We start from the raw sequence: 57,671 nt of genomic DNA on the forward strand, positions 1-57,671 counted from the left end.
GCGTCAGGTCTCAACGGAATGAAACGCGGCGGAACACAGGGCTTCCTCCTTCATCTGTCATGTCGAGCTCTCACACTCCACGAAACCGCTGACTGCAATGTGAACTGCCCGCGAGGTCTCTCAATTTGCAGGATTTCGTCGTTCAGTTTCCCCATTTTGCGGGCTCGCTGCACTGGGGCAGCCTAGATTTCGCTCCCGAACACCTCAATTCGAGAGGACGATGTCCTGATACAATCCCCTCCCTTCAAGCTGACTCCTGTAAGCGAAAGCTCGCTATCTGCCCTGTTGCGACCGAACTCGGTAGCGGTAATCGGCGCGAGTCCAGCGTCGGGAGGCGCGCAGCAAATCGCTCGAATACTACAAACAGATCGGTTACTCTGGAAAAGTCGCGGCCGTAAATCCGAAGTACGAACAAATCGCTGGCTACTGCTGCTACAATTCCCTCAAAAGCATTCCCTTTGTGCCCGATGCCGTCCTCATTCTGCGAAACCGTGACGGGTCGGTAGCCGCACTTGAAGACGCGGCTGAGGTCGGAGTACGGGCTGCGGTTATTCCTGAGATAGGATTCGCGGAATCGGGAGGTGCAGAAGGAGTTGCGGCGCAGGCTCGGGTGGTAGAGATTGCGCAAGCGGCTGGGATGGCCGTCCTCGGCCCAAACTCCAGTGGCTTGATCAACTGGATTGACCGAGTGCATCTAAACGTCTCGTCGGCGGAGGTGTTGAAGCCGGGCTGCGTTGCTTTATTCTCTCAAGGCGGGGGAACAAAACTCGCTTTGATGGGAGCTGGGCGCGGCGTGCGCTGGAGTCACGCAGTCACCTGTGGCAACGAAGCTGTGACGAGTAGTGCAGATCTCCTCCGTTACTTTGTGGACGATCCTCACGTACGAGTTATCTGTGGCTTCGTCGAAGCGATCCGGGATCCAGAGCACTTCTTTTTCGAGTGCGATCGGGCTCGTTCTGCTGGTAAGCCTGTGATCTTGCTGAAGCCAGGCCGCACGGAAGCGTCTCGCGAACTGGCAACCGCCCATACAGGTGCGCTAACGGCGCCCCATCAATTCTACCGCGAGCTGTTCAAGAGACACAGCGTAGTGCAGGTCGATTCGATGGAGGAATTACTTGCCTCCGCGCTCATTGCACAAGCGGGACGGTCCCCCGGTGACGGACGGCTTGGGGTGGCTTGTCCGTCAGGTGGCCTAGTCCAAATGTACGCGGACGAATTGGCGAATTGCGGAGCGCTCAGTTACGCCGAATTCCACGCGCCTACAGTGAATGAGCTTCGCAGCTTCTTGCCCGATATTGTCACTTGCAGGAATCCTCTAGACTTTTGGGGTATTGAGAAACTCGAGGAGGATTCTAGGAGACTCTTCCAGACGATAGCAGGCGACCCAAACGTCGACATTTTCGCCACTCTTTACGACCCAAGTCACTCCGGGCGGAATGGTGCGGCATACGAAACGTGGGCCGACTGCGCAGTAGAGGTCGCCGCAAAGACGAATAAGCTAGTGGCGTTGATGACGCCAGTAGATGGTTCAACCTCAACAGAGAAAATTGAAGCATTCTTGCATAACGATGTTGTGGTTTTGGGACAGCGCGAGGCCTTCCGAGCCTTCAATCGTGCGGTGACATGGTCCCGCCCTGTGCCGCCACTAGTCGACGCGCCACTCTTAGATCAACTCGGTATGGAAAAGCGTCTCTCCGAGTTCGAAAGCAGGGCATTTTCCGGGAGGCCGGCGCTCGAGTTTTTGAGTGCTGCGGGCATTCCGGTCGTGGAAAGCTGCTTCGTCGGAGATGTCGAGGCTGCAATCAAAGCGGCGAACAAAATCGGGTATCCGGGTCGTCGCAAAACTCGGCGACACGCACGTACTCCATCGAACCGAGCTGTCGGGCGTCGTAACAAATCTGAGGAATGATAAGGAATTGTCGTCCGCGACGGCGGCACTCTTCGCCGCTGGGGCAAAGGTCCTCATCATCCAGGAATATGTACGAGACGGTATCGAAATGATACTCGGTCTGCAGACAGATGCAAGCTTAGGGTCATTCGTTGTGCTCGGCCAAGGCGGTATCTGGACGGAGGTCATGGGGGACGCCGCACTTCGCCCTTCGGGACTGCGGGTCGGTGAGCCGGAAGAGATGCTTGCTGAGCTGCGCGTTCATAAGTTGCTGCAGGGGTATCGCGGCGCTCCCGCGCTTGATACGGAGGCTTTGATGGGCGCTGTGAGTCGACTCGATGCGACAGCCCGCGCGCTCGGAGATCAGATTCGTTCCATCGATATCAATCCGCTGTTCGTGCGCCAGACGGGCGTTGTCGCGGTAGATGCGCTGATTGTACCAGCCAGTGCGCGCGACAACTGATGCCAGCGTGGCCTTAGCAAACGAGGTACAGAATATGGACTACACCGCCATCGATTACGAAGTTGACGACCGCGTTGCGCGGATCACTCTGAATCGTCCCAAGAAAATGAATGCCATCTCGATCAGGCTGCGCAAAGAATTTCACAACGCGCTAACGGCTGCCGATGGTGATCCGGAAGTTCGCGTGATCCTTATCAGTGGGGCCGGTGGACGCGCATTTTCCGCTGGGTTTGACCTCAACGACGAGGATGCCGAAGTGAAGGCAGGCGGTGAGAAACAAAGAACTGTCAACGACTGGAAGACGATCGTCGATGATTGCTTTGAGTTTCTATCTTCCCCTTTCAAATGTTCGAAGCCGGTGATCGCAATGGTCAACGGCTATTGCCTCGGAGGCGCGATGGATCTCACTTCGATGTGCGATCTGCGTTACTGCTCGGATGATGCGCAGTTTGGCGCGGTTGAGATCAGGTTCGGACAGCCGGGTCATGATGATGTCGATCCCATGGGTCATGGGGCAACGTTGTCGAGAATTGATGTACACTGGGGATCTGTTCGACGCCGACGAGGCGTATAGGCTCGGCTTCGTAAACCGCGTTTTTCCGAAAGACCGCCTTGAAGAAGAGGTCATCCGCATCGCGAAACGCATCTCGCGTGTAGCTATGCCTACTTTGGTATGGCACAAGCGTGCATTGAATAACACAATGAACGCTGGAGGGTTCGACTCTGCCTTGCGGTACGGCGCTGACGCAGCTTTGATCATGGAGAACTCTGACTCCGAGTTCAAGCAATATGCGCAGATCCAACTGAGCCAGGGGACAGCGGCCGCAAACAAGTGGGTAAATTCGATCTTTGAGCCATACGAGAAGAAGGATTGATCTCATCTGGATCCGCGGGGCTGCACAGGCGGGCCCGATCGTTCTCCGCGACGGCTGAGTAGGGCGCTCCGTTTCCCGACTGCTGATTCTGCCGCAATCGTGAAGCCGATTCCCCTCCGCCGGAGTGGGACGATACGCATGGCGGTCGCACAGACTGGCCTGAATGGCTAGGTTTGAGTGGACAACGAGGATAGTTTTTTGTTCGCCCCTTTGCTCGTGCACGCAATCGTTCGTGACCTCTGCTCGGCCTGGCCGAAGCAGCCGATCGTATCGGCAGGACCTTATGTACCGTTGGATGGTGATCCGGTAGCTCACACAATATCTCGCCCCCTCACCAATCCGCTTTCTTTCCCGCATTTGAATCAAGGACAGTGTCCAAGTGGCACCTAGTGGCGCGAACCAAAACAATGAAACTAGCCTGAAAGGGGACTTTAGATACTTACGAATCGCATCATTCTTCACGGACTGCTCCAGACCGTGATCATTAGACTCAGCGGCTAGGTTGCTCAATAACGGGCGAACGATTTGATGCATTTGCAAGTTCGGCCCTGCCCCAAGATGTGCGCTCGGCCGCTACCGCAATTTAGCTGGCAAGTTGCTAGTTTAGGCGGCCGCGGTCTCATCCTACATTCGGTTGCAGTCATGGGAAGCGCCTAAGCATTCCGGACGATGTCGACATGTAGAATACAAGAGCGCTGTGCTCGACGCCTGCGGCCCGCGGTGATGGTTCAGCGCGGTGCGCTAAGCGTCTAAGCGCCGCAATTGGCACGAATGCGGTCCGCGCCATTTTGAAACGACGGAGCCGATCAGTGCAGCGCTCGCGCTACACAATCGTTCGTTCCGCTCGCAACCAACGCCGGATTTAAGCGCGTGCTGATGGCCCTTTGCACGAAACGTGTGTTGAAGTGCGATACACTTTCGCAAGCGGTCGCTCTCGCCAGGCCTGAGCCAATCGCGAGCGCCCTGGTGAACGGAAACGAAGTGTTGATCGTTGCGTCGCATGTCTTCTGCACAAGTCGATGTGGCAGTCGGATCTCAAAAGCGGCGGTGATGGAGACGAACGGATGGTTGAGGTTGTAACAACGCGCCGAGAGGGCACGATTCTCGAAGTTACGCTCGACCGCCCGAAGGCAAACGCCATCGACGCGAAGACTTCTCGGCTAATGGGAGACGCCTTCAGGGCCTTCCGCGACGATCCGGAGCTGCGCGTTGCCATCCTAAAGACGGCAGGTGACAAGTTTTTCTGCGCCGGCTGGGACCTAACCGCCGCTGCGGCCGGGGAATCAGCGAACGCCGATTTTGGTGTCGGTGGGTTCGGTGGGGTGCAGGGACTGCGCGACCTGAACAAACCGGTCATCGCCTGTGTCAATGGAATGGCTGTTGGCGGCGGGTTCGAACTCGTGCTTTCCTGCGACTTGATCTATGCGTCGGACCATTCTTCGTTTGCGCTGCCGGAGATTCGCGCCGGCCAGCTCGCCGACGCGGCATCGGTCAAATTGCCGAAGCGCATTCCCTTTCACATTGCCTTGGACCTTCTGTACACGGGCCGCTGGATGAACGCGGCGGAGGCACACCGCTGGGGGCTCGTTAATGAAGTGCTTCCGAAGGAAACACTTGAAGACCGCGTGTGGGAAATCGCGAGGCTGCTCGCGAGCGGCCCCCCCCTTGTGCTTGCTGCTATCAAGGAGACGGTGCGCGTAACTGAGCCACTGAGCTATCAGGACGCCCTGAACCGCGTGAATCGGCGTCAGCTTCCAACGGTCGATATACTCTACGGTTCAGAGGACCGCCTCGAGGGCGCACGTGCATTCGCAGAAAAGCGCGATCCCGTATGGAAAGGAAAGTAGTCGCGGCGCGGATGCCGTGCAACCGACCGATACTAGAGTTCAGATCGCCCTTCTGCCGCACTGGTTTCGCCAAAGTTCACGGGAAGAGGTTTCGGCAATTTGGTTGGACTCGTGGTTTTCGCGACAACTCCTCGCATTAATTGAGGTCCCCCCTTCAGGTACGAACCATTCGGCAAACTGTTAATCGGTCTGCCGCGCTTAACATCGGGTTTTAACGAAGACGGAGGAAATGAGATGCTTTCGGAGGTGTTCATTACGTGTGCTGTCACCGGGGGAGGAAGTGCGCCGAAGAGTCCGCATGTGCCGGTAACCCCAGAACAGATTGCCGATTCGGCCATCGAGGCGGCGCGGGCAGGAGCGGCAGTGGTGCACATCCATGTGCGCAATCCTGAAACGAAGCGCGGCTCGCGCGATCTGGCGCTCTACAGGACTGTGGTGCAGCGTCTTCGGAAGTCAAAAGTGAACCCTGTAATAAACTTGACGGGAGGGTCCGGCGGGGATTTCGTGCTCGGCGGGCCTGACTCGCCCCTGCCGCTGGACCCAGCGACGGATGCCGCGGGAGCGCTTGATCGGCTGCGGCATGTAGAAGAACTTCGTCCAGAGATCTGCACGTTGGATTGCGGGTCTATGAACTTCGGCGGCGGTGAGACTGTCATGGTCAATACATATCCGACCCTAAAGAAGATGGCCGCAAGATTGAAAGAGCTCGGGGTTCGTCCTGAGCTTGAAGTATTCGATACGGGTCACCTGGTGGCAGTACACGCACGACTTGATCAAAGACGGCCTGATCGACGATCCACCCTTGATCCAATTGTGCATGGGCATTCCCTATGGTGCGCCGGGTGATCTGACAACGCTCATGGCGTTGGTGAATCGGCTCCCTCCTCGCGCTATCTACTCTGCTTTCTCCATTGGTCGAATGCAGCTTCCGTACGCAGCAATGGCACCGTTGGCCGGCGCGAACGTGCGCGTAGGATTGGAGGACAATTTGTACCTTTCCCATGGCCGATACGCGACGAACCCGGAACTGGTGCAACGAGCGATCGAGATTCTTGAAAGACTTGGAGTGCGCGTGATGGGCCCGGACGAGGTGCGGGAAAAGCTCGCACTTAAAACCCACGCCTGAGGAATCAAACTGCAATGGGATTGCTGCCGAGGCACTCAACCAGTCCGCCAGCCTCGATACATCGAAAGTCGGTGCCTCCACGCTGGTAGACCTCGCTCTCTTACAATGAAGAGGCAGACGCAGGCCTACTAGGCTGGCGAACAACGCATCGGGTACAGCTTGGGCTCTGCGCGAAACCGGGTGCGAGGGAGTACCGCCGGGATAGCTTTGCAGGCCCGGCTGACGAGCCTCTCGCTTACCTGCTGGATCACCTTCCACTCGCGCGAAACGCACTCCAGCGTCTCGATCACATCCGCGTCCATCTTGCGCAATCGGCTAAGCGTCTCGATGCGCACCCGGGCTTCCCTCCGGAGCCGGGGCTGGTTGCCCGCACGGCACCCAGCATCATCTTGAGGGTGTCGCATCTGGCCGCGTTGCTGGGAGGCGGATCGCTGGCGCGGACGAGATAACCGACTAGCCGCGCGGTCTTGATGACGTAGTTCGAAAAGCGTCACTTGCGCGCTTTGGCGTTCTCGTTCACAAGGCGATCGAGTCCGCCGACTTATCTCGCGGTCCACGCGATGGTTGTGTGAAACGTTCTAACACCGCAGGATCTGCAGTTGCGCGTAGCAGCGCAAGATCCGGGCTCATTTTTGCAGTAGGTACTGTCCGACTTTGATGGCAGCTGCTGTTGAGCTGGCGAGTCTGTTGCAGGTTTAGCCCGTTTCAGCTGCGAGATGGTCTTCGGCTAATTGACAATTTCGGAACGGCATCGGCCGGCGGGCTACCCCACCCCGCGAAGTAATTGCTGATCCGGGCGGTGAACAATGCGACCTTCCGATTCGCTGCGTCGAAGCAGAGGTTAACTGTCTCGACTGTGCAAGCAATCTCGCCCTCGCTTTGGATACGATGAAAAAGATGAAACCGCTTCGTATCCGAAGCAAGCAGGGCTGTATGGATGTGAACCGATGCGCCCAAGCGCAGTTCGCGAATATAACGGACATAGGTCTCGGTCATGACAAAATGAAGATTCGGCTCAGACCCGAGATCATGCTTCGCGCGGCGCCACACTTCGACGCTCGCAAGATCCGCTATGCGCTGAAAGGTCAAGAAGTTGACGTGATCGAGCTTGTCCAGCCAGCCCTCGTCGGCAATACCTTCCCAAGTCTTAACCCAAGCCATGTTTCACGCTCCGAATGGGTCCTGATTAGCTGCAGTGCATAGCGCAACCAACCGTACCGGGAATTCCGCTCCGCTATGCTTGCTAATCGTAACGTTTAGCCGAAGCCGGGATCTTACTTTCTCTAATCTGGACCAAATGCGGCCGAAATCCTGTTCTGAACACAATAATCCAGACCTTTTGCGTCAGGCGCGCTGAATTCAGTTGCCCTGTGATTTCTTCTTCAGCGGCAGTTAGAGTCCCCAGATTTTCTACGTCAACAGTTGCCGTGAACTGAACCGTGTAATGTCCAGGAAGGCGTGTCGCCACCGGCTCGTGGCCGGGAAGTGAGCGGCAATTCGTTGCGTACGACTACCGATTGCATGGTGATTATCGTTTCGACCTCGGCGTTTTTCCGCTGCGCATAAAACCGATGGGATCCAGGGGGAGCAGGTGCAGAAATACTCACATTTGCAGCTTGATACGCCGATATTCTGCAATGTTCGTCTATATATTGATGAAAACTGCGGGCAGGAACGCGTAGCTTCTTCCCGCGATGGGCAACCTCGAATTGGCACGGCGTGTGCGCGTCGATGCGAAAGAAGACGATCCTCAGAAGATCGCGTGCGTGACGTCAAAGGGGTGGGAGACACTTTCGTGCCCAATGTAGCGATCGGAAATCTAGCCGCCAACGAGCAGGATCAAATCGTGGAGGATATCTCTCGACTAGAGCACGTGCGGCGCAAGCATGTGGGCCGATACATCAGTGCCGTCGCGGTCGTGGCGGCAGCGTCATGGATAGTGATGTCTTTTGTCCATGGCCAGATCGATTGGGCTGTTGTTAGCCGGTACCTTACGGCGCGCACCATTATTCTAGGTCTTGGTAACACCGTTCTGATGGCCGCCTTCGCGATGTTGCTGGGTGTCGCGATCGGAGTGACGGTGGCGATCATGCGCCTCTCGGCCAATCCAGTAGTCAACTGGGCCGCAGCCAGCTACGTGTGGTTTTTTCGCGGCACGCCATTGTTATTGCAGCTGTTGCTGTGGTTCAACCTGGCACTGGTGTTTCCGGCGCTGGGCATTCCTGGCCTTTTCGAGGTTCGCACTGTGGATGTGATGACGCCATTTGTTGCAGCACTTCTCGGGTTGGGCATCAATCAGGGCGCCTATACATCCGAAGTCGTGCGCGCAGGCTTACTATCCGTTGATCAAGGACAATATGAGGCGGCGAGCGCAATCGGCATGCCCCGTCTTCAGGCGCTGCGCCGAATCATTCTCCCGCAGGCTATGCGAGTCATCGTACCCCCGATCGGCAACGAGCTCATCGGCATGGTCAAGCTTACGTCACTCGCAAGCGTTATCCAATTCTCGGAAATTGTGCACAACGCAGAGAACATCTACTACGTAAACAACTACGTGATCGAGCTGCTCATTGTTGCTGCATTCTGGTACTTGATCGTGGTTACCGTGCTTACGTTTCTGCAAACGCGGCTAGAGCGGCATTACGCACGTGGCGCCCGCGATATGAAACCTCGTTAGCCCGGAATAACAGATGAATCCCATCGTTAAAGCCAGCGGCGTACGCAAGTTGTATGGTGGATTCGAAGCCCTCAAGGGTATCGACCTCGAAATAGATCGTGGCGAAGTGCTGTGCATCATCGGTCCATCGGGCTCCGGAAAGAGCACCTTGCTCCGCTGCATGAACCAGTTGGAAACTGTTGATGGCGGCGCTCTATGGGTGAACGGCGAGTTAGTCGGGTACCGTCGCGTCGGCCGGAAGCTGTATGAGCTCTCTGAACGCGACATCGCGCGGCAACGCCTCGCAACAGGCATGGTGTTCCAGCGTTTCAACCTCTTTCCCCATAAGACGGCGCTTGAAAACGTTACGGAAGGTCCGGTTCAGGTACTCAAACATGAACGCAACCAGGCTGAGGCCGCCGCCCGCGAGTTGCTCGCGCGTGTCGGGCTATCGGACAAATGCGATGCTTATCCTATCGAGCTCTCGGGTGGTCAACAACAGCGTGTGGCCATTGCTCGCGCGCTTGCGATGAAACCAGCACTGATGCTGTTCGACGAGCCCACCTCCGCGCTCGATCCCGAGCTGGTCGGCGAAGTGCTTGCAGTCATGCGCGATCTCGCGCGGACTGGAATGACAATGATCGTGGTCACTCACGAGCTCGGCTTCGCGCGCGAAGTGGCAAGCCGAGTAATGTTCATGGATCAGGGGCAGGTCGTCGAAAGCGGTCCTCCGACCCAGGTTCTTAACAGTCCAACGCATGCTCGCACCATGAACTTCATTTCAGCCGTACTCAGTTGACGCTGAGACGCATCGGGCTGGCTGGACGAGGATGGAGTTATGACAATCCACGTTTGGTCCTGCCAGTGAACGTCTCCGCAGCCACGTACTCACCAGGGGCGGTGCGCGGCGCTACGCACGAGAATGCGTACTCAGCGCGATCGCAGGTTTGGTCGTTGCGTGATCCGCGGCTGCTGCATACGCGGGCTTCACAGCCGCTCGGATCGCATTCTCGAATTAGGCGTACAGTGTCCACCCGGCACTTGCAGGAATAAATGGAGGTTCAATGCTCAAGATCCGGGACGTCAATCTTGCCCTACGAAGCCTCCGTCTGCCGCTGTTCGCAGCCCCTATGTTTTTAATCTCCGGGACCGAACTTCTCTTGGCCTGCTGCAAGGCCGGGATCGTGGGTTCTCTTCCAACGCCGAATGCCAGAAATGGCGCCGAGCTCAAGCAAATGCTGGAGGCCATCAAATCCGGCCTGAGCGATCGGCCTGAGGCGCCTTGGGCACTAAATCTGGTGATGCATTCGACTAATAATCGGCTGCCGGAAGACCTCAAAATGGTCGAAACATTTAGGCCTCCAATCGTCATCACAGCATTGGGCGCTCCCCGCCCGGCAGTCGAAGTCGCGCATTCCTACGGAGGTCTCGTTTTCGCAGACGTCAACTCCGTCGCTTACGCGCGAAAGGCCGCTGCGGCTGGCGTGGATGGCCTCGTACTCGTGTGTGCGGGAGCGGGCGGGCATACCGGGGACCTCTGCAACAACGTGTTCGTCGAGGAGGTCCGGAGCTTCTTCTCCGGATACATCGCGCTGGCTGGCGGAATCGCGAGCGGGCGGGCTATCCTGGCGGCGAGGGCGTTGGGCGCTGATTTCGCATATGTCGGCACTTCTTTCATGGCCGCATCGGAAAGTAGAACCGATTCGGCCCATCAACAGATGCTGCTCACGAGCTCATGCGAAGATCTGATCATCACGCGCGCCTTTACTGGAGCTCGAGCGAATATGCTCATTCCCAGTATCGTGGCGCAAGGGCTTGACCTGAAGGTTGTCGCGAGCAGCAGCGCGAAGATGAACTTCACGGGCCTTGAAGGGGCAGAGGTCAAGCCGTGGAAAGGGATATGGTCGGCCGGGCAGGGCGTGGGCAAGATCCGTGAGATCGAGCCCGTTTCACGCATCGTGGACAGGCTTGATCGCGAATATCGGGCCGCATTGCACGAGCTTGAACGTTATCGCATTAGCGTGTGATCGGTCGCTTTCCGAATATTCGCAGCCACAAGGGCGTTTCCCCGGATCTAATCCGGACCGAGCTCTTAGAGGGTGATCAAGCCTTATTATTATGTCGAAAGAGAGAGTCTTCGATCTGGACCCGTATGTACTCAAAGAAGACTTCGTTGATCTCACAGCACCCCATTGAGGAGCTTGCTAGACGAGCGGCGACGCCCAATAGTTGTTGGCCAGAAGCGATTCAGGGAGAGTCTATCTTCCGGACCGCGGCTGCATTAGTGAGCTTGGGGACCCGAACGTTGCAATGTCTTTTCCGAGTTTGGACCATTTGCTATCGTGCATCGGAGGGACGATGTGGCCGAATAGGAACGGACGAGAAGCACAAGCCGACCCGCTCGAATGGGTTGTTGCGGTCGCGGCTAGACATCAACATGAAACATCAGCTGGCTTTGCTCGCGGGTAAGAACGAGCGATGACTGAATGGTGGGCGAGATCGCGCCGCTCTAGGGTCTGTTGGGATTCAGGATTCTCATGCGGGCCTGGTTGTGATTCAAGCTTGGGATGGACCGATTCGTTTTGACCGACGCCCAGTGGGCGAAGATGGAGCCGCTTTGTCTTGGAAAGCCGGGCGATCCCGGCCGCCGCGGCAAGGACAACCGACTATTTGTCGAAGCCGTGCTGTGGATCGCCCGAACCGGCAGTCCCTGGCGGGATCTGCCAGCCTCGTTCGGCCACTGGAACAGCGTCTTCACGCGCTTCCGCGACTGGGTAAGGGCGGATATCTGGAAGCGGCTGTTCGAGGCTGTCTCCGACGATCCCGACATGGAATACGCCATGGTCGACGCCACCATCGTCAAGGTCCACCGCCACGGACAGGGCGCAAAAGGGGGACGCAAAGCCAGGCGATCGGCCGCTCGAAAGGCGGCATGACCACCAAAATCCTGGCGCTCACTGATGCGCTTGGCAATCTCGTGCGCTTCGTGCTGCTGCCCGGACAGCGCTTCGACACGGTGGGTGTGCCGCCGCTCATCGAGGGATTGATCTTCGACGCGTTGATTGCGGACAAAGCGTTCGACAGTAACGCCATCATTGCCGAACTCGACACGCGCGGCGCCAAGGCTGTCATCTCCCAGCATCCGCGTCGGGCAAAGCCTCTCGCCATCGACAAGGAGATGTACAAATGGCGGCATCTCGTCGAAAACTTCTTCGGCAAGCTCAAGGAATTCAAGCGCATCGCAATGCGCGCCGACAAGACCGATCAGAGCTTCGCCTCAATGATCCATCTGGCCGCAGCCGTGATAAACTCCCGATGAATCCCAACAGACCCTAGAGCACTTACCTCAATCTTGCGGTGAGAATCGCGAATGATCTTTCCCGGCCGGTCAGCCGTTCGGCTCCCAGGAGATCGCCCCGGTTCTCGACGTGGCACCAGCAGGCATGGAGATTCTGTTCCTTTCCGCCCCGGAGTTGGAGTACAGCAAAGCGTGATCATCACCAACAATCGCCGTTCTCCTGGTCGCTTTTTCGTACTGGCGCGCTGTCCGACAACTCCACGAAGACCACGCTTTGCGGATGTCGTCCGCCCCAGGAACACTCACCGTCTGCCGGATACAACGGACGTATGTTGACAAAAGATACTGCGGCCATGACATCATAGACCCCGCGCCAGAAGCGGGGTATTTGGCGTCAGCAAGCGCGTTTGCGCCGCCGTTCTCCTATCAAAGTCATCATCGGAGGCGTGAAGACTGACGGTCGCCCCAGCTGCTTTCACTCAAGGAGCGCGCCGGAACGTCATCTCTCAACCGTCGGCCACAACTTGCAGCGCATCTTCACTTGGTGCAGAGAACCTTGTGCCTATTCCTGATCAACCTATGGCAAGCGCGCCGCCTGTCGTCCCCGCGTAATTCGGCTCTCTTAACGGGACGCCGAGATAACGTTGCGTATGAAAAGTGACGACGCACAAGTGCAGATGTTGGCGACGTCGAAAGAGCTTCGCCGGAACAGTTTTGCGAAGCGCTGGTCAACCCGTTGACTACAAGGGGGTTGGCACCGCAACGACTGAACAACCCCGCGATCACGGCTCACCATTGATCATTGGCTTTTGGATCGACGCGTCCTCCGGCAGGCCCCATTTTTGAAGTAGCTGGCCATATGTGCCATCGGCAATCAGCGCGCCAAGTGCCTGTTTAAGCTCTTGTCCGAACTGGGGATCATCCTTTGAGAATGCCATGCCGGTCAGCAGCTTGATCACAGGTTTGCCAACTGCCACGTACTGGTTTCCCTCAAGTGTATTTTGATACGCAATTATCGCTGCACCTGTCAGGCCCGCATCGGCAAAGCCCTGCTTAACCATGAGCCGCACTTGGGGAGTGTTCTCACCGGGCACAACGATGATTGCAGGCTTGCCGGCTTTTGTGCAGTTGTCCTCGCTCCATTTGACGACCGCGCCGGTTTCGATAACACTAGTACGTATTGCCCCCACACGTTTACCGCATAGCGTCTCGATGTTGGTGAAGTTCTCGGCGTTTGCACGAAGCGTGTAGAATACGTAGGGTTGATATACGTAGTCGATGAAGTTGACACTAGCACGGCGTTCCGGCGTATCGCCTAGTGCGCTCGAGAGGATGTCCGCGCGCGCTGTCTTGATCGGGGCGAAGCTGATTATCTGCGCGAAGCTCGATTGGGTCCAGTTGACTTGCGTGCCCATCTTCGATGCCATCCCGTTCAGAATATCGATGTCAAACCCAACGAGATTCCCCGATGCATCTGCGAATTCGAATGGCGGGAATACAGTTACCGCCATTGCGTTGATAGCTTTTCTTGTACCTTCGGCGTCCGCGCCCCCGTTGGCCAGGGTAAGTGCGACGGCTAGCATGGTCGCCGCAACACGAACTAAGAGTCGTCTAGACATTTCTATTCCTTTCATAGTGTTTTCGTTCGATGCTACCAAGTTCAGCAGCAAAATGCCGTCAGCACATCAGCAACCCAGGCGCGGTCGGTGGTTCCGAGTTGAGTTTTCGGCGCTTGGGCAAGATCACTTTATGGAACTCAACTCACGCAACCACCGGGCCTCAATCGGCAAGGCAAAGCCGTACTTTGAGCTCCGAGGTCATCTGGCTTGGCTAGCCGACGGACGGCTAAACCAAATCGGCTATAGCGCTGGATCACAAGGCAGCAGGACAATCCCCGGGGCTCTTGCGACAGCAGGTAACTCAGAATGCGCCGGAACGGGCCGGGGGGCATCACGCTGGGCCTCAGTCCAGAAAGAATGGTCGTCTATTATGGTTGGGCTTTAACGTCGAATTTCGCCATTTGTAGACAATAACTCGCCGGAATTTGCTTCTTAAGGCCTGCAAGGTGCCGCTTTTATGCAAACTACCTTGACTAATCTTGTCTAGCGCTGCGCAGCGCTCCGTGCATGGATGACTCGGTTGAGGTTTTCGAAACGCCTGGCTTTGCCGTCAAGCGGATTTGGCTGGAGGCTGGGCTGTTGGCGCAATACCTGCGTGCGGCGGTGAGAACGTACCGAATCGTAGAGGGACGCCCTCAAAACTGAGAATGCCCTCGTTGCTTCGGCCACGTATCCGACCTGCGTCAGGTCAGCTATGGTAGGTGGGTCAGAAACGGTTCGCGGTTGCCCCGTCTAACTGTCCAGCTCTAATGATCTTCGCCAACCTGGGTAACATAGGGCTGTGTCGATTCCGAGAAGAGGTGCGCGATGGAGGGCAACGTTTGGCGCTGCCGCACGTGACGCCGAAGGAAATACGGCAGGGCCGTCGGAAAGCCGAGCTATTGCGGCAGGGCGGCTCTCCCAGCAACGACCGCCGGCAGTTGGCCATTGTCTGCAGCTGGGAGGGCAGCCTTGCGCAGGAAGGCCCGAGGTCCGGATGCCCACCCCATCCCACGACGACCTCCCGCCCTTTGATGAGGCCGACGGCTACAAGGCAACGAGAGCTTGGTGCAGGGTCAAAAGCCAACTGGTTTGCAGACCACCACTCCCGCCTTGCCGCCGCGCGCCGAGAAGAGATCGAGGACGATCGCCAGATACCCGCAATCCCTCGCTCTTCCACACACGTCCGAAATTCCGCGATCTACTTTTGGTTCGTGAGCGCTTAGCCGCAACCCTATTGAGGCTGGCTTGACGTTTTGCGGAATCGCCACGGCATGAGGTCTTCGATGCGGCTATGGGGATGGCCGTCGATGATTGTCTCGAGTGTTTCGGCGATGTAGGCGGCCGGGTTGACGTCGTTGAGCTTGCAGGTGGCGACGATCGAGGCGAGCAGGGCCCAATTTTCAGCCCCGACCTCATGCCCGGCGAAGAGAGCATTTTTTCTGGTCAGGCAGATTGGCCGGATGGCGTTCTCGACAGGGCTCGTGTCAAGCTCGAGGCGCCCGTCTTCGAGGAAGCGGGTCAGCCCTGGCCAGTGATTGAGCGCGTAGCGGATGTTCTCGGCGAGCGTCGAACCACTGGAGATCATCGACAGCTGCTTCTCGAACCAAAGCTTTAACGCTGCGACCATGGGCAGCGGATGCTCCCTGCGCGCGGCCAGCCGGATGTCCGGCGAGGAACCACGCACCATGGCTTCGATAGCGTAGAGCCGTGCGATGTGCCGAACCGCGGCCTCGGCGATCGGCGATTTGCTGTTGCGGGCCAATTTACGAAGCGCCGGCGCAAATGGCTCCAGCAATGCACGACCGTCCACGGCCCCTGCGGTCGAGCAACTTCGGTCAGCCGGTCATAACCGTCACAGGCATCGCATTGCAGGAAGCGTCCATTAAAGCCATGCAGGAACTGCTCGGCGAAGGCGCCGCTGCGAGCGGGAGCATATCGGAACAGCACGATCGGAGGACTTGGGCCGCTGTGGCCGCGGTCGTCAGAGACGATCGCCCAGAAGTAGCCTTTCTTGGTTTGGCCACGTCCGGGATCGAGCACCGGTGCCGTGGTTTCGTCCATGAACAGACGATCTGCCTCCTCCAGATGGCGGCGCATGTGGTCCGCTACAGGTTGGAGATGGAAGCAGGCGCGGCCGGCCCGGGCAGAACGATTTCTCGGTGCCCCAGTTATCCAGCCGCCTGGGGACGCCGCGCTTCTTCCGGGCGGACCAACCTCCAATCCAGCCCTCGAACAGGGCTGCGAACATCGCTGGCGATATGCGCATCACGCCGTCTGCGATCGTTGGCCAAACGAGCTTGCAGCCTTCGAGGCGCTTATGAACTAACGCCAGGCCCGTTCGATCCCTGACCAAATTCTTGATCCGGTCCGCTCGTTTCAATCGGAACACGAAGGCTGCGCCGCTGAACGGATCGAGGCGAAGCATCTCCTGCACCTTCGCCGCAAGTCCATCGTGGCCACAGCGGGTCGATGGGCCGCGTCGCGATGTAAATCTTCAGATCGGCGCCAGCCGCGATCATCGTGACGCTCGCACTGCGCGGATCACCCGGGACAGCTGCTCGCCATCTATGGCTGTGTCCGTCCGCAGCACGACATCGCCGATCGCGATCTCAAGCTTGATCGCCCGAACGTGACGCTCCTCCAACGCGCTATCCACGACCAACGTCGCAAATGTCGGCTGCGACGGCTCGCACGGCGCCGCCATGCGTCGCTGTCGGAAGCGTCGTCCCAATCGTAAATCTGCCAGCGCCTCGCTCCGTCCTTGCACGCCACCTCGGACTTGGGCACCGGGTCGCAGACTCTCCGCGACGATCCGAGCTCTCTCAGCCTCCGAACGCACGCGGCGGCCCGAGGGTCCTTCAAGGACCTCCAGCCGGCTCACCGGCCCTACCGATGAGCCGTCCAAATGGACGTCCTTTTTGCCATCCAATGCCATCCCAAACCTCCGTCCAGGCCGGAGGCTTCTTCGCACGTTCATTCGAATTCTGAAGCAAGGGTATCGGCTTCGCGCTTACTTTGGTTCGAGCGCTCGACCGAGAAATCGTTCTGCCCGGGCCGGCCGCCCGGAGCGATAACGGCTTTGTCGGTTGGGCAGTTGAACTGCCCCTCCGCTGGGGCCGAGGCCATTTTTCTTGTGTCAAGCCGGGCAGTGCGGCGCCGGCCGACAACCGAAGTTTATCCGCGAGCACATGAGTCATAGCTGTGCGGCTCTTCCGTCCATGAGACCCGCAGCATTTACCAGCGAAGCACGGACAGGCGAGGCACTGCCTCGCAACTAACCGTCCTTTTGTTTGCTCACAAAACATTTGGCAACCGCGCTTGTCTGCTTTCAACATTCCAATCAATCACTCGCACTGCTCAGAATCGGCCAAAGCAAAATCCATTGCTCGGCCAGCAGAAAGGTTGCATCACACTCGTTATCCGACCTACAGTAGCTTCTAATCATATAGTGATACTAGGCTTTAATGTTGACACACCTTTGTCGTCACCTTTACGATCGCTCAGCTGGAAGAGAATCGAGTGCATCTATGGCGAACTCAGTGGTGAGCAGAGAAGGAAGCAAGCTGTACGCCTGGAGCGCCCAACCGCAGTCCAGTGAGCGCGGCTCTGCCACAGAGCTCGATAAAATCGATGCTCAGCTTCTTGATCTCGTGCAACGCAACAATCGTCTCACGAGCGAGCAACTCAGCGCCCTGGTCGGCTTGTCCGCGTCAGGAGTTCAACGTCGTCTAAAACGCCTGCGATCAGACGGCGTGATAGAAGCGGACATCTCAATCATTCGTCCAAAGGCGGTCGGCCGAAACGTAACCGCGCTTGTTCTCATTACTTTTGAGCGTGGCCAGGTCGACATCGTTGACCGTTTCAAGCAGGCAATGCGCAAGATGACAGACGTGATGAGCGCATTTTGCGTTGCCGGTCAGGCCGACTTCGTGCTTCTCGTTACTGCAAATGATATCGAAAGCTATGAGGACTTCACCAAGCGTCTGGTTGGAGAGCATCCCAACATCAAGCGCCTTGAAACGATGATCGTCTTGGACAGGGTTAAGGCGGGCTTCACTTTGCCGATCGCTTCTTTTGCAAGTGTTGCCTACGCATTGCGTGGCGCCTGACGATTGCTGGTCATAACCTCCGCCAGTCTGGCTCGCGAGATGTTGCGATCAGGACTCCAGAACACCGACCGCGGCAGGAGAAGTGCAGTTTATACGCACGCTCTAATGAGCGGGGGCGCATGTTGATCTTTATCTTCATGCACGCGAGTTCAGGTCTTCTTCAGCGCCCAAACAATTATCAAAGAGAACTGAGTGCCAGCTAAGCCCGTAACCACCAAATCGCTGTGCTGTATCAAATAGTGATACCATCATAATTACTTGACACACGGTTGCTGTGGCGACAATGTTGCCATACGGAGAATTGAAAATGGCGAGCCTTTATGAATGAACGTCCGCATGCCTCAGCAGAGGCGCCAGCAGCCTCGATTGATCCTTCCTTTGCGCGGCATGCACTTCAGCGCATGGCATTCATTCGTGGCTTCGAGGAAGCATGCCTGAACCTGAGCGCTGGTGCGGAAGCGCTGATTGCCGGCTCAATCCATCTTTGTGCGGGGCAGGAAGCGATTGCTGTAGGCGCTTGCGCCGCGACTAACGACGATGATCGCATCATCGCTACCTACCGAGGCCACGGGTGGGCGATCGAGGCGGGACTCGACCCCTTTGAGATCCTCTCGGAAATTTGCCATCGGGAAACCGGCATCAACGGAGGGCGGGGTGGTTCAGCTTATTTCATGGGCCCTGGCACCAAATTTATTGGCGAAAACTCGATTGTTGGCGCAGGCGCCGCAATCGCGAATGGTGTCGCTCTAGCGATGGGCAAGACGGCGGGTGTCGTACTCGTCTCGATCGGCGATGGGGCGATGAACCAGGGGGCCTTGCACGAGGCTATGGTTTTTGCCGCGTATAAGAAGCTACCTGTCATCTTCATCTGCGAAAACAACGGGTGGTCAGAGATGACACCGATAGATCGCATTGTCCCGATCGAACGGCTATCGCGTCGCGCGGGTGGTTACGGTATCTCCGGCGCCACCATAGATGGCTGCGACCCCATCGCAGTTCGCGATACGATTTCTCTAGCGATCGAGCATGCACGAGGGGGCAAGGGCCCGTCCCTGATCGAATGTAAGACGGTTCGACTGTGGGGACACTACAATCGGGACATTGAGCACTATCGGCCCAAGGCCGATCGGCTGAAAGCCGCGGACGCCGATCCGATTCTGCGCCTGCGTGGGCGGCTTCTTGCAAACGGTTTGTTTTCGGAAAACGAGCTTGACGCGGACTTCGTTGCGATAAGGGCGCAAATCGAGGCGCTGGTCGAGCGCGTAACGGCGGCACCGAGGCCGGATCCGGCCAGTGCGCGCCTCCACGTAGTATCGGCGGAGGCCGCCCTCCCGCGTCCTACGCTGCCGGTTATTGCAACCGAGCTCACCTACCAGCAGGCCGTAAACGAAGCTCTCAGGGACGAACTCAATGAGCGGCCTGAGGTTCTCGTTTTCGGCGAGGATGTCGGGTTTGCCGGAGGAATTTTTGGCTGTACCCGCAATCTTCAACGCGAGTTCGGCGAAGATCGCGTCTTCGACACGCCTATTGCAGAGGCATCGATCCTTGGAGCCGCGGTCGGTGCCTCGATGTGCGGCCTACGGCCGGTTGCCGAGATCATGTGGATGGACTTTCTCCTCGTTGCGCTTGATCAATTAGTCAATCAAGCCGCAAACGTGCGATATGTCACGCAGGGCAAAAGCAGCGCCCCGATGGTCGTGCGCCTTCAGCAAGGTGCCACCCCGGGCTCGTGCGCGCAGCACTCGCAGTGCCTCGAAGCATTCCTCGCGCATGTGCCTGGCCTGAAGGTCGGGATGCCGAGCACGCCACAAGATGCCTACGACATGCTCCGTGCGGCCGTCGCGGATAACGATCCCTGCATCATTATTGAATCCCGCGCGCTCTATCAAACAAAAGGGCAAGTTACGAAGACTATTTCCAAACTCGGGTCGGCGCAGCTTCGCCGCGGGGGCTCAGACGTAGCGATCATAACCTGGGGCGCGATCGCAAACCGTGCTGAGGAGGCGGCCCAGATTCTTTCAGCTAAAGGTGTGCACGCCGCAGTTCTGGACCTCCGTTGGATCGCGCCGTTGGATGAAACTCAGCTCATCTCAGTCGTTAAACAGTGCAGCGGCCGGGCCGTCATCGTACATGAAGCGAACCTCACTGGTGGGTTCGGCGCTGAGATTGCTGCGCGGCTTACAGAATGCGGCTTTGCAAATTTCCAGCGTCTAGGCGCTCCTAATACCCGCATCCCTGCGTCGCCCGTGTTACAAGCAGCTCTTCTTCCTTCCGTGGAGGCGATCTTGGCCGCCGTGGATCGCGTGATGTCGCGCACTTAGCGGCGATCATGCGTCCAAATTACAGTTTGGCTAATAGCTGCGAGACAATCATGGCCATTCAAACCGAACCTGGACCCGGCACCAGAAAACGTAAGGCGAAGCAGGATGTAGCTAAAGTGCCTGCGCCGCGCATTCAGTCGCTTGGGCGAGGCTTCTCCGTCCTGTTCCTCATTGCCAAAAGCGAAAATGGCCTGACGGCCTCGGACATTATCAAGGAAACGAAGCTTAATCGGCAAACGGTCTACCATATTCTTCAGTCGCTCAGTGCTCTAGGAGTCGTCGTAAAGAACCACAACTCCCAAAGGTATCTCTTGGGATTGAAAGTCGCGGGCCTAATCGAAGCATTCAAGCGCCATCTGGCGCCGCCAGAGCGCCTTGCACCTCTCGTTCGGGAGATCGCAAATCGTACAGGTGAGACCGCCTACGCCGTCGGATGGACGGAGGGCGAGATCGTAGTCATCTCCGCAATGCGCGGCAGCGCGACCGTAACAGCCATCGATGTACCGCCCGGCTACTTCGGTAACGCACATGCGCGCGCCTCCGGCAAGCTGCTTCTCGCGCTTTCCAGTCCTGAAACCAGAAAGGCCTATTTCGAAACACGCAAGCTACAGGCGCTTACACCTCGGACCATCACGGACATTGCGGCGCTAGAGAAGCATTTTGCGCAAATTCGCAAGCAGGGCTACTCCCTCGAAAAGGAAGAGTTTGTCCCGGGCCTCAGCTGCATTGCCGTCCCCATCGGAGATACGGACACAGGCTTTGCGGTTGCAGTGTCGGCCCCATCGCACCGCGTGGAAGACAAGTTGACGCTTTACCTCAAGGTGATGCGCGAAGTCGCGATGCGAAGCGATTAATAGACCGGATTTGCCGTGTGGTAGCGAAGACTATGGGCAATCTCACCACGGCCTTATCAAGTTGTAGCGAGCGACGCTTAGCGTCGCGTTGAACCAATGTGAGAGAATGCGGGTCTCTCGCAAAAATGATGGAGAGTCAGACAATGGAACGGACCAACCTACTGCAGCGGCCTTATTCGGCCTACGATCGGAAGGAAGTCGGCCCGGACACCGAGCTTCTGAAGGTCGGAAAAGGCACGCCAGCAGGCGAATATCTACGGCGCTTCTGGCAGCCCTTCGCTTTCAGTTCGGAATTCACCGATGTTCCCATGGCGGTCCGGCTTCTGGGCGAAGACCTTGTCGCCTTCAAGGACGGACAGGGCAACTACGGTCTTCTCGAGCGCCGCTGTAGTCACCGCGGCGCCTCGCTAGAATTCGGAAAGATCCAACAAACCGGAATGCGATGCTGCTATCACGGCTGGCACTTCGACGTTGACGGCCGCATTCTCGATATCCCAGGCGACTCGTCGGGGTTGAAGAATCGTCTCTGCCAGGGCGCCTACCCCGTCCACGAATTTAAGGGTTTGCTCTTCGCCTATATGGGGCCGCCGGATAAGAAACCGGCCTTTCCGGTCTATGACGCGCTTGAACGCGAGCCCGGCACGCAGTTCCGACGCAAGGACTTGGCACCTTGTAATTGGCTGCAAATCCGCGAAAACGAAACTGACCCCATGCATATTTCGCAATTGCATTGCGGTCTGTTTGGGATCCAGTTCACTGAGGTGTTCGGCCAGGTTCCGGTCGGCCTGCAGTGGTTCGAAACCTCCATCGGCGTGATGTACGCCGGCACCTTTCGCTGGAAAGATAAGGTGTATATACGCACGAATGACTTAATCATGCCGAACCTAACGCGGGTGGCGGGGATCGAGGATGCCGAAGGAGAGGTGTTCAACGATATCCGCGGCGGATCGACAAACTGGGTCGTTCCGATCGACGATTGCAACACGATGACTATCGGCTGGCGGGATATCGAGCCGGAGGTTGAAATTCCGGGCGTCGCGGCATATCTCGACCGTCAGCGCAAGGGCGGCGCCGAAGCATTGTCTACGGCCGGCAACATCGATACCCAGAGCGGCAATCGCGATTACGAAGAGCGGCAACGAGCGCCGGGCGACTGGGATGCATTTGTGTCTCAAGGTTCAATGACAATCCACGGCCGCGAACATCTCGTGGCCAGCGACCGGGGCGTTATGACCTTTCGGAAAATGTTGAAGGCCGGCATAGAAGCAGTACAAGCTGGAAAAGACCCGCTTGGCGTCACGCCGATCGAGCAGGCCAGCTCGGTTATCCGCACACACGCCCGAAACACGGTCTTGCGCATTCCTAGGGCTTCGACCGAGCGAGAAGACAAGGAGGCGTGCGGCCGAGTTGGCAGGTGGTACGCAGATGCCCTTCGGGAGCACGAATTTGAAAACTCGCCGCAACCGTCGGCCAAGCGGCTCGAGGAAATCCGAGAGCAAGCGGTGGTAATTTTCAATGGCCAGAACGTTGCCACCGGCTAGTCAAGACGTATTCAAAAAGCGGAACACAATGACTAGTCGGCACGCAGTCTCGAGTACTGCCCTCTCGTCTGTTGATATTTCCGCAACAGCGAGAGAGCCATTGACCCCACGTGTCCAGGATAGTGAGCATCGTTTGAGTGTGTACGGATCCGGGGTCAAGGCCGTGGCGCGAGCTGGTGCCACCATCCTTGAGACCTTCCTGGAGCAAGGAGTTGAATACCCTCATGGTTGCACCACGGGGTTTTGCGGACTCTGCAAATCCCATCTCCTTTCAGGCCAAGTTGAGCACCTCGACTATATGGACTCGGCCTTATCGGACGAGGAGAGGCGTGTTGGGCTGATATTGCCGTGCTGTGCCATACCTAGTTCCGACTGTCTCATCGAACCCGCGGTCAGCGATGTGCCATTGCCTCCAGTGGTGTCTCTCGAGGCAGAGATCTTGAAGATCGAACCAGTGAGCCCAGAAGTCCGGCTCGTCCAATTGCGCTCCCCACAACCATTTGAGTTCCTGCCGGGTCAATACTCATCCCTTACATTCGAGGGCCTACCTCCCCGTGAGTTCTCCATGGCGAGCAAGCCCGGGAGTTCCGTGATCGATTTCTACATCAAGCGCGTGCAGGGTGGTGCCGTCACCGACGAAGGGATGGCACGCGCGGCGGTAGGCGGCCGCGTCACCATGAGCGGTCCTTATGGCACCGCGTTTCTGCGCACCGACGATGCTAGCCCGATCGTTGCGGTTGGCGGAGGTACTGGTATTGCTCCAATTCTATCGATGCTCTCGAGCGGCCTTGGCAAGGAGATAAAGCAAGACATCCGTCTCTACTTCGGGGTTCGCAACGAGGCCGATCTATTCTCAGTGGATCAGTTGGAGGGTCTCGCCAGCGCGCACAAAAATTTGTCGGTCAATGTGATCCTCTCGTCGCCAGGCGTCCAATCGGCGCGCTGGCGGCGGGGCCGCTTGGATGCCGTTCTGAAAGCGGACCTGGCCTCGACAGACATGTCGAGCTGGCGCGCTTACATCGCGGGCTCCCCTAAAATGGTAGACGCTGTTGACACAACGCTTGCCGCCATGGGCGTTCCTTCAGGTCGTCGACATTGCGATCCATTTCTAACGACAGCCGATATTCATCGTTAACGAATGTGACCCTTTCGCACGATCCAGGAGAGTCGACGTGTCGAAGACATTTGTTTTACCTGCCGGCCAGGGCATGGCCGTTCAGCTCGGCAACGCCCAGACCGTGCGCATCACCAATACTTATGGAAGTCAAGTCGTCGATACATGGGCGTTCAATGCAAGCGAGACGCCCGAGTTCATGTCCATGGAGCATACCCGAGCATCTCTTAAGAGGCTTATGCCTGGCCTCGGCGAGTCCTTCGTCACCAACAAACGTCGGCCTATTCTTACGTTGTTGTCGGATTCATCTCCCGGCATCCATGATACTTTAATTGCCGCCTGCGACCGCCATCGCTACGAGTTGCTGGGCCACATCGGCTATCACGCCAACTGCACCGACAATCTCGCGGCTGCGATGCAGGCGATCGGGATGACCTTGCCCGAAACCCCGTGTCCCTTGAACCTTTTCATGAACATTCCTGTCATTCATGGCAATCGGCTCGATTGGTGCCCACCTGCTTCGAAGCCCGGAGATCACGTCGCATTCCGGGCGGAGATGGAGGCCGTCGTTGTATTTTCAGCCTGCCCCATGGATTTGCTGCCCGTCAACGGCGTGGATTGCTCTCCAAATGACGTGGCAGTGTCGATTGACTAGTTATGGCGTGGCGGCCTCTGCTCATTCAAACGGACCGACCTTTTGGCCTCGGATCGGTTCCACACTGTCTGGCCAGAACAAGAAGGGTGACGATAGAAGCGGAGTCGATGGATGCCGAACAGTATATAGCTCGTACTCGTGGCGCTCTGCACGGCGTGGTAGCGGAAAAAACTATTAGCACGATGGCGCCGTCTGCGGCTTGGATCCGCGAGCTGTCTCCGATCGTACGTTCAGATCTAGCCGCGAGTGGCAACAACTGCATCATCAGCTCGTACCTTCGTCACCTCGTGTTGCTTCTGGATCCAACTGCCCTCCATACCTTGCTCCGTGACGAGAGTGCCACAATCTCACCGTCTTCTGACCGCGACGTCACAATAGGTGTAATGCGTGGGGTTCGCTGAGTTCGACACCAAGAGAATGGAAGCGGCCGCTGACCGGCTGTGCATAGGAGGCGATTGATGCCGAGCTGCACAACGAAGGGGCGATCTTGATCGATCGTACGCTATTGGAGTGGGCAGGCTTTGTGCTCAATGAGCGTGTCGAGATCTACAACATCGAGACCGGCACACGCTTCGCTACTTATGTCATCGAGGCGCCGAGGGGATTCGGAGCTGGTCCCGGTTGTCCGAACAGAATCTCCGCGGTGATAAGTGGAGCCTCTGCCGGGGTTAGGCTGCCAAGCGGATTGGCAGCGGGGTGAAGTAGGCTTGATCAGGTGTGCTGCCGTCAAGGCTCGAGTGGGGACGGCGGCGATTGTACAACAACGTTTGAGAACGCCCACAGGACCGCTCCTTGCGAAGTTCTTTATCGGCATCATCCTTGGTTTGGTCGCCGAGTTAGTGTTCATGGGGCTGTCGACAAGGCTGATGCTGTCGTTTTTCGCTGCACGCTGGATGGGTCGCGAGCAGATCGTTGGCTGGAAGTTCCAGCATGGATGTTCGACCGGACGGCATGCCCTGACGCCCAGCTTTTGACAGCTCAGCCGTTTGTCAGCATCGACGCACTTGCGGCGCTCTCTGCGCTTCTCGATCTGGCGTTAAAGGATCGAACGCCATCAGCTGCCCTGCTTTCTGGCGCATCCAGAGGGTCTCACGATCAGAATCGGGGAGAGACCCATGTCACGCGAGACGGCAATGCCAAGGAGCGGATACCGACACAATCGACGACCGCGGCTGCAGCAGCAGATGGATCTGTTCGGGGGCGGCCTGGCAAATGGCGCCATCGGCGCGCCCGCTTGGCGGGAGCTGCCGGCGGAAGCGCGAGCGGCCCTCACGAGCCTGATGACGCAATTGATCCTCGACCATGCCGCGACGACAGCGACGCCGCCCACGAAGGAGGCCGGTCATGATCTCTGACAAGGTCAGACCGCATCATCTGGAGCGCAAGGCGATTCTCTACGTGCGTCAATCCTCAGCACATCAGGTGTTGCACAATCGCGAGAGCAGCGCATTGCAATACGCCATGCGGGACCGGCTGACGGTGGTCGGAGATCCAAGTGATTGATGATGATCTCGGTCGTTCAGCCGCCGGCGGGGTACAACGCGCCGGCTTCGAGCGGATGGTGGCGGAGGTTTGCCTCGGTAAGGTTGGTGCGGTTTGCGCCCGCGAGGTCTCGCGCTTCGCTCGCAACAGCCGGGATTGGCAGCAACTCATCGAGATGTGCCGCGTGGTCGATACCGTTCTGGTCGATCAGGAGACAATCTATGCGCCGAGGCACGGCAACGACCGCCTGCTGCTCGGGCTCAAGGGCAGCCTCAACGAGTACGAGCTGGATCTGTTGCGTCAGCGCTCGCTCTCGGCCCGCTACGAGAAGGCGCGCCGGGGCGAGTTAATCGTGGTGGCGCCCGTCGGCTTCGTGAAGGCCGGGGACCGTTATGAGAAGGATCCGGATCGGCGTGTCCAGGAAGCGATCAAGCTGGTGTTCGACAAGGTCGAGGAACTGGGCAGCGCGCGACAGGCGCTCTGCTGGCTTCACGAGTACAATCTCGATCTGCCGGTGAAGCAGACCAACGGCGATACGGCCTGGCGGCGACCGAGCTACTCCGCCATCCACCGGATCATTGAGAACCCGGTCTACGGCGGCGCCTATGCCTATGGTAAGGCGGCTGTGGCGGCGGGATACAGCGCCGCGGGCGTGAGCGTGAAGATCCACCGCAAGGCACGGAACGAATGGCTGGCGCTGAAGCCCAACACCCACGAAGGATATGTGAGTTGGGAGAGATTTGAGGCGATCCGCACGATGGTCAGCAGCAACGTTCCCACGGGTCGGCATCACGGCGCGCCCAAGCATGGTGACGGGCTGCTGGCCGGTCTGATCCGGTGCAAGCGCTGCGGCCGCAAGCTCACGCTCCGGTACTCCGGCATGAAGCACCATATCCCTCACTACAGCTGCAGCCGCGCTTGGATGGATAATGGCGGCCCTCACTGCATCGCCTTCGGAGGATTGCGCGCCGATGATGCGATCGAGGAAGCACTGTTGGGTGTCGTCGGCCCGGGGGCTATCGCCGCTGCAACCGCTGCCGCTAAGGAAGCCGGAGAACGGCGGGATCAGGTGCGCGAAGCGCTCAGTCGCGACCTCGCAGCGGCGCGCTATGCCGCCGACCGGGCCTTCCGGCAATACGATGCCGCTGACCCCACGAACCGGCTGGTGGCGAGCGAGCTTGAAGCGCGCTGGAACAGGGCGCTCGTCCATGTGGCGGAGGTCGAGGGCAAACTTGCCGCGCCTGATGCGAGTACACCTGCTCCCGCCGTTGCTCCGGCCTCGCTCGGCGTCCTGGCGTCGAACTTGCGAACCGTCTGGTCAGCGCCGACGACCGATGCCCGTATCAAGAAGCGCATCGTGCGCACCCTGATCCATGAGGTCGTGGCCGATATCGACGATGCGGCCTCCGAAATCGTTCTCATCGTCCACTGGGTGGGAGGCGTCCACAGCGAGTTGCGCTTGCCCAAGCGCCGGCGCGGACAGCGCAACAGCACCTCTGCCGATATCATCCAAGCCGTGCGTCAACTGGTGCTGATCGCCAGCGACGATCTGATTGCCGGCCTCCTCAACCGCAACGGCCTCAAGACTGGCAACGGCAATCGCTGGACCCGCGAGCGCGTCACATCAATGCGCTCGAACTATCGCACCCCGGTGTTCAAGCCCCGGAGGACGGGATCGAGCCTTGGCTCAATCTCAGCAAAGCCGCGCAGCTTCTCAAGATCGCGCCCAAGACGCTCCGGCTGGCAGCGGAGGCCGGCGAGATCGAGGCCATCCATCCCTTATCTGATGGCCCTTGGATCTTCGCCCGCGCCGCACTCACAACATCCGCTGCACAAGCCATTACCGAACGGGCGCGGCTGAACCCAAAATATCCCGCAGGATCGCATCCCAACCAACAAAGCCTCTTCTCTTCAATCACATAGCCAGATGGGTGTTTCGATGCGCGATTGTAGAAGTCGAGATATCGGCCGATCGAGTCGCGCGCCTCGCTGACGGTCTCGTAGGCCCGCAGATACACCTCCTCGTACTTGACGCTGCGCCACAACCGCTCGACGAACACGTTGTCCCGCCAAGCCCCTTTGCCGTCCATGCTGATGGCGATGCCGTTGCCAACGAGCACGGCGATGAAGGTCGCACCGGTGAACTGCGAACCCTGGTCGGTATTGAAGACGTCAGGCCGGCCGTGCCGCGCCAGGGCATCCTCCAGGGTCTCGACGCAGAAGGCCGCTTCCATCGTGATCGACAACCGCCACGACAAGACACGTCGAGTAGCCCAATCGAGCACGACAGCGAGATACACGAAGCCGCGCGCCATCGGGATGTAAGTGATGTCCATCGCCCAGACCTGGTTCGGACGCGTGATCTCCATGCCGCGCAGCAGGTACGGATAGATCTTGTGGCCAGGCTCCGGCTTCGTGGTACGGGGACGGCGATAGAGCGCATCTATCCCCATTCGCCGCATCAGCGTTTTGACATGCCGGCGGCCGACCTTGCACCCCTCGGCAGCCAGCAGGCCTCTCAACATCCGCGAACCGGCGAAAGGAAACTCCAGATGCAGCCGATCGAGACGCCGCATGATCGCGAGATCGGCGTCCGACACCGGGCGCGGCACGTAATAGACGCTGCCACGGCTGATCTGCAACACTTCCGCTTGCTTCGTGATCGACAAATCGTGCTCGCGGTCGATCATCGTTTTGCGCTCAGCAATCCCGCCTTGGTGAGCGCGCTTTCTAAATGATTAAGCTGGTAGCGGAAGTCGATCGGCCGCGTCTCCATCCAACTCTTCAGATCGGCGGCGGCCGCAATCATCGTGATCCTCGCACTGCGCCGATCACCTGCGACAGCTGCTCGCCATCTATGCTGTGTCTGTCCGCAGCATGACATGGCGGATCGCGCTTTCAAGCATGATCACGGAACGTGACCCTCCTCCATAGCGCTTTCCACGACTAGCGGCGCGAATGTCGACTGCGACGCTTCGCACGGCGCCAGCATGCCGCGCTGTCGAAACCGTCGTTGCCAATCGTAAATCTTCCAGCGAGTCTACCGTGCTTGCGAGCCACTTCGGACGCCTGGGCACCGGGTAGTCGCCTCTGGGCCACGATCCGAGCCCTCTCAGCCTCCGAACGCGCGCGGCGTCCCGATGCTCCTTCAAGGACCTCCAGCCGGCTCACCGGCCCTACCGATGAGCCGTCCACTACTTTTGCTTTAAAATCCGATCCCAAACCTCCGTCCGAGCCGGAGGCTTCTTCGTACGTTCATTCGAATTCTGAAGCAAAGGTAACGGGTTCGCCCTTACGCGATCCCAGTCATCCCCGTTTACCGGTCGATCGCCCTCAAGTCCGCAGCAGCAAGCCCCAGCTGCCGTATCGGCGCGCTTCATGAGACCGACGTTGGCGTCTGCAGACTCTGCAGACGATCTTGAGGTGGTCATCGTCACTCCGACGACCACGCCGGCCGGCCTCGACAACCTCGCACCATTCACCCAAGCTGCACGATTGCTGCCCTTAAGATTTGTTATGCTGCACACGCCTTAACCTGACAAGGCAACCGATCACCGGACGGACAGTGAGCGGGCGGAACACGATTACTTGCTCGGACATACGATCGAGTTGTGCTTTGCAGTGTGCGCGATGAAGGCTCGCTCTCCCCGGACATCATGCGCTCGTTAGTTCCACATATTTTCGCACTCGAGTACCGGCGCATTCGTATGAGAGCCGGCTTCGTCTACACCCTCAGGACGAGTCCAGCGCCTCCAGAGAGCGCCTCCGTTCTTTCCCCAGCACGGCCAGCCGCTATGGTCTGCACTGCATTCTGCGGCGTCTGGCGTCTTAAGTGACAATAGCGTGAAACAGAACCGTCGATCGGATACTTTGCTTGGGCTTACTGCTGGCGTTCGCCAGCTGACACAAACCGTTCGCCTCTACTGCCGCGAAGCCGCGATATCGCTGCTCCAGCGGTCATCAGCCCGCACATTTCCTGGCCTGCGCCCTCCGCGAAGCGATCATTGCTCGCCACCAAAAATAACGTTGGTTTCGTTTCATTGACTATACATCGAACGCTCCTACCATTTACAGCGTTAGCGGGATTTTCCATTGCGCGGGATTGAAGACGAGTACATCCCGGCTTCGAGACCATCTCGCCTTTTGCCGCCGTCGCGTCGGCCACCACAGATGTGCCGAGCGTTTGTTCAGGGGATCGCGGATATGAAAGTGACTATGAGCAACTCAGCAGCCCTGCAGGCTGTCATTCCTAAAGCGGACATCATCAAGCGCGCAATTTGCCTTGGTGCCGAGGTCCGGAACGTCCAGCTGTCGGATGATTTGCCAGATGAGGCTATCCGCGCGATAAACTACTTGCTGCTCGAGCATAAGGTACTCTTCTTCCGTGATCAGCAGTCCCTTAGTGAGGTCCAGCATGAGCACATTGTCGTCCGGTTAGGCGTTCTGGCCTCAGATAATAAGCTCGGTACGACCACGTCGATGCAGTCGCTTCTGCATCTAGGTGCCGGCAGCGATCCTCGCGCTGACCAGTGGCATCACATGGCGGTTACATTTGAGGGTCATCCAAGGGTCTCCCTCCTGCGCAACCTGATAACTCCGCCCTATGGCATCGATCATGTTTGGTCGGATATGGCGGGTGCATATCGGAAACTTCCGCTATCCTTGCGTATGCTCACCGATCAGCTCTGGACAGTTCACAACAGTATCCATAGCTATGCCATCGAACCGCACGCCGCCGAGGGACCAGAACAGCGTCTAACAAAGGTGTTTACCAGCACGATCTCTGAGGGCGAGCATCCGGTCGTTCTCGTGCACCCCGAGACAGGTGAGCGCGTCCTCGCAATCGGAAATTTAGTGCAGGGCTTCGTTGGCCTGCATAAATATACGAGCCAGAAGCTCCTTAGTCTCCTACACTCGTATATCACGTCGCCAGAAAACACGGTGAGATGGAGTTGGATCCAGGGTGACGTTGCGATTTGGGACAGCCTCGCGGCCCAGTAATCATCAGTTGAACGACGATAACGATCATCATCACTTGCAACACCGCGTAACAACTAGCTGCGATGCGCCACTCAGCATCGACTCCCGTCCACGCGCTCAACGCGCGCCAATGCCGCGGGCGTCCAAGGCTCGCAAAGCCGACAGCGAAATGCGCACTCGCAGCTCGCCTTGGTGATATAGATTTGTCCCACAGCCCAGATGCTTGCGCCCGTATGGCGCACGAGAGCAGGGCACTCGATCATTCGTCCTTGTGCCCTGGATCGCTGCACATTCGCGATATCTTCGACGGACTCGCGTTCATTTCCACGCGTCGACGCATCCAGCCATCGCCTCCTACATGGATGATATTAGCGAGGCGTCTTGGTCGTAATTGCTAAACTTGGAACAACCATCGGTGCACTTGCCCTCGGCGCATTGGGAATACTCAACCGAACGAGTGCGGTCCTGCGTTCACGCCTCTGGTGATTGCCGTTTTCGATGCGCAGCCTCGCGCATGCGCAGCTCTATACGAATTCGCGCACTGCGGATGGCGCGCGGATCTACATGGCGGCCCGCACCTTAACGCCTCACGATGAAGTTCTGCACTTAAGAAGACAATGCGCCGAATATATGCGCGCCAGAGCCCTATCGCTTGACAACTTTCACCTCAGTTTGACGTAGATGTACTTGCTACGGATTCGGCCGAAATGAAACATGCGAAGAGACAGCATTGCCAGATGACGAATGTGAGGCGAAGAAGGAACCCTACGAACATGCCATCGGGAAGCTGGGCGCCGACGTTAGAGCTGGTCCCGGTTGTCTGAACAAAATCTCCGCGTCGATAAGTGGAGCGTCTGCCGGGGTTAGGCCGCCATGCGGATTGGCGGCTGGTTGAAGTAGGCTTGATCCGGTGTGCTGCCGTCAAGGCTCGAGTGTGGACGTCGGCCGTTGTAGAAGTCGAGATAGCGGCCAATCGAAGCTCGCGCCTCGCCGACCGTTTCGTAAGCTCGCAGATAGACCTCTTCATATTTGACGCTGCGCCACAGCCGTTCGACGAACACATTGTCCCGCCAAGCCCCTTTGCCGTCCATGCTGATGGCGATGGCTTGGTTGGTGAGCAGGCCCGTGAAGGCCGCGCCAGTGAACTGCGAGCCCTGATCCGTGTTGAAGATTTCGGGCTTGCCGTGACGCGCCAAAGCATCCTCCAGGGTCTCGACGCAGAAGGCCGCCTCCATCGTGATCGACAACCGCCACGAGAGAACCCGGCGGGTTGCCCAATCCAGCACGACAGCGAGATACACGAAGCCGCGCGCCATCGGGATATACGTGATGTCCATCGCCCAGACCTGGTTCGGCCGTGTGATCTCCATGCCGCGCAGCAGATACGGATAGATCTTGTGACCGGGCTCTGACTTGGTCGTGCGCGGACGGCGATAGAGCGCCTCTATCCCCATTCGCCGCATCAGCGTTTTGACATGCCGGCGGCCGACCTTGCACCCCTCGGCAGCCAGCAGGCCGCGCAACATACGCGAACCGGCGAAGGGATACTCCAGATGCAACCGATCGAGCCGTTGCATAATCGCGAGGTCGGCGGAGGGCACCGGACGCGGCAGGTAATAGACGCTGCCACGGCTGATGTTCAGAGCTTCCGCTTGCCTAGTGATCGACAGATCGTGCTCACGGTCGATCATCGCTTTGCGCTCAGCAACCCCGCCTTGGTGAGCGCTCCTTCTAAAAAATCGTTCTCCAGCGTCAGCTCTCCGATCTTGGCGTGCAACGACTTCACGTCGATGGCCGGCCCGGCAGATGCCGCGGGACCTGCCCCGAAAACGTCAGAGGCACCGCCCTCCAGTTGGGCCTTCCACGCCGTGATCTGATTGGGGTGGACATCAAAGTGCTCGGCCAACTGCGCCAGCGTTCGATCGCCCTTGATGGCGGCCAGCGCTACTTTCGCCTTGAAGGCCGGGGAATGGGTTCGGCGGGATCGTCTGCTCATCGTCGCTCCTGTCTGCGGCAACTATCGCCGCATTCAGGCAGAAACTCCACTTATCGCGATGTTCAGATTTCTGAGACCAGCTGTGTTGCCCATTTACCAACAGCGCCACCTCTTATAGCAGCCGCTATGTGCAGCCTGATGTATCGCGGCCGGTCCGCGGCTGATGGTCGAAACGCGCGGCGAGGTCGATGCGCTACCCTCGCGGATGCGTGGGAGTGCCTTGAATCGCTCCATGCCTGCCCGACTAGGCTTGCGCGGCGCAGCAGGCAAGCCCCAGCCCGTCGACACTTCCGGACCGTCATCGTCAATCAAGTCAGGTAATCATGAACAAGGTCTATCCCGACGCCAAGTCGGCTCTCGAGGGCGTTCTCAAAGACGGCATGATGATCATGTCGGGCGGCTTCGGCCTCTGCGGCATTGCCGAGGCGCTGTCGGATGCGATCCGCGACTCCGGCGTCAAGGGCCTGACGGTGGTCTCCAACAATGCCGGCGTCGACGGCATCGGGCTCAGCCGCCTGCTGGAAACCCGGCAGATCAAGAAGATGATCTCGTCCTATGTCGGCGAGAACAAGCTGTTCGCCCAGCAATTCCTCGCCGGCGAGCTGGAACTCGAATTCAATCCGCAGGGAACGCTTGCCGAGCGCATTCGTGCCGGCGGCGCCGGCATTCCGGCCTTCTACACCAAGACCGGCGTCGGCACGCTGATCGCCGAGGGCAAGGAAGTGAAGGAATTCGACGGACAGAAGTACCTGATGGAGCGCGGCCTGTTCGCCGATCTCGCCATCGTGCATGCTTGGAAGGGCGACACCGCCGGCAACCTCGTCTACCGCAAGACCGCGCGCAATTTTAACCCGATGATGGCGACCGCCGCCAAGGTCACGGTGGCCGAGGTCGAGCATCTGGTTCCGGCCGGCGAACTCAATCCCGACCACATTCACACGCCCGGTCTTTTCGTAAAGCGCATCGTCGAGGTCGGAACGGCCAAGAAGCGCATCGAATTCCGCAACACCCGCCCGCGCACGGCAAGCTTGAGATCAGGAGAGCGATATGGCCTGGACCCGTGAACAGATGGCTGCGCGCGCCGCGAAGGAACTGCGTGACGGCTACTACGTCAATCTCGGCATCGGCATCCCGACGCTGGTCTCGAACTACATCCCGGACGGCATGGACGTCAGCCTCCAGAGCGAGAACGGCATGCTCGGCATGGGCGCGTTCCCTTATGAGGGTGAGGAGGACGCCGATCTCATCAACGCCGGCAAGCAGACTGTGAGCGAGCTGCCGTCGACCTCGTATTTCTCGAGCGCGGATTCTTTCGGCATGATCCGCGGCGGCCACATGGACCTGTCGATCCTCGGCGCCGTGCAGGTGGCCCAGAACGGCGATCTCGCCAACTGGATGATCCCCGGCAAGATGGTCAAGGGCATGGGCGGCGCGATGGACCTCGTCGCCGGCGTCAAGCGCGTCGTCGTGGTGATGGAGCATTCGGCCAAGGACGGCGCCAAGCTGCTGAAGCAGTGCAATCTGCCGCTGACCGGCGAGCGCGTGGTCGACATGGTGGTGACTGACTTGGCCGTCTTCACCATCGATAAGCACGGCGGCGGCGGCATCGCGCTGATCGAGCTCGCCGACGGCGTCTCGCTCGACGAGGTCAAGGCCAAGACCGAAGCCGAGTTCCGCGTGGCGCTCAAGAACACGTAAGGCCTTCGACCAGGGGCGCGCAAAACGATATGGTCGGCACCCTGAAGACGCCTATCAACTCACAAGCCGCCCTGCAGGCTCAGCGAGGTGCCCCCGCGGCTGATCGACCTCGCACTACGTCGGCCGACCGTAATCGAGGCGTCGAGACGCTCTTGCTTCGGTTGCGGCGTTAACCGTGCCTCTTCGAATTCGTCGCCGTCACATTGGCGGGCGTCGCACCGACCAGCTTTTCATACAGGCCAGGATCGGTCGCGCCCTCGGTGTTGATCAGGAATACCCGTGCATTTGGGCCAAGGCCAATTGCGGTCCGCAAGGCGCAATTGGAAGCCGCCTTCAGCAGAGCTGCGAGACCAACGCCGCCACTTTCGCCTGCGACAACTGGCAGGTCTCCGTCGGCCGGATTTGCCAGACGTTTCATCGCATTGACCGCGTCCTCATCATCGACAGTCATGAAAGCGTCTGCTGCCCGCGAAAGGACCCGCCAAGCGATAAGCGACGGCTCATAGCATTCGAGCATTGCCATCACCGTCGATTGCTCATGCGCCACCTTCACGGGACGTCCGACTCGTGCGCTTTCCAAAAGACACGCTGCACGCGACGGATCCACAACCGTGATGAACGGGCGGTCATGACCTAATAGCACCCAGAAGTGCCCCGCAATGGCAGCGGCAATCCCACCGACACCTGACTGAATAAAGACATGAGTCGGAGACTCCGGCAACTGACGCAAGGCCTCGCGAAGTAGGGCAGTGTACCCCTGCATCACCAACCCGGGAATGCGCTCGTAGCCGGGCCACGACGTATCAGATACCAAAGTCCAACTCTGCTCCTTCGCACGGCGGGTTGCCTCGGCAACTGAGTCGTCATAGTTGCCTTCGACTTGGACAATCTGCGCACCAAACCGCGCAATGGCGGCGATACGCTCATCGCTCACGCCTGAATGAACGAAGATAACGCATCGAGCGCCAACAAGTTGAGCGCCGTAAGCAACCGATCGGCCATGATTGCCATCCGTCGCGCACGAAATGGTCATCCCTGCTGCCACGGCCCTCACTTCAGCCTTGTGTAAGTCGCGCACGTCGAGATCGCGGCCGAATCGCTGACTTGCTTTCTCGAGCACCAATCGGATTACGGCATAAGAACCGCCCAGCGCCTTAAAGCTGCCCAATCCGAGGCGATGGCCTTCATCCTTGAGATGGATCGAAGTAACTCCGATCTCACGAGCAAGGCCCGTTAGCGAAACGAGGGGCGTTTCCTTGTGTCCCTGGCGATAGCTGAGGGATCGTTCCACCTCGCGCGCGGCCGCGACGCTCAACGTCTCGGCGTCTGACACGTCTAAAGGACCGCGGTATTCCGTGTGTCGGTTGAGGAGAAACATGATACGGTTGTGTCACTCGTTGGTGGATCTGAGGGAAGCCGATCGCAAAAACCAACATTCGGATCGCTTAACCAAGATCACCTAGGGCCGGGGCTGGGCTGGCTTGCTTCCCTAGGAAAACGTCGGCAATTATAGCGATGAAATCAAGCAACAATACCTTTATAGAGCCGCATTTCGTCTACGATTGGCACCTCTACGCACTAATAGCTCTCGAAGAGCTCGTACAATGGGGACTAAGGACGATAGATCTTGGCGATCGAATTTGGGAGCGCCAATGCGCCCATGAGCCACCTCAATTCGGCGCGCGGCCATAGGAGTAGAACATGGCAACCATTTTTATCGGCTCCGTATAGACCCATTTACCGGGATATTGCCTCGGACTAGCAAGCGCGACCTGCAGCAAAGAGTGGGCTTTAGCACAATGTCATACGTTTAGGGTGCGCGCTCGCCGCGCTTCTGCCCAATGCCGGGGACTACGAGCCCAGAACTGGCTATAAGCCGCGGACCTCTTCAGGAGCGGATCAAGAGCTGTCCGACGCACGTGATCGCGCGCCCAACCCGGAAATGACTAGAGCTTGGTGCCGTCGCTAAGGCCCTGTGACTGTAAAACAAGAGCGGATCATGGAAAGTCGCCCGCCGAACCACCACAGAGCGCTCCACCGCATGCCGGCTCGCTGGCTTGTCGGTTTGGGCTTCGTCTAAAGCAGGCACTGTCTGGTACACTAAAGAAGGGAAATTGAGATGTTCTCAAAGTTTATCCGTCGTCTAGTCATGAGCGCTGTTGCGGCCATATTTGGCTTGATGTGCAGTGACGCGTACGCGCAAAGCGCAAAGAACGTGATTAATGCAATGTCGCTGACCACCTATCCGCCGTTCGAGTTTAAAGATGAAAGCAGTGGAAAGTTAGCGGGATTTAACATCGATGTTCTGGAAGCAATGGCGAAGAAAATCGGAGCGGAGGTCAGCTGGACCGAGACAAGTTACGCGCTCATGATCAGCTTTGCGCCGCTGAACACAAAACGCGCGGACGTCCTTTTGGGCACGATGGGTGATACGCCCGAACGCCGGGCCAAGGCGAACTTCCTAGATTACGTATATTCAAATCAGATACTCTATACTTTAAGCACAAGAGCGGAAGGTTTCGCGAACCTGGAGGCGTTATGCGGTAAGCACGTAGCGGCGACACGCTCCAGCCTTATCGAAATTCAGGGGATTGAGAAATGGAGTGAGGAAAATTGCCTCAAGAATGGCAAGCCGGCGGTCGAGGTGGTACCGGGTGAGAATACCGCCCAAAGCCGACTCTTGGTACAGCAGGGCCGCGCCGACGCCGCTATCACCGGTGAAGGCGTCATCTCGTATCAGAACAAAGTGGAGGGGAACCAGTACGCGGTCATCAGCAAACCTGTAGTCAAACTGTTGACCGGATTCGCTTTCGCGAAGGACAATCTTCAGCTTGGTCAAGAGCTAAAAACGGCGCTGGCCGCGGTTGTCGCCGATGGCACCTATGGGCAGCTGCTGCGCAAGTGGGGCTTGACGGATCAGGCCAGTATTGGGCAGCCAACCATCAATGGTCAGCCCTAATCGGCCCTTGAACCGCTAAGAGCAACGGCCTTGAGACAGACCGTCGATACCGCGCTTGCCTATCTATCGCGGCAATTGAACCGATGTCGGGCGTTGGAGGCGCTATCTAGGGCACCATAAGATGAGCGACCGCCTAAACGCTCGCCGTTCGACAACATCGCCGCGCTCCCGAGTGGCCGACACCTTCGGTGACCTGCCTCCGAAGTTTCATCCAGTGGCGATTAGAGCCTCAGCGGATGTTACGCCGTTTGGCGCGGGGTGAGCAACGTGCGATCGGCGGAGCTGGTCGGGGTTGCGCAGCCGGTCGCACGTTGCGGTGAGGTTGGCGGCATAGGCCGCAGGCGTCAGGTAGCCCAGCGAAGAATGCGGGCGTTGGCTGTTGTAGTCGGCGGCCCAAGCGGCAATTCTGGCCCGGGCGTGATCGAGGCCTAAGAACAGAGTTTCGTTGAGAAGCTCGTCGCGCATCCGGCCGTTGAAGCTTTCACAGAAGCCGTTCTGCATCGGCTTTCCCGGTGCGATGAAGTGCCAGGCGATCTGGTGGTCTTCCGACCAGGTCAGCATGGCGTTGCAGGTGAACTCGGTGCCGTTGTCCGAGACGATCATGCCAGGCTTGCCGCGACGGGCGATCAGCGCCGTCAGTTCGCGCGCCACCCGCCGTCCCGGGAGCGAGGTGTCGGGGATTGCCGCCAGGCATTCCCGGGTCACGTCATCGACGATGTTCAGGATCCGGAAGCGGCGACCACTGGCGAACTGGTCATGGACAAAATCCAGCGACCAACGGGCATTCGGCCGAGCCTCGACCAGGATTGGCGCCCGAACACCCACCGCGCGGCGGCGGGTCCGGCGCTTGCGGACGCTGAGGCCTTCCTCCCGATAGAGACGGTAGATTCGGTTTAGCCCGGACGGCTCGCCATGTTGGCGCAGCAGGACGAACAGCCGGCGATAGCCGAAGCGCCTGCGAGCATTGGCAAGCTCGCGCAATTGGACGCGCAGTTCGGTATCCGGCGGCCGGCACGACCGATAGCGGATCATCTTGCGGTCGGCGCTAACGATTGAGCAGGCCCGCCGCTCTGACAGGCCCAGTTCGGCCTGCAGATGCGCGACAGCCTCGCGCTTGGCGACGGGCCCTACCATTTTTTTGACAGAAGCTCGCGCAACGCGGCGGCATCCAACATCTGCTCGGCCAGTAGCTTCTTCAGCTTGGCGTTCTCGTCCTCAAGCTGCCGCAGCCGCTTGGCCTCCGAAACGTCCATCCCGCCGAATTTGGCCTTCCAATTGTACAGCGTCCCTTCCGAGATGCCGTGCTTACGCGCCAAATCGGCCGCCTTCGCACCGGCCTCATGTTCGCGCAGCACACCGATAATCTGTTCTTCCGTAAACCTGGCTCGCTTCATCTGTCCGTCCTTCAGAAGGCCGGACTCTAACTTCAACCGGAGGAAATCGGCAGGGGCAGGTCACCGTCAAGGCTCGAGTGTGGACGTCGGCCGTTGTAGAAGTCGAGATAGCGGCCAATCGAAGCTCGCGCCTCGCCGACCGTTTCGTAAGCTCGCAGATAGACCTCTTCATATTTGACGCTGCGCCACAGCCGTTCGACGAACACATTGTCCCGCCAAGCCCCTTTGCCGTCCATGCTGATGGCGATGGCTTGGTTGGTGAGCAGGCCCGTGAAGGCCGCGCCAGTGAACTGCGAGCCCTGATCCGTGTTGAAGATTTCGGGCTTGCCGTGACGCGCCAAAGCATCCTCCAGGGTCTCGACGCAGAAGGCCGCCTCCATCGTGATCGACAACCGCCACGAGAGAACCCGGCGGGTTGCCCAATCCAGCACGACAGCGAGATACACGAAGCCGCGCGCCATCGGGATATACGTGATGTCCATCGCCCAGACCTGGTTCGGCCGTGTGATCTCCATGCCGCGCAGCAGATACGGATAGATCTTGTGACCGGGCTCTGACTTGGTCGTGCGCGGACGGCGATAGAGCGCCTCTATCCCCATCCGCCGCATCAGCGTCTGCACATGCCGGCGGCCGACCTTGCACCCCTCGGCAGCCAGCAGGCCGCGCAACATACGCGAACCGGCGAAGGGATACTCCAGATGCAACCGATCGAGCCGTTGCATAATCGCGAGGTCGGCGGAGGGCACCGGACGCGGCAGGTAATAGACGCTGCCACGGCTGATGTTCAGAGCTTCCGCTTGCCTAGTGATCGACAGATCGTGCTCACGGTCGATCATCGCTTTGCGCTCAGCAACCCCGCCTTGGTGAGCGCTCCTTCTAAAAAATCGTTCTCCAGCGTCAGCTCTCCGATCTTGGCGTGCAACGACTTCACGTCGATGGCCGGCCCGGCAGATGCCGCGGGACCTGCCCCGAAAACGTCAGAGGCACCGCCCTCCAGTTGGGCCTTCCACGCCGTGATCTGATTGGGGTGGACATCAAAGTGCTCGGCCAACTGCGCCAGCGTTCGATCGCCCTTGATGGCGGCCAGCGCTACTTTCGCCTTGAAGGCCGGGGAATGGGTTCGGCGGGATCGTCTGCTCATCGTCGCTCCTGTCTGCGGCAACTATCGCCGCATTCAGGCAGAAACTCCACTTATCGCGATGTTCAGATTTCTGAGACCAGCTGTCTAGCCGGAGCACCGCGTAGGCCAGCGCCAGTGGATCGATATCGTTGAGCATGGCGGCGCCCGAGTGTGGGATGGACACGGTAAGCCGGCCGCGGCCGCCGGAGCGGGCGAAGCTCCACTTTGTTCTACCCACGGCGACAGCCCTAGGTAGTCGTCGGCAGCATGGATCGACATACCAAGCCGTCCGTCATGAAGGAAGCGTGGCGTCCCGGCGGCGCTTCATCGCCGCCGCCCGCATCATGAAAGACCTAACCTCGGTGTCCAACAAACCCGCAGCAGCTCAGTGATTCGGAATTCAATCGAGAGCTTTCCCAAACGGCAGATGGGGGCAGCCTTTAGCACCCCCTCGTGATTATCCCGATCTGACCGTGGGCTCGGAGATGTCCCGATCGCCGTTGAACTACGTCGGGCCGACGTTGCCGGAATGAATGTTACGCGGCCCTCGTGACGTGGGCAACGGGCTTGATCATCATGCGATCGTGGTCAGCTTGAAGGGCCGCACGCAGAACCGACAATTGCTTATGCGCCTTCAATCGTCGGAAGCCCTTGTTGGCCTCGATCATGCCGGCCGCGACCCATCGCAAGGCCATGCCGGCATCCCGCCAGCGTTTGACGTTGCGCGTGACGCGGCGAATTGTGCCCATCATGTTCTCGGCGATGTTGGTACGGGCGAGCGATCGACGAAGCTCCTTCGGCAGCTTCAACCGGACGACAGTCAGGATTTCGTCGAGGCCTTCGAGGATGCTCGCCGCTACGCCGGGCCATTGCTGGTCGAGTCGACGCGCGAGATTGCGGATCAATTTTTCAGCCTTGTCGGCGTCATCGAGCTCCCAGGCCTGGCGCAGCACCCGACGGGTGGCCGCATGATGCTCTTTCGGCAGGCGTTCCATGATGTTGCGCGCCTTGTGGATCTGGCAGCGCTGGATCGCAGCGGCCGAACCGAAGGTGCGGCGGATCGCCTTCGACAACGCCTTCGCTCCGTCGGCGATGAACAGTCTTGGCATGGTCGGGTCGAGCCCGCGCGAGACCAGGTTGTCCAGCAGGGCCTGAACCGTTGCGGCGTTCTCGATCGCCCCTTCCACCAGCGCCAGCGGGTGCTTGTTGCCTTCGCCATCAACCCCGATCGCGGCGACTAGCACGAGATCGCCGCCGAGATGCAGCCCGTCGATTTGGACCACCAGAAGGTCGAGCGCGGACAAATCGGCAGCCATGAAGTCGGCTAGCCGCGCCGCCGACAGCGCTACGAACCGCCGCGAGGCCGCCGACTTCGAAACTCCCGATCCGGGCGGTGCCGGCACGTCACCCTCGGGCAGCCGGACAGCGCGGCCGAACCGGCGCGTCGACACATTGATCAGCATCAGGTTCATCGCCCAGCGACCGAGCCAGTCCTCCTGCGCCGCCGTTTCCCAGCTCGGGATCGTGACCTCGCGGCCGTCCACGCCCCGGACCCGCGGGCGCTCGACCTCGATCTTGCCGCCGTGGAAACCGATCCGGCCCCGCGTTCGGCCCCAACGGTGCGCCCGCCGCGCCGCATCGCGACCGTGGCGCGGCCCGCAGGCCGCCGTCACATCCGCCTCCATCATCGTGCCGAGCGCCTCGATCCCTGCCGCAAGGCAGAACCGATCGAAGCTTGCCCGCACTTCTGCAAACGCCTCGTCCACAGCCCCGGTCGCCGGCGAACCAGCCGGTGTGATATCTCTCGTCATGGCGTTGCTCTCCTTGTGGAATCAGCACCCCGAGCCTACCGGCTCAAGGTGGGCAACGCCGACCTCTTCAGAAATTCAACAGAACCCGGGACAACCCCCGTGGGCTCTGCCAGTCTAGTTGCATCTTAATCGGCCATTTGCGCAGCTAATCCCTACAACTTAGATTGGGCAACGTAGAAACAAATCATCGCTTGAGACGTGCGAAGGCAAACGACAGATTCTCCCATAGCTCACCGGGTGAACGGCGCAGGAGCTAGCCGCCTGAACTCGGCGCAACGGGACGAGCAGGGTGGGTCGCAACAACTGTCACGTGCACAGTAGAATACTGATATGCGGAAATGATGTGCGCTGGAATACATCAAGTGAGCGAGCTGCAACGCAGGATCCGGTCGCCACCCTGCCACTGTTTGCACAAAATGATGTTTGCCCCCTGCTAGCATTTGAATCAATAGTTCGTGAGGCCAAGAGGGTTTGTTGTTACGAGTTCTTAATCGCCAAGAGACGGACCGCAGAATGACCGAACATTTCCTATCCGTCCTCAACGGGCGCGACAGCTCCGAAGCTGCAGCTCTCAAGCGCGCACCGGAGTCATCTCGCATGCCTCACCGGCCTGACGCAGTACGTGCCAGCAGGCGGCCTTTCGTCAAGAACGCGATTCTCACGAGCATTTCTCTTCAGGAGCTTGCGGCAATAGGCGAGTTCCTTGAACCAATTGTCCTCAAAGAACGTATGGTGCTGCAAGAACCAAAACGGCGCCTCGAGCACATCTATTTCATCGAGTCTGGCCTCGTCTCCCTCAGGATCGTCGCAGCGGGATGCATTCTGGAAACCGCCCTAATAGGCCATCAAGGTGCGGTCGGCGCTTGGCTCTTGTCGGGCGGGCAGCTTGCGACCCACCAATGCGTTGTGCTCTTTCCTGGGAGTGCGCACAGGATCCTTGTCGAGGATCTGAGGCGCATTATGCCAGAGTGCTCCGATATCCAAGAATGTCTACTTCAGTATGCTCAAGCGTTCAACTTGCATTGCGCTCAGACCGGCTCTTGTGCGGCGTTCGCCACGACCGCGAACAACGGGTGGCGTCCTGGCTCTGTCTGGGGAGCGACGCCCTCGATGCTGATGTCCTTCCAATTACACATGACTACCTCTCTTCCATGTTGGGGTTGCGCCGCGCTGGAGTAACGGAAACGCTAATCCGATTTGAACAGCAAGGATTGATTCACAAGACGCGTGGCGTGTTGCACATTGGGGATCGTCAGCGCCTCGAGCAAAAAGCATGCAGTTGTTACAGGCTCATTGCCGGAGCGTATGCCCACACTGACCCCGGCATATCAGCTCTCGACGGCGCGTGCGGTCGCTTGGACTCCCGCCTCACCTCTTTGTAATGCGATCGTAACCGAGTCTTTTGCGCGACGACTCGCCAGCCACAGTTCGCCACGTCAACCGCTCTTTGTGCCGGCTCATTCAAGGGCAGGAGCCGTGGCAAGCGGAGTAGTGAACCGCTCCGGGTTTGCCGGAGGCCATTTGGTTTAAGTTATGCCGCCCATGGCAGGGTGTTCCAGCATGGCGTAGTAGCGTTGCTCGGCTTCGGCCGGCGGGATGTTGCCGATGGGCTCGAGGAGCCTTCGGTTGTTGAACCAGTCGACCCATTCGAGGGTCGCGAACTCGACGGCCTCGAAGTTCCGCCACGGTCCACGCCGATGGATCACCTCCGCCTTGTAAAGTCCATTGATCGTTTCGGCGAGAGCATTGTCGTAAGAATCTCCGACGCTGCCGACAGAGGGCTCCACGCCGGCTTCGGCCAGGCGCTCGGTGTATTTAATGGATACATATTGGGCGGATTCAAACGGTCGTCGCAACACTCGGAGTTTGGAGGTTGCGATGAACGTTGTAAGGCGCAGATCGGAGCGGTCAGGACGAGCCCCATTGCCGTCGCCAGGACGGCCCTCTGTTGCCGGGCGCGATGAACAGAATAAGTTTTGGCGGGCGATTGCCGCTGGGTTAAGCAGCGAAGATGCTGCACTCGAAGCCGGATTGTCACAACCTGTCGGAAGCAGATTATTCCGAAAGGCGGGCGGCATGCCACCAGCGATGTTCAGATCTTCGGCAAAGGCTCTCTCCGGGCGGTATCTCTCGTTGAATGAGCGCGAGGAGATCGCACTTCTCAAGGTGCAGGGCCATTCCATACAGGAGATTGGACGTCGCCTGGGGCGGGCTGCTTCGACAGTCTCCCGTGAACTGCGGCGCAACGCGGCCACCCGCGGCGGCGGGTTGGAGTATCGGGCAACAACTGCCCAATGGCATGCGGATCGATCCGCTCGCCGGCCCAAGCCGACCAAGCTTGCGCTCAATGCAACCTTGCGCACTTATGTGGAGGAGAGACTTGCTGGCGGCGTCGTAGCCCCGACCGGCGCTCCCGTTCCTGGTCCCTCCGTTCCGTGGAAGGGGCGCCGGCATGGCCCGCGCAAGGATCGGCGATGGGCCAAAGCCTGGAGCCCTGAGCAGATTGCCCGACGCTTGCCGATCGACTTCCCGGACGACAAGACGATGCGCATCAGCCACGAAGCTATCTATCAAGCTCTCTTCGTTCAGGGCCGCGGCGCGCTACGCCGCGAGCTGACGGCCTGCTTGCGAACAGGGCGTGTATTACGGATGCCCAGAGCGCGCGTACGCAGGCGAGGCAAGGGCTTTGTCTCCCCGGAGATCATGATCAGTGAACGTCCTGCTGAAGCTGCCGATCGAGCAGTGCCGGGGCATTGGGAGGGAGACCTCATCCTCGGTGTTGGCAGCTCGGCAATCGGCACGCTGGTCGAGCGCACGACGCGCTTCACGATGCTATTGCACCTTCCCCGGTTGGCGGGACATGGCGAAGCTGCGCGCGTGAAGAACGGACCAGCCCTTGCGGGACACGGGGCTGAAGCCGTGCGCGACGCGATCACGCGCACCGTCATCACCTTACCTGAAGAGCTGCGTCGCTCGCTAACCTGGGATCAGGGGGCCGAAATGGCTCAGCACGATCGTCTCAAGATCGATGCGGGTATCCAGGTCTACTTCTGCGACCCGCAAAGCCCTTGGCAGCGCGGCACTAACGAGAACACCAACGGGTTGCTGCGGCAGTACTTCCCGAAAGGCACAGACCTGAGCATCCACAGCGCCGAGGAGATATCCGCTGTGGCAGCGGCTCTCAATGCCCGACCGAGAAAGACACTAGGCTGGAAAACGCCGGCGGAGGCGCTTGACGATCTGCTGTCATGAGTGAAAGTAACTGGTGTTGCGACGACCGTTTGAATCCGCCTTGGCTACCCCTGTCGCTATGATGCACGAGCCCGCCACGATGGACCGGCCGTCGATCATGCAATGCCTGCTCCAGCGCATCGAGCACGAAGCCTGCATGCGCCGTGCGCGAGGCTCGCCAGCCCAGGATCCTGCGGGCATAGGCGTCGATGACGAAGGCGACGTAGACGAAGCCGGTCCAGGTCGCGACATAGGTGAAGTCGGAGAGCCAGAGGACGTTCGGCCTCGGCGCCTTGAACTGGCGGTTGACGTGATCCAGCGGGCATGGCGCGGCCTTGTCGCTGATCGTGGTCGTGACGGGCTTGCCGCGGATGACCCCTTGTAGGCCCATGTCCCGCATCAGTCGCGCCACGGTACAACGGGCAACATCGAACCCTTCACGCTTGAGCTGCCGCCAGACCTTGCGCACGCCGTACACGCCGAAGTTCTGATCGAAGACGCGCCGGACCTCGATCTTCAGCGCGGCGTCCTGCCTGGCGCGCGCCGACAGCTTGGCGGGATCGCGCCGCTTGGCCACATGGGAGTGATAGGTCGAGGGGGCGATCGGCAGCACCTTGCAGATCGGCTCGACCCCATGCGCCCCACAATGATCCTCGATAAAGGCGATCATGGCTTGGACCGGCGGTCGAGCTCCGCCATCGCAAAATAGGCGCTTGCTTTGCGCAGGATCTCATTGGCCTGCCGAAGCTCGCGGTTCTCTCGTTCGAGCGCCTTCAGCCTCTCGGCCGTGTCGGTCGGAACGCCGGCCCGCTGCCCACTATCGATCTCGGCCTTCTTGACCCAGTCATGCAGCGTCTGCGGCGTGCAGCCGATCTTGGCCGCGATCGACATCACTGCCGCCCAGCGTGACGGGTGCTCGCTGGCGTGATCCAGAACCATCCGAACCGCTCGGGTCCGGACCTCGGGTGAGAACTTGTTTGTCGTCTTGCTCGTCATGGCTCCATCCTCTCAGGAGTTGGAGCCTCCGGCAAACCCGGGGCGGTTCATAGTGTGCACCACGGCAACTTGTACTCAAGCCCAGACTTCAGGGATTTTTGATAGACTTCAACAGCTCGCTAAGTCCAACACGAGCAAATACGGTTCGCAATGATCCGAGGCAGCAGATACGCTCCGAGCGCGCGTTCTGACAGATCATTGCCATCGAACTGCGCGACTCTGATCCAGACGTATTTGGCGCAGACGTGCCATCCCGTGTCGCCCCGATATGTACGCGCTCTGCAGCACGGGCGCATAATGATTGGCATTTCTCTCCACTGACAATAGCCCAACGGCTGGATCGATTCGACAGCGGCACCACTCCGAAGGACGATTGTTCTACCACTCAGCGACTCCTGGCGGGCCGCTCATTGCACCTGTCGTCTTCGTCCACTTGAAGACGCTCGCAGCCGGTCACATCGTAAGCGTCGTTTTCAGGCCACGACCCTGAGGTCTTGACGTTTAAGGGCTCACGGAAGCAGCTGGTCGATCTCGCTGCTGCGATAGCTGCTGACGGTTCTAGTGAGGAAGTCGCTGACGTAAGCGAGCGGGTCGACATCGTTCAGCTTGCAGATTTCGATCAGAGACGCGATGGCGGCCCAATGCTCGGCTCCACCGCGGCAGCCCGCGAACGGCGCATCTTTCCAATTGAGCGCAATTGGACGGATGGCGCGTTCCACGACATTGTTGTCGAGCTCGATCCGGCCATCATGGATGAAGTGCGCCAGATCCTCCTAGCGCGAGAGGGGATAACGCATGTCCTACGCAAGCTTGCCCTTCTGGCTTATCAGACCGTGCTTTGGGCGCAGCCAGTGCTCGAATACATTGGCGAGTGGCTGGCTTTTCTGCTGCTTGATGCTTGATGAGGCGCTGCTCGTTGGCGCTACGGCCAAGGATGTCCTTCTCGATGCCGTAAACGTCGGTAATGCGCTTGAACGCCTCGCTCGCAATAGTCGCTGGGCCAGGGGTGGCGAGTTCATAGAGTTGCGCCGCATCTGCGCCCCGCACAACGCAAGCTGGACATCGCCGGGCTCGGCTAGCCGGCACAGCCGTCGACCTGCATGATCCACTTGAAGCCATCGAGAAGGGCGACGGACGCTCAGCCTTGCCGTCAGGTCGATAGACATAGACGACGCTCGGCGGATCCGCACCGCCCCACGGCCGGTCGTCAGCGACATACGCCCAGAGCTGCCCGGTTTTGGTGTGGCCTGGGCCGGGATCGAGCACCGGGATCGCCGTCTAGTCGGCAAACAGTTTTGCACTTTGCCGGAGGTTTCCGAGTAGGGCTCGTGCAGCGGGCGCAAGTGCAAGGGGGCAGGGCCGACCAGTCCGCCTGCGTCGAACGATCGAAATCGATGCCTTAGCGGGCGCAAATCTCGGCCTGCCGGTACAGCATTAAATCAACGGCATATTTTGATACCAGCACTGCGCGATGGCGGCCTCGGTCGACAATCCACCCTCGGTCAGCCACGCCGGAGCAGGCGCCTGCACGACACCGTCTCCGCACGATCGGCATGCGTATTTGAGCCGGCGCGTGACGAGCACCCGAAACTGCGCGGGCACGATGTCCAGCCGCCCGCTTCTGTCCTCGCCGATCCGATACAGTTCGCCTTTGCAACAGGGGCATGTCCTCTCGTCGATATCGACGACAATCTCGATCCTCGGCAAATGCTGCGGCAGACCACTCGGCAAGCAGCATTGCCGTCAGCGTCCGAAGGTCGTCAGCCAGGACGTCGTTCGGCACCAACAAATCGGTTCATATTCGCCGGAATTTTACAACGATCTCGACCGTCCTGATTCTCTTCGTACGCATACGACGAAGACCGCCTGATTGACGCATGCGCGCGGGCACGGCGAGCTCTATGATGGTGTTGCTTGAAGATCAGGCGGCCTGCTGATCGGCGGGCGTGTCGCCTTGGCGCAGGAGCTTCCATTCCCACGGCAGCAGTTCGTGCAGACGCGACGCAGGAAGATCGGCGATACGGGCGAGAATGTCGGCGAGCCAGGCCTTGGGATCGACGTCGTTGAGGCGACAGGTCGTGATCATCGTCAGCATGATGGCGGCACGGTCGGCGCCGCGCTGGCTGCCGGCGAAGGTCCAGTTGCGCCTTCCCAAGGCGATGCCTCTCAATACGCGCTCAGCGCAATTGTTGGTCAAGCAGATCCTGCCATCGTCGAGGAAGCGGGCGAAGTCGTCCCAGCGCCTGAGCATGGAATTCATAGACTTCAGGACCTCGGAGGAGCGCGAGAGGGTTTCGCGCTCACGCAGCAACCAGGCGTGCATGTCCTCGAGAAGCGGCTTGCTCTTTTCCTGGCGCACGGCGCGCCGCTCGTCGGCGCCGCGGCCGTTGATGGCGCGCTCGATCTCGAACAACGCATCGAGGCGTCTGACCGCCTCCAGCGCGATCGGAGAGACCGGTTTGCCCTTCTTACCTTCCCGAGCATTTTTCTCGATGTCAGCCAGCTCGAAGAAGCCCCGCCGCGCATGGGCAAAGCAAAACGCCGGCGTAATCGGCAGCACCTTCCTCTGCGGGTCGAACAGCGGCTCGAAGCCGTTGTAGCAATCGGCTTGCAGGATACCGGCGAAGGCGGCCAGATGCTTCTGGGGATGCTCGCCTCGTCGGTCGCTCGAAGCGTAATAGACCGCCGCCGGCGGCGCAGGCCCGGCGAAGGGCCGGTCAGCCCGCACATAAGTCCAGATCCGCCCGGTCGTGCACTTGCCCTTCGCCAGGATACGGATGGTGGTGTCATCGCCATGAAGGCGCTCGGCCGCGAGCACATGGCGTTCGATCAAGTGGAAGAGCGGCATGACGGCGAAGGTCACGTGGCCGACCTGGTCGGCCAGCGTCGACAACGGCAGGTCGATCCCCTCGCACTTGAAGCGCGCACTCTGGCGGTTGAGCGGGATATGCATGCCGAACTTGTCGAACAGGATCGTCGCCAGCAATTGTGGGCCGATGAAGCCGCGCGGCGTGGCATGGAACGGCGCGGGCGGCTGGCTGATCTTCTCGCAATCGCGGCAGGTGAACTTCTCGCGTACCTCTCGATCAGCTTGAAGCGGCGCGGGATCTCCTCCAGCGTCTTGGTCACATCCTCACCGATCTTCGCCAGCCGCGATCCGCCGCAGCAGGCGCAGGTCGTTGGAGCCTCAATGACGACGCGCTCGCGTTCGATGTCATCCGGCCATGGCTTGCTCTGCGTCTTCGCCGCTGCGGCCTGCGCGGCAAGCTCATCCTCGCTCGCCGTGGTGACGAGTTCTTCGAGCTCCAACTCCAGCTGCTCGATCAGCCGGGCCGTGCGCTCGGAGCGCTGTCCGTACTTCGCGTTTGAGCTTCTCGATCCGCAGCTCGAGATGCGCGATCAGCGCCTCGTTGTCCGACAGCTCCGCCCGCGCACTGGCAGCCACCGCCTCGGCTCGCAGCCGCGCCTCACGCTCGGCCTGCAGCGCCGCCAGGGCACTCACAAGGTCCGATGGAAGATCGTCCGGCTTCGATATCACGAAGCCATTGAATCAGATCAAGCAGCAGATTCAAACCGTAAAAGCGGCTATCCGACCCGCGTCGGACGCTGGGTTTCTTGAGGGTTGCGCCAATCGATCCCGGACAACAGATAGCTCAACTGCGCCGGAGAGATCGTTACCGATTCACCGGCAACCGATGGCCAGATAACCCTTCCTCTCTCGAGTCTTTTGGTAAACAGGCATGCTCCCTGGCCATCGTGCCAAATGACCTTCAAAAGATCGCCGCGTTTGCCCCTGAAGCAGAAAAGACCGCCGCCCATGGCGTCGCGCTTGAGCACTTCCTGCACGCGCAGAGCCAGGCTCGGAAAGCCACACCGCATGTCGGTATGGCCCGTCGCCAGCCACACTCGCACGCCCGTCGGGATCGGGATCACCGTAGTGTCTCCAGCCCTCGCATGATCCGTAGCAAAACCGCGACATCGACGTTGCGATCCACGATCACGCGTCGGCCATTCGCGGTCACCACTTCCAGAGTGCCAGTCGCCGCCGGTGCCGCACGCTCCGTCGTCGACTGGACCTCCGACACAATCCGGGCCGGCACAAATCCACCTACCTGACAGCCGCCAAGCTGTCCTTCGCGATAGGCCTTGCGCCACGAAAACAGAAGCTGTTTCGAAAGCCCATGATGCCGTGCTGTCGCCGACACCAGCCGCGGACCCAAAAAACTTTCCTCGACAATCCGCAGCTTCTCGGCAGCCGACCAGCGCCGACGCCGACCAGTCTCCACAATTTCAAGGCGACGCACTTGGCGACTATCAGTAAGGATATCCATACCGACAGTCAGCTACAGACCGGATGAACTCGCAAGACGGCCGTCCTCGGACGAGTACTTCTCTTCGCAGCAGTGCTCGCCAACAACTAATTGGGCTGCGTTGGCCTTGCCGTCTCCCGCGCCTCATGGACACCCCCCGCATGTAGAGCGCTTCCAGCAGCGCCGGCAATTGCGCCGCTGACCACCGCACCACGCCGTCTTCGCTCTTCGGCCAGCGCGTGGCGCCGCACATGCGCCTGTTCGCATCAATGACGAAAGAGTATCGGCGGTGACGCACTGGAGGTCGCTACTCCACCTCGCGCCGCTGTGTGCAGCTCTTGCATGAGCTTTTTCCCAAATGCCTGGCCGTAGCAAATGCGTGACACACTGAGTGCAATCGCGGTTCAGCACGCCAGATTATCATCGAGTGCGTACGAAACGTACGTTGACTAGCTGCCTCAGTACACATCGTGCGATTGTGACGCGCTTGGAACACGCTAACCCAACGCACGCCTGCGTTCGTCCGTTCCGTACGAAGTTTTCACGCCGGTAACTAACGCAATCTGTCAACGTATCCACGCGAGCGGCGGAATGGTCCGCAGCGCGACGTCACTGGTTCAATTCGTCAGTGGTGTTCGAAGAAGGCCCTGTAGGTCGTGAATGATTGGGGGCGAAGGTGGCTGCTCTCCTCGAAAACGAGACAGCCATTCTTGGGTTAAACAACTGGAGGGTTTTTTATGAAGATGGCGAAGAGCCTCTTTCTTGGTTCAGCGGCGGGTCTGATCGTTATGGGCGGAGCGCAGGCGGCCGATCTCCCCGTCAAGGCCAAGGCGATCGAATACATCAAGATTTGCTCCTTGTACGGCGCCGGGTTCTACTACATCCCGGGGACTGACACATGCATCAAATTGAGCGGCTACCTGCGCGCTGAAGTCGCGCTGAATACTAGCTATCACTATCTCGGGCCGGACAGTGGCGTGGGTGGTGCTAACAACCGCTTAAGTGACTATTATAGTGCGCGCGTTCGTGAAGGTCTCAATATCGACACTCGCACCGCGACCGAATACGGCTTGCTCCGCACATACTTTGAAGGAGCGTGGACTTATACGACAGGTCCCTATAGCGGTAATGGCGCTGGCGGGACGACGTATACGTCATCAGTGGGCTCTCAGGTCGCGGCTGGCACTCCCGGTCTCTACCATGCCTTCATCCAGTTCGCCGGCTTCACATTCGGTAAGGCGTTTTCGCAGTTCAGCACGCCTTGGAACCAGTATCCCGCGAACTCCTTCGAGTTGATGGGCGCAGGTGGTTGGGACCCGGTGGTCCAGTTTGCTTACACGTTCGACTTCGGACAAGGCATAACCGCGAGCTTGTCGGCAGAGGATCAGGTCTCTCGTGACCAACTCGCCATCTGGAACGTGAGCGCAGCGACGCCAGCAGGACTTGCTGCTGGTGCGTACGGCGCCAACGACTTCGGTGGCTCGCGAGCTCCAGATTTCGTCGCCCAGATTCGTTTTGACCAGGCTTGGGGTCTTTTTCAAGGGTCGTTCGCGGCGCATAACAATCATGCTGCCTACTATGGTGGAACCGAGCTCACCGGCCACCCGGATGACAAGTGGGGCTGGGCTGGTCAGCTGGGATTGTCGATCAAAAACATCCCGACCGGTGCCGGCGATACGATCAACATGTCAGCTGTCTATACGAGTGGTGCGAGCCGTTACAATTTCCACGACTATACGGCGGCACCGAGTTTCGCCATGTACGGAAGCACAGGTCTCGCTGGTGCCTACCAGAGCGTCGCTCTCGCTGGCGTGTCCGACTCGGTGTTCGTGACGGGCTCGGGCCAGCAATTGACGACGACCTATGGCTTCGCGGGTGGCTATTCTCACAACTGGGATCCCCGCTGGGTGAGTAGCATCTTCGGTTCATGGGCCGCGGTGCGTTACAACAACACGACCAAGGGCTACATCTGCGGCGCGGTAGTCGCAAACATCGCGCTCTCGACTGGGGCTGGAGGCTGCAACCCCGATTTCAATTACGCCATTATTGGTACGAGGACGGGTTGGACCCCAGTGAAAGGCCTGACCTTCTCGGCCGAGCTTGCGTACACGATGCTCGACCAGAAGTACGCGAGCGGAAGCACGGTGACACTGCCGACGCAGTCAAGCATCGCCAAACCGGGTACCACGTATGAGCTGAAGGACCAGGGCGCTCTCACGCTGCTGCTCCGCGCTCAGCGCGTCTGGTAGTTTCGTAAAACGAGCAGAAGGAGGAACGAACCGGCTCTATGATCTAAGTTACACCTCCAAGAAGGCCTCCGGCATGCCCGCCGGAGGCCTTTCATATTCAGTCTAAGCGGACGCTTTCTAGCCGACGCTTTCGCGCGGCGGTCTTGTGGCGCCTCCCAATTCGCGGAAGATGGGTTGGAGCAAGAGCCGATGATAATGTCTAAAGTACCCCCGATAGCTCGGTTTGTTTTCTACGGGCGGCATCGTTGCAAGTTTAGGCGGCCCGCGTGTGCGACGGCTTGGTGACTTATGCACGCAATGGAGCTGCCTCCGGATTGTATCGAATGCTATCATCGGAGCTCCCCAACAGGTAATTCCACCGGCGCCCTGACTTTAGTGGAGCCGGTCATCTAGACGTTCGGCGCTCTCGAAGAGCGAAGCTGTCTCCTAGACACACTCGATTGTGTTCGTGCCAAGGCGTGTAGGAGGCCGGAGTGGCTCTCGCCTTCTCAAGGTGCGCTGTGCGTCACGGCAATACATTGTCATTGACGAGCAGTGCGCAATTGGCCGATTGGATCTTCATTCCTACTTCGCCTATGCGCCACATCGTGGGTGATGTCGCACTATCTCCCTGGTTACCGCGCGGCATACACCTGATCCGGAGACAAAGAAGCCGCCTTGCGTCTCGTTCCTCCTGATCGATATACGTCGCCGGGGTCATCGTGCGTCGAATTGAGTCGATCGACGGTCGGCATGACATTTGCGAGGTGGTTTTCGACGGCGTGCATGTTCGCGTCGAAAATACTATCGACGAGGAGAAACGCGACTGAAAGGGACGCATCAGGCACATCAAGATTAGCTGGGCTGCATCGTGCTGAAGGTGAACGGCTGATCAACGAGCTGGTTTCCGTGACAAGGTTCGCCGCTACAGCACGGCGCCAAAAAGTCCGATCATGGTGCTGTAGCGGCGCCGCCTGGCCGAATTTCTGCGTTTTAAGATGACGAAGCGTAGCGATGCTGCAGGATCATCGAAGAAATGCGGTACAAACACTCAACCCTCGATCTAACGTTGTCAGGACCGATGGACGTCGAATACCACTCATTATGTTCGCCGAAATGGCAAGTTATTGAGAATGCGACACCCACGGTCACTTTGCCGCGCAGTAATCTTGTTTTGCGCGGCCACTTTGTCACTGCACCAGGCGCAAGTTGGGGCCCAATATGCACTGCGTAGACACTTTTCTGGAGCTACAGCGTGAAGCAAGGGCGTGGCGCCACTATCTTCACCAGAATCCCGAGCTCGGCTTTCAGGTACACAACACGGCGAGATTCGTGGCCGATAAGCTGGCCTCGTTCGGAATCAATCACATCGAAACGGGGATAGCTGAAACCGGTATCGTCGCCTTGATTCAGGGAAAGGGCGGAGACGGCCCCACCATCGCACTAAGGGCGGACATGGACGCCTTGCCGATCCTTGAGGCCTCAAACAAGCCGTGGTCGTCGAAAGCACCGGGTAAAATGCACGCCTGCGGCCACGATGGTCATACGGCCATGTTGTTGGGTGCCGCGAAATACCTTGCCAGTACGCGCAACTTTAAGGGCTGCGTTGGTTTGATCTTTCAGCCGGCGGAAGAAGTCGAACTTCCGTCTGGCGGCCTTAGAATGGTCCAGGAAGGAATCATGGACCGCTTCAATATCTCCAAGGTCTTTGGGATGCACAACGCCCCGGGCACGGAGGTCGGCAAATTCTGCATTTGCGATGGGCCTATCATGGCTTCGCAGGACGACTTCGACATTATCGTAAGAGGCCGGGGCGGCCATGCGGCTAAGCCGCATGAAACCATCGATCCGGTCGTGATTGCGGCACAGATCATTGTCGGCATTCAAACTCTGGTTTCACGCAAAATCAACCCACTCGATTCGCTTGTGATCTCTGTGACAAAATTGAATGCTGCCAATGCTTACAACATCATCGCTGATCAAGTCGAAATGGCTGGCACGGTCAGAACCCACGTCCCTGACCTGAGAGAGTTCGCCGAACGGCAGATCATGACAGCCGCCCAGGGCATCGCGCGGGGATTTGGCGCAGATATCGAGTTCAAGTACCGTCGGTCGGTCCCGGTGACCTTCAATCACATCCAGGAGACTAACCTAGCGATCAGCGCGGCACGTAGTCTCGTGGGGCCCGCTTCCGTGGACGACAAGATTAGCCCGGGGATGGCAGCGGAGGATTTCGCCTATATGCTCGAGGCGCGGCCGGGTTCTATGATTTTTCTTGGCAATGGAGCGACCGCGGGTGTGCACCACCCGGCGTACGATTTCAATGACGAGGCCCTCCCTTATGGCATCGGCTATTGGGTCAACTTGGTCGAGACGGTGCTGGCTTCCTGAACTCACGCAGGCAGCGAAGCCATCGTTCGATAGCTTAGATCGCCTCTTGTTCAACTTGCCGTCCGGGGATTGCCGCAGCCGCCGCACTCGGAGGTTGACGTGAGTTCGCGTGCACGCCGGCAATGGTCGTACAGCTGGTCTCAGAAATCTGAACATCGCGATAAGTGGAGTTTCTGCCTGAATGCGGCGATAGTTGCCGCAGACAGGAGCGACGATGAGCAGACGATCCCGCCGAACCCATTCCCCGGCCTTCAAGGCGAAAGTAGCGCTGGCCGCCATCAAGGGCGATCGAACGCTGGCGCAGTTGGCCGAGCACTTTGATGTCCACCCCAATCAGATCACGGCGTGGAAGGCCCAACTGGAGGGCGGTGCCTCTGACGTTTTCGGGGCAGGTCCCGCGGCATCTGCCGGGCCGGCCATCGACGTGAAGTCGTTGCACGCCAAGATCGGAGAGCTGACGCTGGAGAACGATTTTTTAGAAGGAGCGCTCACCAAGGCGGGGTTGCTGAGCGCAAAGCGATGATCGACCGTGAGCACGATCTGTCGATCACTAGGCAAGCGGAAGCTCTGAACATCAGCCGTGGCAGCGTCTATTACCTGCCGCGTCCGGTGCCCTCCGCCGACCTCGCGATTATGCAACGGCTCGATCGGTTGCATCTGGAGTATCCCTTCGCCGGTTCGCGTATGTTGCGCGGCCTGCTGGCTGCCGAGGGGTGCAAGGTCGGCCGCCGGCATGTGAAGACGCTGATGCGGCGGATGGGGATAGAGGCGCTCTATCGCCGTCCGCGCACGACCAAGTCAGAGCCCGGTCACAAGATCTATCCGTATCTGCTGCGCGGCATGGAGATCACACGGCCGAACCAGGTCTGGGCGATGGACATCACGTATATCCCGATGGCGCGCGGCTTCGTGTATCTCGCTGTCGTGCTGGATTGGGCAACCCGCCGGGTTCTCTCGTGGCGGTTGTCGATCACGATGGAGGCGGCCTTCTGCGTCGAGACCCTGGAGGATGCTTTGGCGCGTCACGGCAAGCCCGAAATCTTCAACACGGATCAGGGCTCGCAGTTCACTGGCGCGGCCTTCACGGGCCTGCTCACCAACCAAGCCATCGCCATCAGCATGGACGGCAAAGGGGCTTGGCGGGACAATGTGTTCGTCGAACGGCTGTGGCGCAGCGTCAAATATGAAGAGGTCTATCTGCGAGCTTACGAAACGGTCGGCGAGGCGCGAGCTTCGATTGGCCGCTATCTCGACTTCTACAACGGCCGACGTCCACACTCGAGCCTTGACGGCAGCACACCGGATCAAGCCTACTTCAACCAGCCGCCAATCCGCATGGCGGCCTAACCCCGGCAGACGCTCCACTTATCGACGCGGAGATTTTGTTCAGACAACCGGGACCAGCTCTCGTCTCCGTCCACGCATCCAGTTTACCTGCAATTTTACGGCCCAAAGCAAGGACATGTCCGTCCGTTCGTCCATCTCGACACTTCGCGCGGCAAGATAGCTGCTTAGATCACGGACTACAATTTTCAGTCACGCCACTCGTCACTGAAATAGTACCCCCGGAAGTTATCTCGCCCGCAACGGAAGATCGGCTACGCAGCCCTGACCAGGCTCGCCGTCGTCTGATGTTCAACCCCGCCACTTAGCACGCAACGCTCTGGAACTCGCAAGGGATTACTCTAATCGCGCGGAGACATTGGCACCGAGAATTCCGCCGGGGTCGTTTGAGAGCCCGTCAGCTCGTGGGTCATCTCGGCGTGGCGCTTGGCGAGCGATCAGAGTGTACTAAGGCGATGTTACCCAAGCCGACGCGGACGCGATCGACGCGAATCCGCTCAAGAGACACGAGCGGCGCAGAATTTCGACCACCCGAGGCCCAAATCAGATGAATTCTGCATCAGGAACCAAGTAGGATTCTCAGCAAGAGCCGGAAGTTTCGCATGATCAAGGGCCACGAGACGGCTAGGGAGCGCCAAGGAGATAACAATGTGCCTGAACTGCAGATGCCGTGGGCATGTACGCCCCGAGTCCTGATTGACTGGAATTTGCTGGGGTGCGCTTGGGAACAATGCTCTGTTGGCTGCGAGCCTCGGTGGGGTCCGACGCAAACGCGCGGCCCGCTGAACAAGCTCATTTCGTGCCGGCTCCTATTGGAGCGGCTGTGCTGTCATTCCAGCCGATCGTAGTGCGCCCTCAATGAGGGTCGGCTACGCGATTTGGCGACAATCGAGCACCTCTGGCCAGGGCGAGAAGCGGTTGCGCCTCCAATGCGAGCCTGCGCGAGCGGTTCCGTGCTAGCAATCGCGCAGACGCGAATGTAGCGGAAAGTTTCGCGCAGTTCTTTAGTTGAACGCGTGAACCGATTTCATCCGGAAAACTGGGCGTGGATTAGCTGCGTGGCTGATTTAGGCGGGACACGAAACGTGACAATCTCTCGACGCGACCTCATCAAAGTGGGTTTGGCTGCCGGAGCCGCTGTATCAAATCCGTCGGTCCTGCGTGCGGGAACGGCGCGGACCGCCGCGGGGACGGTTCGCATGGTGATGGGTAGTCTCACCATCTTTGACCCAATCTTCACGACGACCGACATCACTGCCAACCATGGTCTTGCCGTCTACGATACGCTGTTTTCGCTCGACTCCCGATTTGTGCCGCAACCGCAAATGGTGGGAAAGTGGGGCGTTTCCGAAGACAGGAAAACCTATACTTTCGAACTCCGGG

At 59.1% G+C, this 57,671-nt stretch carries 38 protein-coding genes, 11 pseudogenes and 1 other annotated feature (1 of these 50 only partly in view); of the genes and pseudogenes, 31 read left to right on the forward strand and 18 right to left on the reverse strand.

Annotated features, from left to right (window positions below; translation table 11 throughout):
* Window positions 1-367: 367 nt before the first annotated feature.
* From ACVWW3_RS00245 to ACVWW3_RS00275, 7 genes and pseudogenes are all read left to right on the forward strand, one after another.
* A pseudogene (locus tag ACVWW3_RS00245) lies at window positions 368-613 on the forward strand (CoA-binding protein); the annotation flags it as partial.
* Window positions 614-688: 75 nt separating this feature from the next.
* On the forward strand, window positions 689-1,909 hold the full coding sequence (locus ACVWW3_RS00250) for a hypothetical protein (protein WP_456671795.1): 1,221 nt from the start codon (window positions 689-691) through the stop codon (window positions 1,907-1,909).
* Complete coding sequence (locus ACVWW3_RS00255; RefSeq protein ID WP_456671825.1) at window positions 1,827-2,351, forward strand: acetate--CoA ligase family protein; 525 nt, start codon at window positions 1,827-1,829, stop codon at window positions 2,349-2,351. The genes ACVWW3_RS00250 and ACVWW3_RS00255 overlap by 83 nt, the downstream gene beginning before the upstream one ends.
* Before the next feature lie 34 nt (window positions 2,352-2,385).
* Entirely contained in the window at window positions 2,386-2,925 is a 540-nt protein-coding gene (locus ACVWW3_RS00260) for an enoyl-CoA hydratase/isomerase family protein (RefSeq protein ID WP_456671796.1), read from the forward strand.
* Window positions 2,885-3,226: a hypothetical protein gene (locus ACVWW3_RS00265; protein ID WP_456671797.1), complete on the forward strand. Its 342-nt coding sequence runs from the start codon at window positions 2,885-2,887 to the stop codon at window positions 3,224-3,226. The genes ACVWW3_RS00260 and ACVWW3_RS00265 overlap by 41 nt, the downstream gene beginning before the upstream one ends.
* 1,064 nt (window positions 3,227-4,290) lie before the next feature.
* A complete protein-coding gene (locus ACVWW3_RS00270; protein WP_456647394.1) occupies window positions 4,291-5,073 on the forward strand; it encodes a carnitinyl-CoA dehydratase in 783 nt (260 codons plus the stop codon).
* Between the two features lie 234 nt (window positions 5,074-5,307).
* A pseudogene (locus ACVWW3_RS00275) lies at window positions 5,308-6,199 on the forward strand (3-keto-5-aminohexanoate cleavage protein).
* Window positions 6,200-6,904: 705 nt separating this feature from the next.
* Here ACVWW3_RS00275 and ACVWW3_RS00280 read toward each other — a convergent pair.
* Entirely contained in the window at window positions 6,905-7,360 is a 456-nt protein-coding gene (locus ACVWW3_RS00280; protein ID WP_456647396.1) for a thioesterase family protein, read from the reverse strand.
* A 649-nt stretch (window positions 7,361-8,009) separates the two neighbouring features.
* Here ACVWW3_RS00280 and ACVWW3_RS00285 point away from each other — a divergent pair.
* From ACVWW3_RS00285 to ACVWW3_RS00300, 4 genes and pseudogenes are all read left to right on the forward strand, one after another.
* Window positions 8,010-8,876 (forward strand): amino acid ABC transporter permease, encoded by an 867-nt coding sequence (locus ACVWW3_RS00285; RefSeq protein ID WP_456647548.1) that lies wholly within the window; start codon window positions 8,010-8,012, stop codon window positions 8,874-8,876.
* A gap of 13 nt (window positions 8,877-8,889) precedes the next feature.
* Window positions 8,890-9,654, forward strand: a complete 765-nt coding sequence (locus ACVWW3_RS00290; RefSeq protein WP_456647397.1) for an amino acid ABC transporter ATP-binding protein — start codon at window positions 8,890-8,892, stop codon at window positions 9,652-9,654.
* Between the two features lie 265 nt (window positions 9,655-9,919).
* Window positions 9,920-10,882: an NAD(P)H-dependent flavin oxidoreductase gene (locus tag ACVWW3_RS00295; RefSeq protein ID WP_456647398.1), complete on the forward strand. Its 963-nt coding sequence runs from the start codon at window positions 9,920-9,922 to the stop codon at window positions 10,880-10,882.
* A gap of 579 nt (window positions 10,883-11,461) precedes the next feature.
* Window positions 11,462-12,174 (forward strand): annotated as a pseudogene (locus ACVWW3_RS00300) (IS5 family transposase).
* Between the two features lie 761 nt (window positions 12,175-12,935).
* On the opposite strand, the gene ACVWW3_RS00305 reads toward ACVWW3_RS00300, so the two are convergent.
* The 4 genes and pseudogenes from ACVWW3_RS00305 to tnpB (ACVWW3_RS00320) all read right to left on the reverse strand — a co-directional run.
* Window positions 12,936-13,772 (reverse strand): ABC transporter substrate-binding protein, encoded by an 837-nt coding sequence (locus tag ACVWW3_RS00305; RefSeq protein ID WP_456647399.1) that lies wholly within the window; start codon window positions 13,770-13,772, stop codon window positions 12,936-12,938.
* 1,213 nt (window positions 13,773-14,985) lie between these two features.
* Window positions 14,986-15,216 carry a transposase domain-containing protein gene (locus ACVWW3_RS00310; protein WP_456647549.1) on the reverse strand — a complete coding sequence of 77 codons (231 nt, stop codon included), beginning with the start codon at window positions 15,214-15,216 and terminating at the stop codon, window positions 14,986-14,988.
* Window positions 15,214-15,851 (reverse strand): annotated as a pseudogene (gene tnpC / locus ACVWW3_RS00315) (IS66 family transposase); the annotation flags it as partial. The pseudogene tnpC (ACVWW3_RS00315) and the gene ACVWW3_RS00310, both read right to left, overlap by 3 nt.
* A pseudogene (gene tnpB / locus ACVWW3_RS00320) lies at window positions 15,736-16,206 on the reverse strand (IS66 family insertion sequence element accessory protein TnpB); the annotation flags it as partial. The pseudogenes tnpC (ACVWW3_RS00315) and tnpB (ACVWW3_RS00320), both read right to left, overlap by 116 nt.
* A 1,075-nt stretch (window positions 16,207-17,281) precedes the next feature.
* Here tnpB (ACVWW3_RS00320) and ACVWW3_RS00325 point away from each other — a divergent pair.
* The 10 genes and pseudogenes from ACVWW3_RS00325 (at window position 17,282) to ACVWW3_RS00370 (ending at window position 27,753) form a co-directional block, all read left to right on the forward strand.
* Window positions 17,282-17,863 carry an Lrp/AsnC family transcriptional regulator gene (locus ACVWW3_RS00325; protein WP_456647400.1) on the forward strand — a complete coding sequence of 194 codons (582 nt, stop codon included), beginning with the start codon at window positions 17,282-17,284 and terminating at the stop codon, window positions 17,861-17,863.
* A gap of 320 nt (window positions 17,864-18,183) precedes the next feature.
* Entirely contained in the window at window positions 18,184-20,184 is a 2,001-nt protein-coding gene (locus ACVWW3_RS00330) for an alpha-ketoacid dehydrogenase subunit alpha/beta (protein WP_456647401.1), read from the forward strand.
* 50 nt (window positions 20,185-20,234) lie between these two features.
* Window positions 20,235-21,038: an IclR family transcriptional regulator gene (locus ACVWW3_RS00335; protein WP_456647402.1), complete on the forward strand. Its 804-nt coding sequence runs from the start codon at window positions 20,235-20,237 to the stop codon at window positions 21,036-21,038.
* Window positions 21,039-21,181: 143 nt separating this feature from the next.
* Entirely contained in the window at window positions 21,182-22,579 is a 1,398-nt protein-coding gene (locus ACVWW3_RS00340) for a Rieske 2Fe-2S domain-containing protein (RefSeq protein WP_456647403.1), read from the forward strand.
* A gap of 28 nt (window positions 22,580-22,607) precedes the next feature.
* Window positions 22,608-23,714 carry a 2Fe-2S iron-sulfur cluster-binding protein gene (locus ACVWW3_RS00345; RefSeq protein ID WP_456647404.1) on the forward strand — a complete coding sequence of 369 codons (1,107 nt, stop codon included), beginning with the start codon at window positions 22,608-22,610 and terminating at the stop codon, window positions 23,712-23,714.
* A gap of 37 nt (window positions 23,715-23,751) precedes the next feature.
* Window positions 23,752-24,348, forward strand: a complete 597-nt coding sequence (locus tag ACVWW3_RS00350) for a DUF1989 domain-containing protein (RefSeq protein WP_456647405.1) — start codon at window positions 23,752-23,754, stop codon at window positions 24,346-24,348.
* A gap of 505 nt (window positions 24,349-24,853) precedes the next feature.
* Window positions 24,854-25,048: an aspartate 1-decarboxylase gene (locus ACVWW3_RS00355; RefSeq protein WP_456647550.1), complete on the forward strand. Its 195-nt coding sequence runs from the start codon at window positions 24,854-24,856 to the stop codon at window positions 25,046-25,048.
* A 37-nt stretch (window positions 25,049-25,085) separates the two neighbouring features.
* The gene (locus ACVWW3_RS00360) at window positions 25,086-25,322 is read left to right on the forward strand and encodes a hypothetical protein (protein WP_456647560.1); all 237 of its coding nucleotides are present in this window, start codon (window positions 25,086-25,088) and stop codon (window positions 25,320-25,322) included.
* Between the two features lie 210 nt (window positions 25,323-25,532).
* On the forward strand, window positions 25,533-25,703 hold the full coding sequence (locus tag ACVWW3_RS00365; RefSeq protein WP_247477844.1) for a hypothetical protein: 171 nt from the start codon (window positions 25,533-25,535) through the stop codon (window positions 25,701-25,703).
* Window positions 25,693-27,753: pseudogene (locus ACVWW3_RS00370) on the forward strand (recombinase family protein). Before ACVWW3_RS00365 ends, ACVWW3_RS00370 begins: the two are co-directional and overlap by 11 nt.
* 2 nt (window positions 27,754-27,755) lie before the next feature.
* Here the strand turns inward: ACVWW3_RS00370 and ACVWW3_RS00375 are convergent.
* Together ACVWW3_RS00375 and ACVWW3_RS00380 are read right to left on the reverse strand one after the other, a co-directional pair.
* Window positions 27,756-28,565: pseudogene (locus ACVWW3_RS00375) on the reverse strand (IS3 family transposase); the annotation flags it as partial.
* Window positions 28,517-28,639, reverse strand: coding sequence for a hypothetical protein (locus tag ACVWW3_RS00380; RefSeq protein ID WP_456647561.1), 123 nt, complete (start codon window positions 28,637-28,639; stop codon window positions 28,517-28,519). The gene ACVWW3_RS00380 and the pseudogene ACVWW3_RS00375, both read right to left, overlap by 49 nt.
* 1,394 nt (window positions 28,640-30,033) lie before the next feature.
* Here ACVWW3_RS00380 and ACVWW3_RS00385 point away from each other — a divergent pair.
* Entirely contained in the window at window positions 30,034-30,831 is a 798-nt protein-coding gene (locus tag ACVWW3_RS00385) for a TauD/TfdA dioxygenase family protein (RefSeq protein WP_456671798.1), read from the forward strand.
* Between the two features lie 842 nt (window positions 30,832-31,673).
* On the opposite strand, the gene ACVWW3_RS00390 is transcribed toward ACVWW3_RS00385, so the two are convergent.
* A protein-coding gene (locus ACVWW3_RS00390; RefSeq protein ID WP_456647380.1) for an IS3 family transposase occupies window positions 31,674-32,806 on the reverse strand; the annotation gives its coding sequence in 2 pieces (ribosomal slippage) (window positions 31,674-32,551 and window positions 32,551-32,806; 1,134 coding nt in all).
* A 323-nt stretch (window positions 32,807-33,129) separates the two neighbouring features.
* Between ACVWW3_RS00390 and ACVWW3_RS00395 the strand changes: the two genes are divergently transcribed.
* Both ACVWW3_RS00395 and ACVWW3_RS00400 read left to right on the forward strand, forming a co-directional pair.
* Window positions 33,130-33,870 carry a CoA transferase subunit A gene (locus ACVWW3_RS00395; RefSeq protein WP_456671799.1) on the forward strand — a complete coding sequence of 247 codons (741 nt, stop codon included), beginning with the start codon at window positions 33,130-33,132 and terminating at the stop codon, window positions 33,868-33,870.
* Entirely contained in the window at window positions 33,854-34,504 is a 651-nt protein-coding gene (locus tag ACVWW3_RS00400) for a 3-oxoacid CoA-transferase subunit B (RefSeq protein ID WP_456647408.1), read from the forward strand. The genes ACVWW3_RS00395 and ACVWW3_RS00400 overlap by 17 nt, the downstream gene beginning before the upstream one ends.
* 169 nt (window positions 34,505-34,673) lie before the next feature.
* On the opposite strand, the gene ACVWW3_RS00405 is transcribed toward ACVWW3_RS00400, so the two are convergent.
* Window positions 34,674-35,882 carry a diaminopropionate ammonia-lyase gene (locus ACVWW3_RS00405; RefSeq protein WP_456647409.1) on the reverse strand — a complete coding sequence of 403 codons (1,209 nt, stop codon included), beginning with the start codon at window positions 35,880-35,882 and terminating at the stop codon, window positions 34,674-34,676.
* 741 nt (window positions 35,883-36,623) lie between these two features.
* On the opposite strand from ACVWW3_RS00405, the gene ACVWW3_RS00410 reads away from it, so the two are divergent.
* Entirely contained in the window at window positions 36,624-37,463 is an 840-nt protein-coding gene (locus ACVWW3_RS00410; RefSeq protein ID WP_456647410.1) for a transporter substrate-binding domain-containing protein, read from the forward strand.
* Window positions 37,464-37,670: 207 nt separating this feature from the next.
* Here the strand turns inward: ACVWW3_RS00410 and ACVWW3_RS00415 are convergent.
* From ACVWW3_RS00415 to ACVWW3_RS00425, 3 genes are all read right to left on the reverse strand, one after another.
* A protein-coding gene (locus tag ACVWW3_RS00415; RefSeq protein ID WP_247350894.1) for an IS3 family transposase occupies window positions 37,671-38,857 on the reverse strand; the annotation gives its coding sequence in 2 pieces (ribosomal slippage) (window positions 37,671-38,605 and window positions 38,605-38,857; 1,188 coding nt in all).
* A 32-nt stretch (window positions 38,858-38,889) separates the two neighbouring features.
* Window positions 38,890-39,998 (reverse strand): IS3 family transposase gene (locus ACVWW3_RS00420; protein ID WP_456647411.1). Its coding sequence is split into 2 segments (ribosomal slippage): window positions 38,890-39,743 and window positions 39,743-39,998, totalling 1,110 coding nucleotides; the frame shifts between segments, so codons are not numbered across the junction.
* Between the two features lie 515 nt (window positions 39,999-40,513).
* Window positions 40,514-41,788: an IS256 family transposase gene (locus ACVWW3_RS00425; protein ID WP_456647412.1), complete on the reverse strand. Its 1,275-nt coding sequence runs from the start codon at window positions 41,786-41,788 to the stop codon at window positions 40,514-40,516.
* 986 nt (window positions 41,789-42,774) lie between these two features.
* On the opposite strand from ACVWW3_RS00425, the gene ACVWW3_RS00430 reads away from it, so the two are divergent.
* The gene (locus ACVWW3_RS00430) at window positions 42,775-43,170 is read left to right on the forward strand and encodes a Crp/Fnr family transcriptional regulator (protein WP_456671800.1); all 396 of its coding nucleotides are present in this window, start codon (window positions 42,775-42,777) and stop codon (window positions 43,168-43,170) included.
* A gap of 144 nt (window positions 43,171-43,314) precedes the next feature.
* Here ACVWW3_RS00430 and ACVWW3_RS00435 read toward each other — a convergent pair.
* Window positions 43,315-43,620, reverse strand: a pseudogene (locus ACVWW3_RS00435) (integrase core domain-containing protein); the annotation flags it as partial.
* Window positions 43,621-43,666: 46 nt separating this feature from the next.
* Here ACVWW3_RS00435 and ACVWW3_RS00440 point away from each other — a divergent pair.
* Window positions 43,667-45,040: an IS30 family transposase gene (locus ACVWW3_RS00440; protein ID WP_456647414.1), complete on the forward strand. Its 1,374-nt coding sequence runs from the start codon at window positions 43,667-43,669 to the stop codon at window positions 45,038-45,040.
* A gap of 40 nt (window positions 45,041-45,080) precedes the next feature.
* On the opposite strand, the pseudogene ACVWW3_RS00445 reads toward ACVWW3_RS00440, so the two are convergent.
* From ACVWW3_RS00445 to tnpA, 5 genes and pseudogenes are all read right to left on the reverse strand, one after another.
* Window positions 45,081-46,015: pseudogene (locus ACVWW3_RS00445) on the reverse strand (IS3 family transposase); the annotation flags it as partial.
* Window positions 45,615-45,731, reverse strand: a sequence feature (AL1L pseudoknot). (Overlaps the previous pseudogene by 117 nt.)
* A 509-nt stretch (window positions 46,016-46,524) precedes the next feature.
* A pseudogene (gene tnpC / locus ACVWW3_RS00450) lies at window positions 46,525-47,734 on the reverse strand (IS66 family transposase); the annotation flags it as partial.
* A 202-nt stretch (window positions 47,735-47,936) separates the two neighbouring features.
* Window positions 47,937-49,553: pseudogene (gene tnpC, locus ACVWW3_RS00455) on the reverse strand (IS66 family transposase).
* 47 nt (window positions 49,554-49,600) lie between these two features.
* A complete protein-coding gene (gene tnpB / locus ACVWW3_RS00460) occupies window positions 49,601-49,948 on the reverse strand; it encodes an IS66 family insertion sequence element accessory protein TnpB (RefSeq protein WP_456647415.1) in 348 nt (115 codons plus the stop codon).
* Complete coding sequence (tnpA, locus tag ACVWW3_RS00465) at window positions 49,945-50,346, reverse strand: IS66-like element accessory protein TnpA (protein ID WP_456647416.1); 402 nt, start codon at window positions 50,344-50,346, stop codon at window positions 49,945-49,947. The genes tnpB (ACVWW3_RS00460) and tnpA overlap by 4 nt, the downstream gene beginning before the upstream one ends.
* A 716-nt stretch (window positions 50,347-51,062) precedes the next feature.
* Between tnpA and ACVWW3_RS00470 the strand changes: the two genes are divergently transcribed.
* The 4 genes from ACVWW3_RS00470 to ACVWW3_RS00485 all read left to right on the forward strand — a co-directional run.
* Complete coding sequence (locus tag ACVWW3_RS00470) at window positions 51,063-52,574, forward strand: porin (RefSeq protein WP_456647417.1); 1,512 nt, start codon at window positions 51,063-51,065, stop codon at window positions 52,572-52,574.
* A gap of 1,200 nt (window positions 52,575-53,774) precedes the next feature.
* Window positions 53,775-54,944 carry a M20 aminoacylase family protein gene (locus ACVWW3_RS00475; protein ID WP_456647418.1) on the forward strand — a complete coding sequence of 390 codons (1,170 nt, stop codon included), beginning with the start codon at window positions 53,775-53,777 and terminating at the stop codon, window positions 54,942-54,944.
* A gap of 214 nt (window positions 54,945-55,158) precedes the next feature.
* Window positions 55,159-56,291, forward strand: a protein-coding gene (locus ACVWW3_RS00480) for an IS3 family transposase (protein ID WP_456647380.1) whose coding sequence is annotated in 2 segments (ribosomal slippage) — window positions 55,159-55,414 and window positions 55,414-56,291 — 1,134 coding nt in all. Because the reading frame shifts where the segments join, the coding sequence is not laid out codon by codon here.
* A gap of 1,082 nt (window positions 56,292-57,373) precedes the next feature.
* Window positions 57,374-57,671: the start of an ABC transporter substrate-binding protein gene (locus tag ACVWW3_RS00485; protein WP_456647551.1), read on the forward strand. It continues 1,304 nt past the right edge of the window; only the first 298 of its 1,602 coding nucleotides appear in the window; its start codon is at window positions 57,374-57,376; its stop codon lies off the right edge, out of view.

The organism is Bradyrhizobium sp. LM2.9 (genome assembly GCF_054056555.1).

Coding starts and splice junctions, on each gene's coding strand:
- ACVWW3_RS00395 (WP_456671799.1), top strand. CDS start 33,130: ATGAACAAGGTCTATCCCGACGCCAAGTCGGCTCTCGAGGGCGTTCTC.
- ACVWW3_RS00365 (WP_247477844.1), top strand. CDS start 25,533: ATGGATCTGTTCGGGGGCGGCCTGGCAAATGGCGCCATCGGCGCGCCC.
- ACVWW3_RS00290 (WP_456647397.1), top strand. CDS start 8,890: ATGAATCCCATCGTTAAAGCCAGCGGCGTACGCAAGTTGTATGGTGGA.
- ACVWW3_RS00335 (WP_456647402.1), top strand. CDS start 20,235: ATGGCCATTCAAACCGAACCTGGACCCGGCACCAGAAAACGTAAGGCG.
- ACVWW3_RS00340 (WP_456647403.1), top strand. CDS start 21,182: ATGGAACGGACCAACCTACTGCAGCGGCCTTATTCGGCCTACGATCGG.
- ACVWW3_RS00305 (WP_456647399.1), bottom strand. CDS start 13,772: ATGTCTAGACGACTCTTAGTTCGTGTTGCGGCGACCATGCTAGCCGTC.
- ACVWW3_RS00470 (WP_456647417.1), top strand. CDS start 51,063: ATGAAGATGGCGAAGAGCCTCTTTCTTGGTTCAGCGGCGGGTCTGATC.
- ACVWW3_RS00345 (WP_456647404.1), top strand. CDS start 22,608: ATGACTAGTCGGCACGCAGTCTCGAGTACTGCCCTCTCGTCTGTTGAT.
- ACVWW3_RS00425 (WP_456647412.1), bottom strand. CDS start 41,788: ATGACGAGAGATATCACACCGGCTGGTTCGCCGGCGACCGGGGCTGTG.
- ACVWW3_RS00265 (WP_456671797.1), top strand. CDS start 2,885: ATGTACACTGGGGATCTGTTCGACGCCGACGAGGCGTATAGGCTCGGC.
- ACVWW3_RS00475 (WP_456647418.1), top strand. CDS start 53,775: ATGCACTGCGTAGACACTTTTCTGGAGCTACAGCGTGAAGCAAGGGCG.
- ACVWW3_RS00330 (WP_456647401.1), top strand. CDS start 18,184: ATGAATGAACGTCCGCATGCCTCAGCAGAGGCGCCAGCAGCCTCGATT.
- ACVWW3_RS00260 (WP_456671796.1), top strand. CDS start 2,386: ATGGACTACACCGCCATCGATTACGAAGTTGACGACCGCGTTGCGCGG.
- ACVWW3_RS00440 (WP_456647414.1), top strand. CDS start 43,667: ATGAACGTTGTAAGGCGCAGATCGGAGCGGTCAGGACGAGCCCCATTG.
- ACVWW3_RS00385 (WP_456671798.1), top strand. CDS start 30,034: ATGAAAGTGACTATGAGCAACTCAGCAGCCCTGCAGGCTGTCATTCCT.
- ACVWW3_RS00380 (WP_456647561.1), bottom strand. CDS start 28,639: ATGATTGCGGCCGCCGCCGATCTGAAGAGTTGGATGGAGACGCGGCCG.
- ACVWW3_RS00405 (WP_456647409.1), bottom strand. CDS start 35,882: ATGTTTCTCCTCAACCGACACACGGAATACCGCGGTCCTTTAGACGTG.
- ACVWW3_RS00295 (WP_456647398.1), top strand. CDS start 9,920: ATGCTCAAGATCCGGGACGTCAATCTTGCCCTACGAAGCCTCCGTCTG.
- tnpA (WP_456647416.1), bottom strand. CDS start 50,346: ATGGATATCCTTACTGATAGTCGCCAAGTGCGTCGCCTTGAAATTGTG.
- ACVWW3_RS00270 (WP_456647394.1), top strand. CDS start 4,291: ATGGTTGAGGTTGTAACAACGCGCCGAGAGGGCACGATTCTCGAAGTT.
- ACVWW3_RS00400 (WP_456647408.1), top strand. CDS start 33,854: ATGGCCTGGACCCGTGAACAGATGGCTGCGCGCGCCGCGAAGGAACTG.
- ACVWW3_RS00280 (WP_456647396.1), bottom strand. CDS start 7,360: ATGGCTTGGGTTAAGACTTGGGAAGGTATTGCCGACGAGGGCTGGCTG.
- ACVWW3_RS00410 (WP_456647410.1), top strand. CDS start 36,624: ATGTTCTCAAAGTTTATCCGTCGTCTAGTCATGAGCGCTGTTGCGGCC.
- ACVWW3_RS00430 (WP_456671800.1), top strand. CDS start 42,775: ATGTCTACTTCAGTATGCTCAAGCGTTCAACTTGCATTGCGCTCAGAC.
- ACVWW3_RS00325 (WP_456647400.1), top strand. CDS start 17,282: ATGGCGAACTCAGTGGTGAGCAGAGAAGGAAGCAAGCTGTACGCCTGG.